At 40.5% G+C, this 57,671-nt stretch carries 53 protein-coding genes, 1 rRNA gene and 3 pseudogenes; 46 read left to right on the forward strand and 11 right to left on the reverse strand.

The genetic code is table 11. From position 1 onward, the window contains the following. Window positions 1-99: 99 nt before the first annotated feature. The 33 genes and pseudogenes from rsmG to N4T56_RS19980 all read left to right on the forward strand — a co-directional run bounded on the left by rsmG (window position 100) and on the right by N4T56_RS19980 (window position 32,803). Window positions 100-721: pseudogene (gene rsmG, locus N4T56_RS19825) on the forward strand (16S rRNA (guanine(527)-N(7))-methyltransferase RsmG). A 62-nt stretch (window positions 722-783) separates the two neighbouring features. Further along, the gene (locus tag N4T56_RS19830; RefSeq protein ID WP_261734385.1) at window positions 784-1,572 is read left to right on the forward strand and encodes a ParA family protein; all 789 of its coding nucleotides are present in this window, start codon (window positions 784-786) and stop codon (window positions 1,570-1,572) included. A gap of 9 nt (window positions 1,573-1,581) precedes the next feature. Next, window positions 1,582-2,466, forward strand: coding sequence for a ParB/RepB/Spo0J family partition protein (locus N4T56_RS19835; RefSeq protein WP_261734386.1), 885 nt, complete (start codon window positions 1,582-1,584; stop codon window positions 2,464-2,466). A 226-nt stretch (window positions 2,467-2,692) separates the two neighbouring features. Next, a complete protein-coding gene (locus N4T56_RS19840; RefSeq protein ID WP_315903094.1) occupies window positions 2,693-3,076 on the forward strand; it encodes an ATP synthase subunit I in 384 nt (127 codons plus the stop codon). 12 nt (window positions 3,077-3,088) lie between these two features. After that, on the forward strand, window positions 3,089-3,883 hold the full coding sequence (gene atpB / locus N4T56_RS19845) for a F0F1 ATP synthase subunit A (RefSeq protein ID WP_188739954.1): 795 nt from the start codon (window positions 3,089-3,091) through the stop codon (window positions 3,881-3,883). Window positions 3,884-3,948: 65 nt separating this feature from the next. Further along, the gene (gene atpE, locus N4T56_RS19850) at window positions 3,949-4,200 is read left to right on the forward strand and encodes a F0F1 ATP synthase subunit C (protein ID WP_011639455.1); all 252 of its coding nucleotides are present in this window, start codon (window positions 3,949-3,951) and stop codon (window positions 4,198-4,200) included. A 37-nt stretch (window positions 4,201-4,237) separates the two neighbouring features. Next, window positions 4,238-4,708, forward strand: coding sequence for a F0F1 ATP synthase subunit B (atpF, locus tag N4T56_RS19855; RefSeq protein WP_188920671.1), 471 nt, complete (start codon window positions 4,238-4,240; stop codon window positions 4,706-4,708). A 14-nt stretch (window positions 4,709-4,722) separates the two neighbouring features. Further along, window positions 4,723-5,256: a F0F1 ATP synthase subunit delta gene (atpH, locus tag N4T56_RS19860; RefSeq protein ID WP_188920669.1), complete on the forward strand. Its 534-nt coding sequence runs from the start codon at window positions 4,723-4,725 to the stop codon at window positions 5,254-5,256. Window positions 5,257-5,270: 14 nt separating this feature from the next. After that, a pseudogene (atpA, locus tag N4T56_RS19865) lies at window positions 5,271-6,813 on the forward strand (F0F1 ATP synthase subunit alpha). 53 nt (window positions 6,814-6,866) lie between these two features. Next, window positions 6,867-7,727 (forward strand): F0F1 ATP synthase subunit gamma, encoded by an 861-nt coding sequence (gene atpG, locus N4T56_RS19870; RefSeq protein WP_188920665.1) that lies wholly within the window; start codon window positions 6,867-6,869, stop codon window positions 7,725-7,727. A gap of 35 nt (window positions 7,728-7,762) precedes the next feature. Continuing rightward, window positions 7,763-9,154 (forward strand): F0F1 ATP synthase subunit beta, encoded by a 1,392-nt coding sequence (gene atpD, locus N4T56_RS19875; protein WP_261734387.1) that lies wholly within the window; start codon window positions 7,763-7,765, stop codon window positions 9,152-9,154. A gap of 36 nt (window positions 9,155-9,190) precedes the next feature. Beyond that, entirely contained in the window at window positions 9,191-9,619 is a 429-nt protein-coding gene (locus N4T56_RS19880) for a F0F1 ATP synthase subunit epsilon (RefSeq protein WP_188920662.1), read from the forward strand. 460 nt (window positions 9,620-10,079) lie between these two features. Further along, window positions 10,080-11,444, forward strand: coding sequence for a bifunctional UDP-N-acetylglucosamine diphosphorylase/glucosamine-1-phosphate N-acetyltransferase GlmU (gene glmU / locus N4T56_RS19885; protein WP_261734388.1), 1,365 nt, complete (start codon window positions 10,080-10,082; stop codon window positions 11,442-11,444). Between the two features lie 160 nt (window positions 11,445-11,604). Continuing rightward, a complete protein-coding gene (locus N4T56_RS19890; RefSeq protein ID WP_261734389.1) occupies window positions 11,605-12,375 on the forward strand; it encodes a DeoR/GlpR family DNA-binding transcription regulator in 771 nt (256 codons plus the stop codon). A 24-nt stretch (window positions 12,376-12,399) separates the two neighbouring features. Beyond that, window positions 12,400-14,229 (forward strand): glutamine--fructose-6-phosphate transaminase (isomerizing), encoded by a 1,830-nt coding sequence (glmS, locus tag N4T56_RS19895; protein WP_261734390.1) that lies wholly within the window; start codon window positions 12,400-12,402, stop codon window positions 14,227-14,229. Window positions 14,230-14,363: 134 nt separating this feature from the next. Further along, window positions 14,364-15,182, forward strand: coding sequence for a TnsA endonuclease N-terminal domain-containing protein (locus tag N4T56_RS19900; RefSeq protein WP_261734391.1), 819 nt, complete (start codon window positions 14,364-14,366; stop codon window positions 15,180-15,182). Further along, a complete protein-coding gene (locus N4T56_RS19905; protein ID WP_261734392.1) occupies window positions 15,172-17,238 on the forward strand; it encodes a hypothetical protein in 2,067 nt (688 codons plus the stop codon). Before N4T56_RS19900 ends, N4T56_RS19905 begins: the two co-directional genes overlap by 11 nt. 14 nt (window positions 17,239-17,252) lie before the next feature. Beyond that, window positions 17,253-18,839: an ATP-binding protein gene (locus N4T56_RS19910; RefSeq protein WP_261734393.1), complete on the forward strand. Its 1,587-nt coding sequence runs from the start codon at window positions 17,253-17,255 to the stop codon at window positions 18,837-18,839. A 12-nt stretch (window positions 18,840-18,851) separates the two neighbouring features. Further along, window positions 18,852-21,980, forward strand: a complete 3,129-nt coding sequence (locus tag N4T56_RS19915; protein WP_261734394.1) for a type I restriction endonuclease subunit R — start codon at window positions 18,852-18,854, stop codon at window positions 21,978-21,980. A 50-nt stretch (window positions 21,981-22,030) separates the two neighbouring features. Then, window positions 22,031-23,602 (forward strand): HsdM family class I SAM-dependent methyltransferase, encoded by a 1,572-nt coding sequence (locus N4T56_RS19920; RefSeq protein ID WP_261734395.1) that lies wholly within the window; start codon window positions 22,031-22,033, stop codon window positions 23,600-23,602. A 66-nt stretch (window positions 23,603-23,668) separates the two neighbouring features. Beyond that, on the forward strand, window positions 23,669-24,874 hold the full coding sequence (locus N4T56_RS19925) for a restriction endonuclease subunit S (protein WP_261734396.1): 1,206 nt from the start codon (window positions 23,669-23,671) through the stop codon (window positions 24,872-24,874). A 12-nt stretch (window positions 24,875-24,886) separates the two neighbouring features. Then, window positions 24,887-25,942 (forward strand): hypothetical protein, encoded by a 1,056-nt coding sequence (locus tag N4T56_RS19930; protein ID WP_261734397.1) that lies wholly within the window; start codon window positions 24,887-24,889, stop codon window positions 25,940-25,942. A 294-nt stretch (window positions 25,943-26,236) separates the two neighbouring features. Continuing rightward, complete coding sequence (locus tag N4T56_RS19935; protein ID WP_261734398.1) at window positions 26,237-26,638, forward strand: hypothetical protein; 402 nt, start codon at window positions 26,237-26,239, stop codon at window positions 26,636-26,638. 34 nt (window positions 26,639-26,672) lie between these two features. Beyond that, window positions 26,673-26,846 carry a hypothetical protein gene (locus N4T56_RS19940; protein ID WP_261734399.1) on the forward strand — a complete coding sequence of 58 codons (174 nt, stop codon included), beginning with the start codon at window positions 26,673-26,675 and terminating at the stop codon, window positions 26,844-26,846. A 39-nt stretch (window positions 26,847-26,885) separates the two neighbouring features. Continuing rightward, window positions 26,886-28,169: a hypothetical protein gene (locus tag N4T56_RS19945; protein WP_261734400.1), complete on the forward strand. Its 1,284-nt coding sequence runs from the start codon at window positions 26,886-26,888 to the stop codon at window positions 28,167-28,169. Window positions 28,170-28,303: 134 nt separating this feature from the next. Beyond that, the gene (locus N4T56_RS19950; RefSeq protein ID WP_261734401.1) at window positions 28,304-29,365 is read left to right on the forward strand and encodes a CHAT domain-containing protein; all 1,062 of its coding nucleotides are present in this window, start codon (window positions 28,304-28,306) and stop codon (window positions 29,363-29,365) included. Between the two features lie 18 nt (window positions 29,366-29,383). Beyond that, window positions 29,384-29,605, forward strand: a complete 222-nt coding sequence (locus N4T56_RS19955; RefSeq protein WP_261734402.1) for a hypothetical protein — start codon at window positions 29,384-29,386, stop codon at window positions 29,603-29,605. Between the two features lie 25 nt (window positions 29,606-29,630). Then, complete coding sequence (locus N4T56_RS19960) at window positions 29,631-30,524, forward strand: hypothetical protein (RefSeq protein ID WP_261734403.1); 894 nt, start codon at window positions 29,631-29,633, stop codon at window positions 30,522-30,524. Continuing rightward, the gene (locus tag N4T56_RS19965; protein WP_261734404.1) at window positions 30,521-30,772 is read left to right on the forward strand and encodes a hypothetical protein; all 252 of its coding nucleotides are present in this window, start codon (window positions 30,521-30,523) and stop codon (window positions 30,770-30,772) included. Before N4T56_RS19960 ends, N4T56_RS19965 begins: the two co-directional genes overlap by 4 nt. Then, window positions 30,741-31,097, forward strand: a complete 357-nt coding sequence (locus N4T56_RS19970; protein ID WP_261734405.1) for a hypothetical protein — start codon at window positions 30,741-30,743, stop codon at window positions 31,095-31,097. Before N4T56_RS19965 ends, N4T56_RS19970 begins: the two co-directional genes overlap by 32 nt. Window positions 31,098-31,286: 189 nt before the next feature. Then, window positions 31,287-31,508 carry a ParE family toxin-like protein gene (locus N4T56_RS22975; RefSeq protein ID WP_449329058.1) on the forward strand — a complete coding sequence of 74 codons (222 nt, stop codon included), beginning with the start codon at window positions 31,287-31,289 and terminating at the stop codon, window positions 31,506-31,508. 11 nt (window positions 31,509-31,519) lie between these two features. Beyond that, window positions 31,520-32,440 carry a viperin family antiviral radical SAM protein gene (locus tag N4T56_RS19975; protein ID WP_261734406.1) on the forward strand — a complete coding sequence of 307 codons (921 nt, stop codon included), beginning with the start codon at window positions 31,520-31,522 and terminating at the stop codon, window positions 32,438-32,440. 9 nt (window positions 32,441-32,449) lie between these two features. Continuing rightward, window positions 32,450-32,803: a hypothetical protein gene (locus N4T56_RS19980; RefSeq protein ID WP_261734407.1), complete on the forward strand. Its 354-nt coding sequence runs from the start codon at window positions 32,450-32,452 to the stop codon at window positions 32,801-32,803. 21 nt (window positions 32,804-32,824) lie between these two features. On the opposite strand, the gene N4T56_RS19985 is transcribed toward N4T56_RS19980, so the two are convergent. Both N4T56_RS19985 and N4T56_RS19990 read right to left on the reverse strand, forming a co-directional pair. Next, on the reverse strand, window positions 32,825-34,198 hold the full coding sequence (locus tag N4T56_RS19985) for a DEAD/DEAH box helicase (RefSeq protein ID WP_261734408.1): 1,374 nt from the start codon (window positions 34,196-34,198) through the stop codon (window positions 32,825-32,827). Beyond that, entirely contained in the window at window positions 34,192-34,719 is a 528-nt protein-coding gene (locus N4T56_RS19990) for a hypothetical protein (RefSeq protein WP_261734409.1), read from the reverse strand. The genes N4T56_RS19985 and N4T56_RS19990 overlap by 7 nt, the downstream gene beginning before the upstream one ends. 74 nt (window positions 34,720-34,793) lie before the next feature. Here N4T56_RS19990 and N4T56_RS19995 point away from each other — a divergent pair, with 74 nt between their 5' ends. Genes N4T56_RS19995 through N4T56_RS20010 form a run of 4 tightly spaced genes read left to right on the forward strand, consistent with a single transcriptional unit; the run spans window position 34,794 to window position 38,163 of the window. After that, complete coding sequence (locus N4T56_RS19995; RefSeq protein ID WP_315903075.1) at window positions 34,794-35,132, forward strand: helix-turn-helix domain-containing protein; 339 nt, start codon at window positions 34,794-34,796, stop codon at window positions 35,130-35,132. 37 nt (window positions 35,133-35,169) lie between these two features. After that, the gene (locus tag N4T56_RS20000; protein ID WP_261734410.1) at window positions 35,170-36,720 is read left to right on the forward strand and encodes a TnsD family Tn7-like transposition protein; all 1,551 of its coding nucleotides are present in this window, start codon (window positions 35,170-35,172) and stop codon (window positions 36,718-36,720) included. Continuing rightward, on the forward strand, window positions 36,617-37,351 hold the full coding sequence (locus N4T56_RS20005; RefSeq protein WP_261734411.1) for a hypothetical protein: 735 nt from the start codon (window positions 36,617-36,619) through the stop codon (window positions 37,349-37,351). Before N4T56_RS20000 ends, N4T56_RS20005 begins: the two co-directional genes overlap by 104 nt. Then, entirely contained in the window at window positions 37,330-38,163 is an 834-nt protein-coding gene (locus N4T56_RS20010) for a Tn7-like element transposition protein TnsE (protein ID WP_261734412.1), read from the forward strand. Before N4T56_RS20005 ends, N4T56_RS20010 begins: the two co-directional genes overlap by 22 nt. A gap of 1,332 nt (window positions 38,164-39,495) precedes the next feature. Here N4T56_RS20010 and N4T56_RS20015 read toward each other — a convergent pair. From N4T56_RS20015 to N4T56_RS20025, 3 genes are all read right to left on the reverse strand, one after another. After that, window positions 39,496-39,852 (reverse strand): hypothetical protein, encoded by a 357-nt coding sequence (locus N4T56_RS20015; RefSeq protein ID WP_261734413.1) that lies wholly within the window; start codon window positions 39,850-39,852, stop codon window positions 39,496-39,498. A 210-nt stretch (window positions 39,853-40,062) separates the two neighbouring features. Continuing rightward, a complete protein-coding gene (locus N4T56_RS20020; protein WP_261734414.1) occupies window positions 40,063-40,482 on the reverse strand; it encodes a hypothetical protein in 420 nt (139 codons plus the stop codon). 11 nt (window positions 40,483-40,493) lie between these two features. Beyond that, a complete protein-coding gene (locus N4T56_RS20025; RefSeq protein WP_261734415.1) occupies window positions 40,494-40,760 on the reverse strand; it encodes a DUF4258 domain-containing protein in 267 nt (88 codons plus the stop codon). A 110-nt stretch (window positions 40,761-40,870) separates the two neighbouring features. Between N4T56_RS20025 and N4T56_RS20030 the strand changes: the two genes are divergently transcribed. The 3 genes from N4T56_RS20030 (at window position 40,871) to N4T56_RS20040 (ending at window position 44,546) form a co-directional block, all read left to right on the forward strand. Continuing rightward, a complete protein-coding gene (locus N4T56_RS20030; protein WP_261734416.1) occupies window positions 40,871-42,307 on the forward strand; it encodes a hypothetical protein in 1,437 nt (478 codons plus the stop codon). 180 nt (window positions 42,308-42,487) lie between these two features. Continuing rightward, a complete protein-coding gene (locus N4T56_RS20035; protein WP_261734417.1) occupies window positions 42,488-43,177 on the forward strand; it encodes a hypothetical protein in 690 nt (229 codons plus the stop codon). Window positions 43,178-44,129: 952 nt separating this feature from the next. Beyond that, entirely contained in the window at window positions 44,130-44,546 is a 417-nt protein-coding gene (locus N4T56_RS20040) for an adenylyltransferase/cytidyltransferase family protein (protein WP_188923269.1), read from the forward strand. 95 nt (window positions 44,547-44,641) lie between these two features. Here the strand turns inward: N4T56_RS20040 and N4T56_RS20045 are convergent, their stop codons facing one another. Together N4T56_RS20045 and N4T56_RS20050 are read right to left on the reverse strand one after the other, a co-directional pair. Next, window positions 44,642-45,706, reverse strand: coding sequence for a CDP-glycerol glycerophosphotransferase family protein (locus N4T56_RS20045; protein ID WP_261734418.1), 1,065 nt, complete (start codon window positions 45,704-45,706; stop codon window positions 44,642-44,644). A gap of 124 nt (window positions 45,707-45,830) precedes the next feature. After that, entirely contained in the window at window positions 45,831-47,024 is a 1,194-nt protein-coding gene (locus N4T56_RS20050) for a class I SAM-dependent rRNA methyltransferase (protein WP_261734419.1), read from the reverse strand. Between the two features lie 417 nt (window positions 47,025-47,441). Between N4T56_RS20050 and N4T56_RS20055 the strand changes: the two genes are divergently transcribed. From N4T56_RS20055 to N4T56_RS20065, 3 genes are all read left to right on the forward strand, one after another. Beyond that, window positions 47,442-48,617 (forward strand): porin, encoded by a 1,176-nt coding sequence (locus tag N4T56_RS20055; RefSeq protein ID WP_261734420.1) that lies wholly within the window; start codon window positions 47,442-47,444, stop codon window positions 48,615-48,617. 118 nt (window positions 48,618-48,735) lie between these two features. After that, window positions 48,736-49,260: an FMN-binding protein gene (locus N4T56_RS20060; protein WP_261734421.1), complete on the forward strand. Its 525-nt coding sequence runs from the start codon at window positions 48,736-48,738 to the stop codon at window positions 49,258-49,260. 68 nt (window positions 49,261-49,328) lie between these two features. After that, the gene (locus N4T56_RS20065) at window positions 49,329-50,042 is read left to right on the forward strand and encodes a PepSY-associated TM helix domain-containing protein (protein ID WP_261734422.1); all 714 of its coding nucleotides are present in this window, start codon (window positions 49,329-49,331) and stop codon (window positions 50,040-50,042) included. A gap of 18 nt (window positions 50,043-50,060) precedes the next feature. On the opposite strand, the gene N4T56_RS20070 is transcribed toward N4T56_RS20065, so the two are convergent. Then, window positions 50,061-51,662: a methyl-accepting chemotaxis protein gene (locus tag N4T56_RS20070; RefSeq protein ID WP_261734423.1), complete on the reverse strand. Its 1,602-nt coding sequence runs from the start codon at window positions 51,660-51,662 to the stop codon at window positions 50,061-50,063. Between the two features lie 356 nt (window positions 51,663-52,018). Between N4T56_RS20070 and N4T56_RS20075 the strand changes: the two genes are divergently transcribed. Next, the gene (locus tag N4T56_RS20075) at window positions 52,019-52,144 is read left to right on the forward strand and encodes a hypothetical protein (protein ID WP_261734424.1); all 126 of its coding nucleotides are present in this window, start codon (window positions 52,019-52,021) and stop codon (window positions 52,142-52,144) included. Window positions 52,145-52,155: 11 nt separating this feature from the next. Here N4T56_RS20075 and N4T56_RS20080 read toward each other — a convergent pair whose 3' ends face one another. The 3 genes from N4T56_RS20080 to N4T56_RS20090 all read right to left on the reverse strand — a co-directional run bounded on the left by N4T56_RS20080 (window position 52,156) and on the right by N4T56_RS20090 (window position 53,931). Then, on the reverse strand, window positions 52,156-52,377 hold the full coding sequence (locus tag N4T56_RS20080; RefSeq protein ID WP_188923274.1) for a DUF2061 domain-containing protein: 222 nt from the start codon (window positions 52,375-52,377) through the stop codon (window positions 52,156-52,158). A 193-nt stretch (window positions 52,378-52,570) separates the two neighbouring features. Continuing rightward, window positions 52,571-53,485, reverse strand: a complete 915-nt coding sequence (locus tag N4T56_RS20085; protein ID WP_261734425.1) for a 1,4-dihydroxy-2-naphthoyl-CoA synthase — start codon at window positions 53,483-53,485, stop codon at window positions 52,571-52,573. A 98-nt stretch (window positions 53,486-53,583) separates the two neighbouring features. Beyond that, window positions 53,584-53,931, reverse strand: a complete 348-nt coding sequence (locus N4T56_RS20090) for a hypothetical protein (RefSeq protein WP_261734426.1) — start codon at window positions 53,929-53,931, stop codon at window positions 53,584-53,586. Window positions 53,932-54,007: 76 nt separating this feature from the next. On the opposite strand from N4T56_RS20090, the pseudogene ccoG reads away from it, so the two are divergent. Next, window positions 54,008-55,436, forward strand: a pseudogene (gene ccoG, locus N4T56_RS20095) (cytochrome c oxidase accessory protein CcoG). A 540-nt stretch (window positions 55,437-55,976) separates the two neighbouring features. Next, window positions 55,977-57,521 (forward strand): 16S ribosomal RNA (locus N4T56_RS20100). Window positions 57,522-57,671: the final 150 nt, after the last annotated feature.

The following is a 57,671-nucleotide window of genomic DNA, read 5'->3' on the forward strand; positions in this document are numbered from 1 at the left end:
TTTCGACTCAATAACACAAGGGAAGCCATAAGGCTTCCCTTAGTGCTTTTACGGCTTCATAATAACTGCCGTCTGTTCATGCAATTTACGAGGCTTTCTGTGTTATCTGTGCAACTCCAAACCTATTTAGCTGAAATGAAAATATCGGCCACTGAATTACAACAAAAACAATTAATCGGTTTTGTTGAAATGCTCGCTAAATGGAATAAAGCCTATAACCTCACCTCGGTTCGCGATCCTGAGCAAATGTTAATCCGTCATATTATGGACAGCTTGGCCGTTTCTCCTTATCTTGAAGGCCAGCGATTTATTGATGTGGGCACAGAGCACTGGTTTACCCGGGATCCCATTAGCCATTATGAACCCAGACAAAGAATTTGTATTATTAGACAGTTTAGGTAAGCGGATCCGCTTTCAAAAACAGGTTCAATTTGAGCTTAAAATTAATAATATTACCTCAGTAGAGAGCCGGGTTGAGGCTTATCAACCTGAAGATAAATTTGATGGCGTATTAAGCCGAGCGTTTGCCTCAATACAAGATATGCTCAGCTGGTGCCATCATTTGCCAAAAGAAAACGGTATTTATTACGCCTTAAAAGGCCAGTTAAGTGAACAAGAATTACAGCAAATGCCAGCAGGATTTTCGCTGGTTGATACCATTGTATTGCATGTACCAAAGCTAGATGAACAGCGACATTTATTAAAAATTGCTAAGCAATAAAGCGCATTTCTTTTGCTAATTAATCTAACCGGACATCAATAATTTAAAGACAGGATGACATAGTGGGTAAAATTATTGCCGTAGCCAATCAAAAAGGTGGCGTAGGAAAAACAACAACTTGCGTAAACTTAGCCGCATCACTTGCCGCCACAAAGCGTAAAGTGTTGTTGATCGACTTAGATCCTCAAGGCAATGCAACCATGGGCAGTGGTGTCGACAAATACGATGTTGACAATACCGCCTACGAATTACTGGTAGAAGAAAAGCCTTTTGCTGATATTGTGATTAAAAATACCGTGGGTAAATTTGATCTGATCGCCAGTAATGGTGATGTCACAGCAGCAGAAATTAAGCTGATGGAGTTTTTTGCCCGTGAGATCCGTTTACGTAATGCACTTGCGCCGATTAGAGACGATTACGATTACATCTTTATTGACTGCCCACCTTCATTAAATATGTTAACCGTTAATGCCATGTCAGCAGCTGATTCTGTTTTGGTTCCAATGCAGTGTGAATACTATGCATTAGAAGGGCTGACAGCGTTGATTGATACCATTACCAAGCTCGGTGCCATGGTCAATCCAACATTAACTATCGAAGGTATATTACGCACCATGTACGACCCGCGAAATAGATTATCAAATGATGTGTCAGATCAGCTAAAACAACATTTTGGTGACAAGGTTTATCGGACTGTCATTCCAAGAAACATTCGTTTAGCTGAAGCACCTAGTTTTGGTGCGCCTGCCATGTATTACGATAAATCAAGTGCTGGCGCTAAAGCTTATTTAGCTCTAGCGGGTGAAATTATTCGTCGTGCAGAGCAGCAGACACAACCCAAACAAGCGTAGGACATAAAAATGACGTTAAAAAAACGCGGTTTAGGTAAAGGCTTGGATGCCTTATTAAGCCATAGTAATGCGGCGACTCGTAAAAACGAGCAACCTGAAGACACTCAGCCATTAGCCACTGCTGGCGATCTTATTCATCTTGCTCTCGACAAACTCCAGCCGGGTAAATACCAACCGCGTAAAGATATGTCGCCTGAAGCACTAGAAGAACTAGCTGAATCAATCCGCTCACAAGGTGTAATTCAACCTATTGTTGTACGTAAGGTTGTTGATGGTAATTATGAAATTATCGCCGGTGAACGCCGTTGGCGTGCTGCACAACTCGCCAAGCTTGATACCGTCCCTTGTATTGTTAAACAGGTTGCTGATGAAGCCGCTGTCGCGATTGCATTAATTGAAAATATTCAGCGCGAAGATCTCAATGCAATGGAAGAAGCAATAGCGTTACAGCGTTTACTCGAAGAGTTTGAACTAACCCATCAACAAGTCGCCGATGCGGTAGGTAAATCTCGTGTTAGCGTGTCAAATCTATTACGTCTAAACAGCCTTAATGAACCTGTTAAACGTTTGTTAGAATATGGTGACATTGACATGGGTCACGCCCGTGCATTATTGGCTATTGAAGGTGATGAACAAACTATTTTGGCTCGATTAGTTGCATCAAAAGAAATGACTGTTCGTGAAACTGAACGATTAGTTAATAAAGCCTTAAATCCGGCTAAAGTTGCCGAAACACAGGCTAAAGATCATGATGTTAGCCGTTTAGAACAAGAGTTAATTGAAAGGCTCGGTGCCAAAGTTGCCATCAACCATGGGACTAAAGGCAAAGGGAAAATTGTAATAAACTACCAAAATCTCGCTGAATTAGACGGTATTTTAAGTAAAATCCGCTAAAAAGCCGACTAAACCATTTCATGTAGTAATTTTGTGACACAGCGCTAATTTTTACTTTTGTATATTTAGCGCTAATTCACTTATTAAATCGTTGTTTTCCTATCATCAAAGTTGCAAACAAAGCGCGAAAAGGTATACTTTGCAGGCTTTTTGTATCTTAAGGCTAGTTTAATCTATTAAATTTAACATTAGGATCAGCGAAAGGCATTAATGCGGAGATATGAAGTTGGGTAATGTTTTAGCGCGTCGTGGTAGGTTAGCAGCCTATAAATTAGTGCTGGTACAAGCGATTGTTGCGAGTATTATTTCAATACTATTTTTCGTAATGTGGGGAGCGCAGTATGGTCAGTCTGCTTTAGCAGGCGCGATTATCGCTGTACTTCCTAATTTTGTATTCGCAACCCTAGCTTTCTCACATAGTGGGGCAAGCTCAGCAGCAAAAGTGATTAAAAGCTTTTACTGGGGGGAAGCGGTAAAGATGCTGTTGACCATTGCATTGTTTACGTTAGTGTTTATCAACATGGAAGTCGGATTTATGCCGCTTTTTACTTGTTATTCGTTAGCGTTAGTTGTGCACTGGATAGCACCTTTATATTTCAAGCAAAGTTAAGTGGGATGAATCATGGCTGCAACTGGTGAAGCGTTAACACCGCAGGGCTATATCCAACATCACCTTACCAACTTAAGTGTTGGTGAAGGGTTTTGGACATGGCACATTGATTCGTTGCTCTTTTCGGTTGGGCTTGGTGTGTTGTTCTTATGGCTGTTTTACAGTGCTGGCAAAAAAGCGACGACAGGCGTTCCTGGCAAATTTCAATGTTTTGTCGAGATGATTGTTGAGTTTGTTGATAGCAGTGTGAAAGAAACCTTTCACGGCCGCAATCCTGTTATTGCACCTTTAGCTCTGACTATTTTTGTATGGATTTTCATGATGAACTTCATGGATATGATCCCTGTAGATTGGTTGCCATGGGCAGCTAGTTTAGCAGGCGTGCCATACCTAAAAGTAGTTCCGACTACTGACGTAAACATCACTTTTAGTTTAGCTATTGGTGTGTTTGTGCTGATTATTTACTACAGCATTAAAGTCAAAGGTGTTTCAGGTTTTGTTAAAGAACTAACATTTCAGCCTTTTAACCATTGGGCAATGATACCCGTCAACTTATTATTAGAAACAGTAACCTTAGTGGCTAAGCCAATCTCATTGGCTCTACGACTATTTGGTAACTTGTATGCTGGTGAGTTGATTTTTATCCTTATTGCATTGATGTATGGTTCTAACGTGGCGTTATCTGCTCTAGGTGTAGGATTACAACTAGGTTGGTTAATTTTCCATATTTTAGTTATTACTTTACAAGCATTTATTTTCATGATGTTGACCATTGTTTATTTAAGCATGGCGCATGAAGATCACTAAGGGTAACCGAAAATTTTTTTGACCTAAATCATTAATAACAACGATTTAGAATATTGGAGATAGATATGGAAACTGTATTAGGAATGACGGCTATTGCTGTTGCTCTACTTATTGGTATGGGTGCATTAGGAACAGCTATCGGTTTCGGCCTTTTAGGTGGAAAGTTTTTGGAAGGTGCAGCTCGTCAGCCAGAAATGGCGCCTATGTTACAAGTTAAAATGTTCATCGTAGCGGGTCTACTTGATGCCGTAACTATGATTGGTGTAGGTATTGCGCTATTTATGCTATTTACTAACCCATTGGGTGCAATGCTTTAATTAACGCTTCTGTCTTTAATCTAACTAGGAGGCTGTTGTGAATTTCAACGCTACCCTATTCGGTCAGACGGTTGCCTTTATTCTCTTCGTGTGGTTTTGCATGAAGTTTGTATGGCCTCCGTTGATGAATGCCATCGAAGAACGCCAGAAGAAAATTGCTGATGGTCTGGCAGATGCCGGCCGTGCAGCAAAAGATCTAGAGTTAGCGCAAATTAAAGCTACTGAGCAGCTAAAAGAAGCAAAAGTAACTGCCAACGAGATCATTGAGCAAGCTAACAAGCGTAAAGCTCAAATCGTTGAAGAAGCTAAAGCTGAAGCACAAGTTGAGCGAGCTAAAATTATCGCTCAAGGTAATGCAGAAATTGAAAACGAACGTAATCGCGTTAAAGATGACTTGCGTAAGCAAGTTGCTACTCTAGCCGTTGTAGGTGCAGAGAAGATTCTTGAACGTTCGATTGACCCAGCCGCCCACAGTGACATTGTTAATAAACTTGTTGCTGAAATTTGATAAGGAGTTGAGTTATGGCTGAATTAACCACCATCGCTCGCCCTTACGCAAAGGCAGCTTTTGATTTTGCTGTTGAACATAAAGCAGTAGATAGCTGGACAGAAATGTTAGCTTTCGCCTCATTGGTAAGTGAAAACGAATCAATGAAACCACTGCTTAACGGTACTCTAGCGAGTACTCAACTTGCCTCACTGTTTATTAACGTATGCGGTGAACAAGTCAACGAGCAAGGTCAAAACCTGATAAAGGTAATGGCTGAAAACGGTCGTTTAGGGATACTGCCAACAGTATCGCTACTTTTTGCTGAATACCGTAATGAGTGGGCAAAAGAAGTTGAAGCCACAGTGGTTTCTGCTACTGAGCTAAGCTCTGAGCAACAGCAGCAAATTAGTGTTTCTCTAGAGAAACGTCTCGCACGCAAAGTTAAGCTGAATTGCAGCATCGACGCATCGCTCATTGGCGGTGTGATTATTAAATCAGGCGACCTAGTCATTGATGGCTCGGTAAGCGGTAAGTTATCGCGCTTGTCTGATAAGCTGCAGTCGTAATTGGGAGTTTGAGCATGCAACTGAATTCCACTGAAATCAGCGATCTGATTAAGCAGCGGATCGAGCAGTTCGACGTCGTTAGTGAAGCTCGCAACGAAGGTACTATCGTTGCAGTAAGTGACGGCATCATTCGCATTAACGGCCTTGCCGATGTAATGCAAGGTGAAATGATCGAACTGCCTGGTGGCCGTTTTGCAATCGCGTTGAACTTAGAACGTGATTCTGTAGGCGCCGTAGTAATGGGCGCTTATGCTAATTTAGCAGAAGGCGCAAAAGTTAGAACCACTGGTCGTATTCTTGAAGTACCAGTTGGTCGTGGACTACTTGGTCGTGTTGTTAACACCCTTGGTGAGCCAATCGACGGTAAAGGACTATATCGATAACGATGGTTTCTCTCCTGTTGAAGTTATTGCCCCTGGTGTTATTGAGCGTAAATCAGTAGATCAACCAATCCAAACTGGTTATAAAGCTGTTGATGCCATGATCCCAATCGGTCGTGGTCAACGTGAATTGATCATTGGTGACCGTCAGACTGGTAAAACAGCGATGGCTATTGATGCAATTATCAACCAGAAAGATTCAGGTATTAAGTGTGTCTACGTTGCTGTTGGTCAGAAAGCTTCTACCATCGCTAACGTAGTACGTAAACTTGAAGAACATGGCGCACTAGCTAACACTATCGTTGTTGTTGCATCAGCTTCTGAAGCTGCAGCACTGCAATTCTTAGCACCATATTCTGGTTGTTCAATGGGTGAATACTTCCGTGACCGCGGTGAAGATTCTTTAATTGTATATGATGATTTGTCTAAGCAAGCAGTTGCTTATCGTCAAATTTCATTGCTATTGAAGCGTCCACCAGGACGTGAAGCATACCCAGGTGATGTATTCTATCTACACTCTCGTTTACTAGAGCGTGCTTCACGCGTAAACGCGAACTACGTAGAAAAGTACACAAACGGTGCAGTAACAGGTCAAACCGGTTCGTTAACCGCGTTACCTATTATTGAAACCCAAGCTGGTGACGTATCAGCGTTCGTACCGACCAACGTAATTTCTATTACAGATGGTCAGATCTTCCTTGAGACTGACTTGTTTAACTCGGGCTTACGTCCAGCAGTTAACCCAGGTATTTCTGTTTCTCGTGTTGGTGGTGCAGCGCAGACTAAGATCATCAAGAAACTGTCTGGCGGTATCCGTACTGCACTTGCACAGTATCGAGAGCTTGCAGCGTTCTCACAGTTTGCATCTGATTTAGATGATGCAACACGTGCTCAACTTGAGCATGGTGAGCGTGTAACCGAATTAATGAAGCAAAAGCAATATGCTCCTATGAGCGTTGCTGCCCAGGCTGTGTCTATTTTCGCAGCTGAAAAAGGCTACCTTAAAGGTGTTGCTTTAAATGAAATCGGTCGCTTCGAAGCCGCTCTGCTTTCATACATGAACAGTCAACATGCTGACCTAATCAAAACCATCAATGCTACTGGCGATTATAACGCTGATATCGAAGGTGAGTTGAAGGCAGGCATGGACAAGTTCATTGAAACCCAAACCTGGTAATAATGAACAAGAGGTGTCATTAGGCACCTCAGATCCCAGATTGGAGAGTAGAGATGGCCGGCGCTAAAGAGATTAAAACCAAGATCGCGAGTGTTAAAAACACTCAGAAGATCACTTCAGCTATGGAAATGGTTGCAGCCAGCAAAATGCGCAAAGCGCAGGAACGCATGGCAGCAAGTCGTCCATATGCAGAAAATATGCGTAAGGTGATCGGTCACGTAGCGCAAGGTACTCTCGAGTATAAACACCCCTATTTAGAGGTGAGAGATGCCAAGCGGGTTGGTTACATTGTTGTAGCAACCGACCGTGGCCTTTGTGGTGGTTTGAACGTCAACCTTTTCAAAAAGGTTGTGTCAGACGTGAAGAAGTGGAAAGAGCAAGGTGCTGAAGTGGACTTTTGTCCAGTAGGTGCTCGTTCAGTTCAATTCTTCAAAAGCTTTGGTGGTAATGTTACTGCCCATGCATCAGGTTTAGGCGATGCGCCAAAACTTGCTGATTTGATTGGCACGGTTCGTGTCATGTTAAAAGCTTACAACGAAGGTAAACTGGATCGTCTGTACATTGTGTTCAACAAATTTGTTAATACAATGGCTCAGACTCCTGTGATCGAACAGCTGCTACCTTTACCTAAGTCAGATGAAGAAGTAGCGAGTTACCCTTGGGATTATATTTACGAGCCAGATCCAAAAGAAATTTTGGATGTATTGTTAACTCGTTATGTAGAGTCACAAGTGTATCAAGGTGTTGTTGAAAACCTTGCCTCTGAACAGGCTGCCCGTATGGTAGCGATGAAAGCGGCAACAGACAACGCTGGCGAAATGATCGATGATCTGCAACTCGTCTACAACAAAGCCCGTCAGGCTGCGATTACGCAAGAACTGTCGGAAATTGTTTCAGGCGCTGCAGCGGTTTAGGTTTAGGTAACGAATTCAAGTTTAGAGGATTAATCATGAGCACAGGTACTGTTGTCCAAGTAATTGGCGCGGTTGTGGACGTCGAGTTTCCACAAGATTCTGTACCTCGGGTATATGACGCTCTGAAGATCACAGGTGAAGGCGCCTGTAATGGTTTGGTGCTGGAAGTTCAGCAGCAGCTAGGTGGTGGTGTAGTTCGTACCATCGCTATGGGTTCTTCTGATGGTCTGCGTCGTGGTCTAGAGGTAGCAAACTCAGGTTCACCAATTTCTGTTCCGGTTGGGGTTAAGACCCTTGGCCGTATCATGAACGTATTAGGTGAGCCGATTGATGAAGCGGATTCAATTGGTGAAGAAGAGCGTTATGAAATTCACCGTGCAGCTCCTTCATATGAAGATCAATCAAATGCGACTGAGCTTTTAGAGACGGGTATCAAGGTTATCGACCTTGTTTGTCCATTCGCTAAAGGTGGTAAAGTAGGTCTGTTTGGTGGTGCTGGTGTTGGTAAAACAGTTAACATGATGGAACTGATTAACAACATCGCTAAAGCTCACTCAGGTCTTTCTGTTTTCGCTGGTGTTGGTGAGCGTACTCGTGAGGGTAACGACTTCTACTACGAGATGGAAGATTCAGGCGTATTAGACAAAGTAGCTATGGTTTATGGTCAGATGAACGAGCCTCCAGGAAACCGTTTACGCGTAGCGTTGACTGGCCTGAGTATCGCTGAAAAGTTCCGTGACGAAGGTCGTGACGTATTGTTGTTCGTGGACAACATTTATCGTTACACCCTTGCCGGTACTGAAGTATCTGCACTATTAGGTCGTATGCCTTCTGCGGTAGGTTATCAGCCAACATTAGCTGAAGAAATGGGTGTTCTTCAAGAACGCATTACTTCAACTAAGTCTGGTTCTATTACCTCTGTACAAGCAGTATATGTACCTGCGGACGATTTAACCGATCCGTCACCAGCTACAACCTTCGCTCACTTAGATGCGACTGTTGTATTGTCTCGTCAAATTGCTTCTTTGGGTATTTACCCAGCCGTTGACCCGTTGGACTCGACTTCACGTCAGTTAGATCCACAGGTTGTTGGTCAAGAGCACTATGATGTTGCAAACGGTGTACAAACGGTATTACAGCGTTATAAAGAGCTGAAAGACATTATTGCTATTTTGGGTATGGATGAATTGTCAGATGATGACAAAACCATGGTATTCAGAGCACGTAAGATTGAGCGTTTCTTATCTCAGCCTTTCTTCGTAGCAGAAGTGTTTACAGGTTCTCCTGGTAAGTACGTTTCTCTAAAAGACACTATCCGTGGCTTTAAGGGTATCTTGGATGGCGAGTTTGACGCTATCCCTGAGCAAGCGTTCTACATGGTTGGTTCAATCGACGAAGCTGTCGAAAAAGCTAACAAAAAGAAATAACTAGGCCGTAAAGCTTAGTTCTTTAAGGAGAACTTGATGGCAGCCAAAACAGTCCAACTTGATATTGTTAGTGCAGAAGATAGCATCTACCACGGCGAAGTGAGCTTTTTTGAAGTGAACGGCGCTGAAGGTGAGTTAGGTATTATGCCTAACCACGTTGCTCTACTAACAAAAATCAAGCCTGGTATGGCGCGCTTTATCAAGCAAGATGGTAGTGAAGAAGTGTTGTATCTTTCAGGTGGTTTACTGGAAGTCCAACCTACTGCAATATCAGTGCTTGCTGATGTAGCATTACGTGCCGATGATATTGATGAAAAAGCCGCTTTAGAAGCGAAGGAACGTGCAGAGCAAGCTATTGCTAATGCTGGTACTGACTTCAATTACGAAGCTGCTGCTATTGAATTGGCCAAGTCTTTGGCTCAATTGAAAGTAGTTGAAACCATCAAGAAAAATATCACCAGATAATCTGATTATTTGACGCAATAAAAGGCGACTCATTATGAGTCGCCTTTTTTATTTATCATTAATACCAATTCCAGCAATTATCTGGTCATTCAGCGGGAGTTCTGTGTCTTCTAGGCAAGTAATAGGATTGTAGGCATAGTTGCTCTCGGCAACTGCTCCTGCGTTGCTCTACCTCCTGCGTCCATGCAGTCGTACGTCAAAATCCTATTAAGCAGTATAGAAGGCACAGAAACCCGCCTTGCAGGAGACGCTCAGACAGTCCATTTCTTTGTTGCATTGCCTTAAAAGGGAATAACCATTCTTTCAACAATGCGCCTCAAACTGAACAGTCTGAGTGACTCTGATTGGTCACATAATTAATGGAAATGGTATAAACTAACAATCGCGATATTTTTCATTTGTAACGCGATTAAGCTAAAATAGCGCCAATTTGAAAAATGTACTTTTGAAGGAATCAACCATGTCGTTAAATGTAGTGATCTTAGCCGCAGGTAAAGGAACTCGCATGCGCTCAGATTTACCTAAAGTGTTACATCCTATTGCTCATAAAAGCATGGTTCAGCATGTTATTGATACCGCTAACTCTTTGGGCTCAGATGCTATTCAGTTGGTCTATGGTTATGGCGCTGAAAAACTACAAGCGACGTTAGGTGAGCAAAAACTAAATTGGGTATTGCAAGCTGAGCAGCTTGGTACCGGGCACGCTGTCGCTCAAGCCAACTCAAACGTCAACGACGACGATACCGTGCTTATTCTTTACGGTGATGTCCCGCTTATTCAACAATCTACATTAGAGACACTGTTAGCTGCGCGTTCAACAAACGGCTTAGCTATTTTAACAGTTAACTTACCTAATCCAACTGGTTATGGCCGTATTGTGAGAGAGTTCGGTAAAGTGGTGGGTATCGTTGAACAAAAAGATGCCAATGCTGACCAATTAAAAATCACAGAAGTTAACACAGGTATTATGGCTGTACCTGGTAAGCAGCTAAAAGCCTGGTTGAGCCGGTTATCAAACAACAACGCGCAAAGCGAATATTACTTAACCGATATTATTGCAATGGCGAATGCAGATGGTGTTGACATTACAACCTCACAACCGCAATCGGCAATTGAAGTAGAAGGTGCCAATAATCGTGTGCAATTAGCACAATTAGAGCGTGCTTACCAAGCTCGCGCCGCTGAAAAACTCATGTTAGAAGGTGCTAATTTACGAGATCCTGCCCGCATTGATATTCGCGGTGAAGTCAACGTGGGTATGGATGTGATGATTGATGTTAATGTCATTTTTCAAGGTAAGGTTACTTTAGGTAATAACGTAACCATTGGCGCAGGCGCTATTTTAATTGATTGCGAGATTGCCGATAACGCAGAAATTAAACCTTATACCATTGTTGAAGGCGCAAAACTTGGCCAAGCAGCAAGTGCAGAGCCGTTTGCACGTTTGCGCCCAGGTGCAGAGCTTAAACAAGATGCACACATTGGTAATTTTGTTGAAATCAAAAAATCCGTATTAGGTATTGGTTCTAAAGCAGGCCATTTAACCTATCTTGGCGATGCTGTTATTGGCGCCGGTGTCAACATAGGTGCTGGTACCATTACTTGTAACTACGACGGTGCTAACAAGTTTATTACCACCATTGAAGACGGTGTTTTTGTTGGCAGTGACACGCAATTAGTTGCGCCAGTCACCATTGGCAAAAATGCAACTTTAGGTGCCGGCTCTACTATCACTAAAGATGTCGCAGCTAATGAACTCGTTATCACTCGAGTCAAACAGCGCCATATTTCAGACTGGCAACGTCCAATTAAAATTAAAAAGTAAGTTTGTCTACTTAGATAAGCATTAACCTTTAAAACCTCTGTTTATCACAGAGGTTTTTTTGTACATATATTTCAACTTTTGCGATTAAAAACTAGATAAAGTTTCATTTGTTGCTAAAATAACTTTCGAAACGAAACATTTCGAAAGGCTTTTTTATAAAATGACCAAGCGTAATACCCAACAACGCCGCCATTCGATCATTAAATTGGTTAATGAACAAGGTGAAGTCAGTGTTGATGAATTGGCTAGTTTGTTCGCGACCTCAGAAGTCACGATCCGCAAAGATTTAGCCATGCTTGAAACCCATGGCTTACTATTACGCCGTTATGGTGGTGCAATCCAACTACCGCAAGAAATGACACAACTAGCCAACGAAACATTGTCACTAAATAAACAGGCTATTGCTGCAAAAGCGGCGGAGCTTATTCGCGATCATAACCGAATCATTATTGACAGTGGCAGCACCACATCAGGCATTGTGCAGCAGCTTAACAATAAGCGTGGTCTGGTGGTGATGACTAATTCGTTGCAATTAGCCAATGCCATACACGAACTTGAAAATGAACCCACATTATTGATGACCGGTGGTACCTGGGATCCACATTCAGAGTCTTTTCAAGGCCAAGTGGCAGAACAAGTATTGCGTTCATATAACTTCGACCAATTATTTATTGGTGCAGACGGCCTAGATTTGGACCGTGGAACCACCACATTTAATGAACTCACCGGCCTGAGTAAAGTGATGGCCGAAATGTCGCGCGAGGTTGTGGTGTTATTAGAGTCGACAAAAATAGGTCGAAGGATCCCCAACCTTGAACTGTCTTGGGATGTCGTAAATGTATTGGTTACCGACGACAAGGTTAACCCGCAAGCAGTAGAAACCATTTCAGCACACGGCGTTAAGGTGATACTTGCGCCGTATGCTAACTAAATTTATATCTCAAAGGAAAATAGTATGTGCGGAATCGTAGGCGCTGTTGCGCAAAGAGATGTTGCAGAAATTTTAGTAGAAGGCCTTCGTCGTCTTGAATATCGTGGCTATGATTCAGCAGGCGTTGCAGTGATTAATCGAGGTGAATTAAGCCGCACTCGCCGTTTAGGCAAAGTACAAGAATTATCATCAGCCCTAGATGCAGCACCACTTGCTGGTGGTACTGGTATTGCTCACACACGCTGGGCGACACACGGAGAACCAAGCGAACGTAATGCTCATCCACATTTATCTGAAGGTGACATCGCGGTTGTACACAACGGTATCATTGAAAACCACAACAAACTCCGAGAAATGCTCAAAGGTTTAGGTTATGTGTTTTCATCAGACACCGACACTGAGGTTATTTGTCACCTTGTGCATCACGAGCTTAAAGCTGCGGGTAATTTATTGGCTGCAGTTCAAGCCACAGTTAAACAGCTTGAAGGTGCTTACGGCACTGTTGTAATCGACCGCCGTGACAGTGAACGTATGGTTGTTGCTCGCAGTGGAAGCCCGTTAGTCATTGGCTTTGGCTTAGGTGAAAACTTTGTTGCTTCTGACCAATTAGCCTTACTACCCGTTACCCGTTCTTTTGCCTTTTTAGAAGAAGGTGATGTTGCAGAAGTGACGCGCCGCGAAGTTAACATTTTTGATGTAAATGGCAACGCAGTTAAGCGCGAAGTTAAAGAGTCTGACGTTACCCATGATACTGGTGATAAAGGTGAATATCGTCATTACATGCTCAAAGAGATTTATGAGCAGCCAACAGCCATCACTCATACTTTAGAGGGACGTATTACGGGTGGTAAAGTGCTCGACAGTGCGTTTGGTGAAAACGCCGCAAAATTGTTAAAAGACATTAAGCATGTACAAATTATTGCCTGTGGTACCAGTTATCATGCGGGAATGGCAGCGCGTTACTGGTTAGAAGACTGGGCAGGCGTATCGTGTAACGTTGAAATTGCATCAGAGTTTCGCTACCGCAAGTCGCACCTATTCCCAAATAGTTTATTAGTGACTATTTCACAGTCAGGTGAAACTGCCGACACATTAGCGGCAATGCGCTTAGCAAAAGAAATGGGCTACAAGGCCACATTAACCATCTGTAACTCGGCAGGTTCGTCATTAGTACGTGAGTCAGACATGGCTTATATGATGAAAGCCGGTGTTGAAATAGGCGTAGCATCAACCAAAGCTTTTACCGTGCAACTTGCTGGTTTATTAATGCTTACAACGGCAATTGGTCGTAACAATGGCATGTCTAGCAAAATGGAAGCGGCTATTACCCAGAGTTTACTGTCAATGCCTGCCAAAGTTGAGCAAGCATTAGGGTTAAATGATGCAATTATTGAACTAGCAGAAGATTTTGCTGATAAACAACATGCGTTATTCTTAGGCCGTGGCGACCAGTACCCTATTGCAATGGAAGGTGCATTAAAGCTTAAAGAAATTTCGTATATTCATGCAGAAGCTTATGCATCAGGCGAGTTAAAACATGGCTCGTTAGCGCTTATTGACGCCGACATGCCAGTGATTGTGGTTGCACCTAATAATGAGTTACTTGAAAAGCTTAAGTCAAACGTTGAAGAAGTGCGTGCTCGTGGCGGTTTAATGTATGTATTTGCTGATGTTGATGCTGAATTTGAATCGGACGACACCATGAAAGTCATCCAGGTACCACATTGTGATGAGTTTATGGCACCACTGATTTACACCATTCCATTGCAGTTATTGTCATACCATGTGGCATTGATTAAAGGTACCGACGTTGACCAACCTCGCAATCTCGCAAAAAGTGTTACGGTTGAGTAAACCTATGATTCTATTAAAAATTGTTGTGCGATTATATAATAGTTTGATAATTTATAAAATAGTTTGATAATTTATAAAATAGTTTGATATTTTTATGCCTCCTGCTAATATCCATTTAGACAGGAGGCTTATTTATGCGTGATTCAGAAAGACCGCTAGATCCAAGTGATGAAGAACGACTTAAAACTAGAGGCTTAGGCTCTGGTCGTTCGTATGAGCCTTTTATCAAAGTTCACGAAATAAGCAGTACAGGTGAGAGTTTTCGTATTTTAGGCAGAAACTCAACTCGCCCCCACCATTTGCTTTCCCGTCTTGAACTCTCTGCTTTTCTTGTTTTTGACCGATACCAATCTACGACAGATATTAAAGAGCAGTATCCTTTACCTATAGTTGATAGCTTAAGTATTTGTGAGCGATTAGGTATAAAGCATCCTCAAATAGCAGGAAAACTTAAGGTTGTAACCACCGACTTAGTTGTGGAGCTTAAAAACAGGTCTGGTATCGCTATAGCGGTTAAGTATTCTGATGACTTAGATGACCTAAGAGTGGTTGAAAAGCTCCAAATAGAAAAGGTTTTTTGGGAGCAACAAGGCTATAAATGGGAAGTATTTACTGAACAAGAGATCACCCCATCAATTAAAGAAAACCTAGAATGGCTCCATGCAGCAAATCAAAATTTAGACGATATTTATTCGGAATTATCCACACTAGATATTCAACTGATATTCAAGCGATTAAAAGGGATTAGCAAACGTTTATCAACAACATGTGCGGCGTTAGATGATGAATACTTGTGTGAACCAGGATTTCATATAGGTCTATTTCGTAAAGCCGTTGCAGCAAACTTAATTGATGCCCCACTAAATACAGTTTTTAGGCAATGGTCGTGCTCAGATCTTTCTTTAACGAAAAACTTTAGCTTGATAATTGGCGGACTTTTAGATGTATCTTAATCGAGTTTACCAAGACCCACATTCTGAAGTGCTAACTCAGCTTCGTGTTGTGTTCGAGCATGTCGATTTCTTGATGCTCATTGATATTAACGATATTAATGCTTGGCCATACAGTATTACCTTATCTGAGTTTGATTTATTAGAATTTAATCAAATAGATGACCCTGTTATTTTGCTAACACCAGAGCCTAATTCAACAGCTCAAAAAACAAGAGATAGAGCATATCGTGCTATCTCTCCATTGCTTGACAATTATTTTGAGTTATTTGATAAAAAATTACGCAATAAACACATCAAATCACTTCTTGGTATTGTAGATGAATCAAGGCTTTATGTTACTCGTCAATTAAGGCGTTATTGGCAACGAGGCATGACACCAGATGCTTTATCACCCGATTATATAAATTGTGGTGCACCTGGCGAAGCAAGAAGAAACCTAAAAAATAAGGTGGGCAAAAAGCGAACCATTGCATCTGGTGATGGGTTGATTATCACTGAAGAAATAGCTGAATTATTTCGATTAGCGATAGAAGGATTTTATCTTCTTAAAGATGACATAGATCTACCAAAAGCTCGAACTAAAGCAATAGGGTACATAAAATCAAAATACCCTAAAATACATAAAAGTGATTTACCTACAGATATGCAATTTAGGTATTTCTTTGAGAAAAATTACAGTAAGAAAGATGTTATCAAGGCAAGAACCCCAAGTATTATACACGATAAAGATATCGCTCCTCTCAAGAGCACTGCTGCAACCAATAACTTTGGCTCTGGCGCCCGTTACGAAATAGATGCCACGATTGCAGATGTATATCTAGTATCAGAGTTAGATCCAGATCGTATCGTTGGCAGGCCAATTATTTATAAAGTTAAAGACGTATTTAGCCGTATGACGGTTGGGTTGTATGTCGGTCTAGAAAATCCATCCTGGGCAACAGCATCAATCGCATTAGCTAATGCATTTTGTGACAAAGTTGAATATTGCCGCCGTTATGGAATTGATATCTCTTATGCTGATTGGCCGAGTATAGGTACACCTGCAACAATAACAGCAGATAGAGGTGAGTTACTTGGTAAGCATGGCGACATCTTGGTCAATCGATTTGGCATTACACTTTCTAATACTCGCGCTTATCGCGGTGATGATAAAGGTATTGTAGAGAAGTCATTTAACACAATGCATACCGATATTTTGCCCTATGTTGATGGGAAGGTTGAACCTGTCAATGGTAAGAAGAAAGCGGGTAAACGCAATGAGCTCTCTGCAAATTTAACATTATTTGATTTTACAAAAATGGTTTTAGTTTCAGAGATAAACCGTAATACAACTATACCTCTCAAAAAATATGATTTTGAATCTGATATGCCAACAAATCTCCCGCCGATCCCCGTTCGATTATGGCAGTGGGGTATTGCTAACCGAACAGGAATTTTACGTACAATCGATGAAAAGTTAACGGCTATTAATCTCTATCCTCATGATAAAGCGACTGTTTCAACTCTGGGTATTAGCTTTAAAGGGCTATATTACACCTGCTCAGAAGCGGTAAGTTTAGGGTGGTTCCATAAAAATAAGGCAAATCCAAGACCCTCCAGTATTGAAGTCGCTTATAACCCATTAAATACCAATAATATTTATCTGAGACCAGACAATCAGTTTGATAGTGTATGGATATGTTCATTGCAGCCTCGCAGTCGTCGTTATCAAGATATGAGCTTCACCGAAGCGGTTAGCATTCAACATGAATCGAAAAAGACAATATCTTCAGCCAAACAAGAAGCTGATTATAAAGCACCAGATGTGCAGGCAGAGCTTGAAGCAATTGTAAAATATGCAGATGAAAGACAAAAAAATACAGATTTATCAAATAATTCTCAACGCCTTAAGGGGATCAGAGATAATCGTGATAAAGAGAAAAACTTAGAACGTCAGAAAAAGCGTGATTTAGAAATAAAACAGCCTGATATTGGCCATAAAGCGACAGTGACGCCAATTCGTTCAGGAGATATACCAGACAAAGGGTATGATTATCCTGATTTGGACGACTTCTAAGGGGCATATGTAATATGAATATGTTTAAAACTGCGACTTATATTGATGCTGAAATCACAGAATATGAAGGTCATCCATTAATTAACGCTTTACCGCGTATTAATTCTCCCCAACAAACAGCAGAGTTGATCCGTCGTACACCAGTGGTTCGTCCTGAAGAGGTTGAATTACCCGCTTATATTCGGCGGCATGCAATGCTTCGTATTATGGATGGTTTTTTGTACCCGACTAAAGCGCACTTACAGCTTGAACAAACCATTTCATCAATGATTAGGCAAGGATATTTAAGTCGAAATATTGCAAATAAAAGCTACCAGGAAACGCTCAATAGTACTGCTGAATTTACACAGCATGTCAGTCGCAATGCTGGCAATGAGGCTCTTGTTAGCTCCGTTATTGGCTGCTCTGGAGCCGGAAAGTCTACAGCGGTAGAGGCTGTTTTAGCGAGTTATGACCAAGTTATTATGCACCCAATCTATCAGCATGTGCAGTTAGTATGGTTAAAGGTTGAATGTCCTCATGATGCTTCTGTAAAAAGTCTTTGTATTAACTTTTTTAGAGCGTTAGATCTCGCATTAGACAACAATAACCAATATGAAAAACAGTATGTAAAACCCAGATCAAACGCCGAAATGTTACTTGGAGACTTTGCCCGAATAGCAGCATTGCATTCTATAGGTTTATTAGTGATTGATGAAATTCAGCATCTTGAACGCTCAAATTCTGGTGTATCAGAAAGAATACTTCGATTTTTTGTACAGCTTACTAATACCATTAAACTGCCTATTTTGTTTGTCGGTACACCAAAAGCTTACGAATTGTTTTCTCCAAGTATGCGCTCAGCCAGACGAGCATCGCAGTTTGGCAGTATTAACTGGAATCGATTTAATACTACCGATAAAACAGGTAAAGGCTCTGATTGGGACAGGTTCTTTGAAAGGCTTTGGTCATTACAATGGTTCAAATCACCGCAGCCACTTACAGATGAAATCAGAAATCTATTTTGGGACTACTCTCAAGGTATTGCTCATGTCGCTGTAACGCTGTTCTATCTGAGTCAGACAAGAGCGGTGACTATTGGTAAGGAGATTATCACCAAAGAATTGGTTGATAGTGTTTTTAATGATGAACTTCATATGATTCGGCCAATGATCCGCGCTTTGCAAAGTGGTCTTGATAAAGAAATAGAAAAGTATAGCGATCTAGAAATTCCAAAGGCGGCCTTAATCCAACATGACCCAGTCTATGAGGTTCATGAGGACGTTACCAATGTTAAAACAACTAAAAGTGAAGACTCAACTAAATTACAACAGCTTACGAGTATGCTAGAACAAATGGGCATAGGTGGTGACATCGCCCCCGCAGTAGCTGAGCAGGCAGTCTCGGAGTTACCTAATGGCAACTTATTTGACCTTGTTGCCCACATTAAAAATTTAGAAGAAAAAGCACTTCCTAAGCCAGAAAAGAAAAAGGCTAAAGTGGTTAAATTAACGCCAGCTTATGTTGAAAATGACTTAAGACTCATGGTTAATCGTAAAGGTGGAACTTACAAGACAATGAAAAATGAAGGGGTTATACTGCGACTCTCAGATTACATATAGACATGGAATGTTATGGCCTTTAATACTAATAAATTTAATGAAGATAGCCGAGTAAAAATCCCTGCAATTCTGCATCTAATGCGTCTAGGTTATAAGTACCTGTCACTTAAAGGGCAAAGCTGGGATCTCGACACTAATATCTTCCCTGACGTATTCAAAACCGCTATCGGCAAAATTAACCCTGATATTGAAGATGCAGAAGCGGGGCGCTTGTTAGAAGATGTAAAACTACTGCTTGATAACGAAGACTTAGGCAAAGCCTTCTTTGAGCGCCTGTCAGAGCGTTCAAATACTAAGCTGATCGATTTTGAAAACTTCAATAACAATACCTTCCATGTTGTTACCGAGCTAACGTGTCAAAACGGCGATGAAGAGTTCCGCCCAGATATCACATTGCTTATCAATGGGATGCCGTTGGTGTTTATCGAGGTGAAAAAGCCCAATAACCGCGAGGGTATTTTGGCTGAGCGTGACCGCATCAATAAACGCTTTCAAAACCCTAAGTTCAAGCGCTTTGCCAATATCACCCAGTTTATGGTCTTCTCCAATAATATGGAGTACGACGACGGCAATCCTGAACCTGTAGAAGGTGCCTTCTACGCCAGTAGTTCTTACCATAAACCGGTATTTAACTATTTCCGCGAAGAAGAAATCTTAAACTTAACCGCCTTGCTGAAGCCGGTATCGGATGATGACGAGCTAAAAGTCTTAAAAGATAATAATCTGGAAGTTATCCGTAGTAACCCAGAATTTCAAACCAATAAGCAACCCGAGCGCCCAACCAACCGCATTTGTACCTCTTTACTCAGCCGTGAGCGCTTAGCCTTTATTTTGCGTTACGCCTTGGCGTATGTGTCCGAGTCAGACGGACTACAAAAACACATCATGCGTTACCCGCAGTTATTTGCTACCAAAGCTATTGAGCAAAAGCTCAGCGAAGGTGTTAAAAAAGGTATTATTTGGCACACCCAAGGCAGTGGAAAAACCGCCCTAACGTTTTACAACGTACGCTTTTTAACCGACTACTTCCAAAAGCAGCAGGTCATCCCTAAGTTTTACTTTATTGTTGACCGCCTAGACCTACTGCAACAAGCGCAACGCGAATTTACCGCCCGTGGTTTAACCGTGCACACCATCAACTCACGGGATGCCTTTACCCGTGACATTAAAGCCACGCAGGTGATCCATAACCATTCTGGCAAGCCAGAAATTACCGTGGTAAACATTCAAAAATTTCAAGACGACCCAGATGTAGTCAGCACCAAAGACTACAACGTCACGATACAACGAGTGTACTTTTTAGACGAAGTACATCGTAGTTACAACCCCAAAGGTAGCTTTTTAGCCAACTTAAGCCAGTCAGACACCAAAGCTATTAAAATTGGCCTAACTGGCACGCCGCTATTGGGGGATGACTACAACTCACGCGCCTTGTTTGGTGATTACATTCACAAGTACTACTACAACGCGTCCATTGCCGACGGCTACACCTTGCGGCTCATTCGTGAGGAGATCAGCACACAATACAAAATTGAACTGCAAAAAGCCCTCGAAGAAGCCGAAGTGAAAATGGGCGATGTGGATCGCAAGCTGATTTACGCCCACCCAAGCTTTGTTGAACCCATGCTGACTTACATCGTAAACGACTTTGAAAAAAGCCGTGGCGCATTAAACGATACAACCATTGGTGGCATGGTCATTTGCGACAGCTCAGATCAAGCCAAGCAGATGTTTGACATTTTTAATGGCGTTTATGCTGAAACGCCTATACTGCCGCAAACACCCAATTCAAATAGCCAGCTACTCGAAGTCGCTGAGCCTGCGCCAACCAGTTATGCCGAGTCGGTTAAACAAGCGCAAAAGGTAAAAAACGCCGCCCTAATCCTGCACGACATCGGCACCAAAGAAGAACGCAAAAACTGGGTAGAAGACTTCAAAGCAGGCAAAATCGACTTTTTGTTTGTGTACAACATGCTACTCACCGGTTTTGACGCCAAGCGCCTGAAAAAGCTTTACCTTGGTCGGGTGATCCGCAAGCACAACCTGCTACAAGCGCTCACCCGGGTAAACCGCACTTACAAAGATTTCCGCTACGGTTATGTGGTCGATTTTGCCGATATACGTAAAGAGTTTGATGCCACCAACAAAGCCTATTTCGACGAATTACAGTCAGAATTGGGCGATGAAATGGAGCACTACTCGCACCTGTTTAAATCGCAGGAAGAGATCAAACAAGAGATCGAGCATATCAAAGACGTACTGTTCCGTTTTGATACCGACAACATGGAAGAGTTCTGCAATCAAATCAGCCAAATACAAGATCGCGACACCGTACTGGCGCTCAAAAAAGCCTTAGCCGATGCTCGCAGCTTGTATAACTTGATCCGTTTGCAAGGCGAGTATGACTTTCTCGATGAACTGGATTTTGCCAAGCTCAATGTGTTGTATCGTGAAACCAGTAATCACTTGGACTTACTCAATCTCAAAAACGACTTAGAAAGCGGCGAAGACACCAGTAACCTGCTCAACCGCGCCTTAGAAGACGTAATTTTCAAGTTTGTAAAAATCGGCGAAGAAGAGCTGGTTCTGGCCGACAAACTGAAAAACACCCTGCGCCAAACCCGCGAAGCTCTGGCCAGCAATTTTGACCAGCAAGACCCGCAGTTTATCAGCTTAAAAGAAGAGTTAGAGCGCCTGTTTAAGAAGAAAAACTTAAGCGAAGTTACTCAAGATGAAATGAATGCTAATATCGACGCTCTGAATAAAATTCATGACCGCGTCAAAGAGCTCAACCGCCAAAACAACCAGCTAAGGCAAAAGTACCTAGGCGATGCCAAATACACCCGTATTCACAAGCGCTTGCAAGAGCGCCAGCAAAGCCAAAGCGACATCAGCGAATCGGAGCGTAAAATCTTTGAAGCCTTAGCAGGCGTAAAACAAGATGCCGACGAGCAAGTGCTCAATAACAGCCAAGTGCTCGATAACGAAAGCTACTTTGAACGCCAAATGATGCCGCTGGTCATTGGTCGCTTTATGAAAGAGCAGCAAATCAAACTCAACGCCGACGCCTCACGTTATATCAATCACCTCGTCGTCGCGGAATACTTAAAAGAATTTAATACCGGCAGCCAAGCGTGGTAATGCGGGTAACACTGATTAGGAAGTAAAAACACAATGGTAAGGCTTTTTATATGGTAGAGCAGGAATTTCAGCAAAAAACCAAAACCTTAATTGATAGCTTAAAAAGCATCTGTGCCAACTATGGTTTAGGTAACGACGGCAACGAATTTAAAATCATTACTCAAACGTTTTTGTACAAGTTTTTAAACGACAAGTTCGCCTTTGAAGCGAAAAAGCTCGACGACAACATCGCCAAAGCCGACAAGTGGGAAGAAGCCCTCGCAGCCATGTCAGAAGACGACCTCGACATGCTGCAATTGCAAATGGGTGGCGATACCGCACGATTAAAACCGCAGCACTTTATTAGCTACCTATTTAGCCAACAAAACGCGCCGGACTTTGCCAAGCTGTTTGACGATACCTTAATCGACATTGCCATTACCAATAATGATGTGTTCGCGGTTAAAACCGATGGTGGTGCAAAAGTGGTGCTGTTCGACCGCATCAGCCAATACATTGCCGACGACTCAAAGCGCGATGCTTTCTGCCGCGCCATTATCAACAAACTGGTGGAATTCAGTTTTGAGCGTATCTTCACGCAAAAATTCGACTTCTACGCCACCATTTTTGAATACCTGATCAAAGACTACAACAGCAACTCGGGCGGTAAATACGCCGAATATTTTACCCCCCATGCGGTAGCACGCATTATGGCGGAAATTTTAGTGCCACAAGATCAGCGCGGCACAGTACGCAATGTGAGTTGTTACGACCCATCGGCAGGTTCGGGCACGCTATTGATGAATGTCGCCCATGCCATTGGTGAAAACCGCTGTAGTATTTATACCCAAGATATTTCGCAGAAATCTTCTAACTTGTTACGTTTAAACCTAATCTTAAATAACTTAGTGCACTCAATCCCGAATGTGATCCAAGGTAACACCGTGCTTCATCCCTATCATGTAGAGAGCACTAAGGATGGCAAAGAGCTAAAACGCTTTGATTACATTGTCTCTAACCCGCCATTTAAGCTCGATTTCAGCGACTTCCGCGATGAGCTCGACAGCAAAGAAAACAAAGAACGCTTCTTTGCGGGTATTCCCAAGATCAAGCCAAAAGACAAAGACAAGATGGAAATTTACCAATTGTTTTTGCAACACATCATTGCCTCACTCAAACCAAGCGGCAAAGCGGCAGTCGTAGTGCCAACGGGCTTTATCACTGCGCAATCCGGTATCGACAAAAAAATCCGTGAGCACTTGGTAAAAAACAAAATGCTCGCGGGTGTCGTTTCTATGCCTTCCAATATTTTTGCCACCACAGGCACTAACGTATCCATTTTGTTTATCGACGCCAGCAACGATGGCGATGTGGTACTGGTGGATGCCTCAAACTTGGGCGAAAAAGTCAAAGACGGTAAAAACCAAAAAACCGTATTAACACCAGCAGAAGAGCAGAAAATTATAGATGTGTTTAACGCTAAAGAAGCAGTAGACGATTTTTCTGTTGCGATCAGTTATGACGATATCGAAGCGAAAAACTACTCATTAAGTGCGGCCAGTACTTTGATGTCAAAATCGAATATGTCGATATCACCCCAGAACAGTTTTCCGGAAAGATGCAGGCCTTTACCAGCAACTTAGATAGTCTATTCAGCCAGTCTCGTGATCTAGAAGCTGAGATTAAAAAGCAGTTGGCGGGGTTGAAGTATGAGTAGCCAGTTTAATACATATCAATTAGGTGAAGTTGCTGAAATTATTGCTGGAGGCGATAAGCCGAAAGTATTTAGCCTAGACAAAAAAGCATCAGTCCGTGTACCTGTACTTGCAAACGCAGAAAAAAATAATGGTTTGATGGGATTTACGGATAACGCAAGAATCTTTGAACCTGCTGTGACTGTCGCAGCAAGGGGATCAAATGTAGGATTTGTTGCAGTTAGAAAAGAACCATTTTTCCCTGTAGTCAGATTGCTGTCTTTAATACCGAAAAAAGATCGTTTAAACGTTGACTATCTTTTTTATAACCTGAAGCAGAATCGAAAAACAGGCACTGGCTCTGGACAGCCTCAAATTACCATTCCAGATATCTCTAGCAAAACGATTTCTTTGCCACCTATTTCCGTTCAGCAAAAAGTAGCTGAAGTTCTTTCGGTATTAGACCAAAAAATCGAACTCAATAACCGCATCAACGCCGAGCTGGAAGCAATGGCCAAAACCCTGTACGACTATTGGTTTGTGCAGTTCGACTTCCCCGACGACTCACCACAAGGCCAACCCTACAAAACCTCCGGCGGCAAAATGGTCTACAACCCAACCCTAAAACGTGAAATACCGGCGGGGTGGGAAGATTCTACGATAGGTGAAATTGAACCCAATATTGTTACAGGGAAAACACCTTCGAAAGATAGTTCTGAGTATTTTGGCGGTAATGTACCATTTATCACAATTGGTGATATTCGAGGGAATACATATATCGTTTCCACCGAAGAAACACTTACAGCTAGTGGCGCGGCAACCCAGAAAAACAAATTTTTGCCAGAGGATAGTATTTGTGTAACCTGTATAGCCAGCCCTGGTTTAGTTGGTTTTGTGACCACACCGGCACAAACAAATCAGCAAATTAATTCTGTAGTTTGTAGTAATGAGATCAATAAATATTATTTGTATTTTGCTATTAAAGGGTACTTTGAGGGGGCAAAAGCTAAGACTGGTAACACTTTCTCAAATATGAATAAAGGTGACTTTAGTGCAATTGTAATTCTGAAACCATCAGATCAAGCATTGCGGGACTATCATCAGAAAGCTTACCCATTATTCGAAAAGATAAAGCTCAAGTCATTGGAAAATAAACAATTGGTTGAGCTTCGAGACTGGCTTCTCCCTATGCTAATGAACGGCCAAGTAACAGTAAAATAAGGAATACTGGCGATGACAATAAGCCAAATTGAGATAAGGAACATCAAAGGCATTTCAAATGAATGCTTTAAGGTGCAATTAAAAGCCTTTAAACCCAACCTTTTAGTTGCGCCAAATGGCTTTGGCAAAAGCTCAATCGCTACCGCCTTTTCATCTATGAATTCCAAGCGAATAGATCTCGCGGAGAACGACCAACATAAAGGGAACGATACGCTTGCACCTGAGCTGAGCATTACTATTGACGGACAGAAGTTTACTGCTGACATAACCCAAAATCAGATTCGACAACAGTTTGATGTGTTAGTGGTAAATAGTGGACTGACTCCTAAAGCGAAGAAAAACTACGGTCGAAATCCATCCGTTAGCCTTGAAATCAAGCCAATAACAATTTGCAAAATTCCCCCGAAAGCAGAATTTTCCTATAAACCAACTGCTGCTAAAGCCAACTTTGGTCAAAACGGAAAGATTCTGACCAACATCTCAGATCTATTAAAAGACTCAAGACTTTTGGATGCGATTCAGGGCGTCGATTTATCAAAATTCCCCCAGGTTCGCATTCAGACAGCAGTTAAAGCCATAGTCGACAAGGTGAACCAACAGAATGGAAGTGCAGCCGTCATATCCCAATGGATATTGGATAACTGTACTCAAGAGCTCAGAGCAGTACCAATTTTAAATAGCATCTCTGAACGATTAGTCCAGTATGGTGCTGCTGATTCTGAGATTGAAGGCTTCTTCGCGGCTTACCAGATTGCCAGCATACATGTAGCCGATCCTAAAACATTTTCAGCTGCAACAGACTGGCTATACTTCGTTACAGTCAAAGCTCATTATCAAGACTTGCTGGCCAACTTTAAAAGCTCTACTTGGCAATGGGCTAAAGTTGAAGAAACCAAAAAAAGAAAGAGCTGGTTATCAACTTCCCCAAAGCCCACCAATTATCGAACGGACAGCGAGACATCATCACGCTTGTGGTTCAGCTCCATAAAACCTTATACGAGGGCAGCAAGAAACCGCTCATATTGGTCATCGATGAGGTATTTGATTACTTGGATGACGCTAATCTAGTAGCCTTCCAATACTACGTCACTTCAATTATTGAAGAATACAAAGCACGTAACCAAGTAATTTATCCATTAATACTGACACACCTTGACCCCGGCGTATTCTTTGATTTCTGCTTTAACAAACATAAAATTCAGATTAATTACCTACTGTCTAAACCCATTGGCAAGTCTAAGGATATTTTGAGGTTAGTAGAGTTCAGAGATTCCGAACAGTATGAAGGTATGATCCGACCGATTAGGGATTTCCTCGATAAGCACTGGTTTCATTTTCATCCTGATGCACATGAGATAACAGATGAATGGCACCAGTTTTCTGCCCTATGAATGGAAAAGTTCTGTTTCATTCAAAGATTATGTCAATGATGAGCTTAACAGGTATCTGACCAGCAAAAACTATGATGCTGTCGCAGTTTGCTTCGCCGTACGGATTGCTATCGAGCACCATGTTTACTTCCTCTTGTCCGATACTGATGGGCAAGAAAAATTTATTGCGGAACATGGAACGTCCAACAAACTTGAAGTTGCTTCTAACGTTGGAATTGATATTCCTGAAAGCTATTTCTTACTTGGCATAATCTACAACACCAATTTACATTGGAATCAGGGGCGTGATTACGTATCTCCGCTAGTGTCCAAACTAATCCACCCAACAATTAGACAGTTAATTGCACATGTCGCATCGGCAGTGAATAGCTAGATTTGTGGTAAATATAGATTAAGGAGTATACAAAATGGCTAAAGACTTAACCGCATCATCACATGACCGTCAAAATATTATTAACAACCGCTTCGCCTTGCAACAAGCTGAGCAGCACTTAGGTTGGGGCGGTGTGACCTTTGAAGGTGAGACAGTATTCACCAAGGCTCAGGTGGTTACCTGTACGTGGTCGCAGACGCAAAGATAGAGCGTTACCTTACATTACCGGGAGAAGGTAAACTTTTAAATGGATGTTAAAGAACAAATGGATTTTGCCTATTATGCTAGGTTACAAGACGATGTTATCAGTCAAAAAGTAAAGCCTATCTATCACCAATATATTCAAGAAGGCATAATGCTAACTGATACTGTTGATGACAAGGATTCATTAAAACAGGCGTTACGGTGTTTTGAAAAGGCCTTAGCCTTGGCGTCTAAAAATGACTATACCAAAGCTTCTGCTTGCCATGAGTTAGGAGTGTTTTATTTTACTCATTTTGCGCACTTACCTGGTGCTCCTAATTCAAATTTAAATAAAGCCGTTTCATTCTTTTCTCGTGCAATTGAAAGCAAGCAACGACAACAATTTCCAGACAAACATGCCTCGAGCTTATCTCAGTTAGCGGCAACATATCGAAGAGCTGCCAATGAGCATCTATGGCACCTTAGTAAGCAAGAAAGTCTAATAAAATCTCAGCAGCTACACGAGGCGGCGTTAAGAGTGTTAGATGGCGATATTCCCATTTTTATTCGTTTAAACAGCCAATCAATCATATATTTTAATTTAGCTGCAACTCTACTCGATGCCGAAAAAGTTGCTGAGGCTTGTGATGCTCAAGCTAAGGCTTTCCATTGCTTCATGGGAGCTATTGAGTGGGCTCAATCAAATGTCCCATATTTAGGTTTAGAGGGCTCAATGTCCTTAAAATTTGATCAAATATTACCTATTACCTTTGCTCGGTTGAGTCACTTTTCCAACAATGATGAGCACAAACAACTTTGTCATTTTATTGGAGAAATAGCACCGTCGTTTGGTCTTGACCCTTTAGATTTTATGAGGGTTAATCCATACGTAGATATATCAAACCCTATTGTTGAAATTCAAAAACTTGTAAATGAGGCAGAGAGAAACAGCACTGTTGCTAATATTGAAAAGTTATCAGTGAAAATACATTCATTAATGACGAGTAGACAGTCTACTGAGACGGATCAAGAGTCTGATAGAGTCGGTGTTCTGATTCAACAGGCAAGTTCAGGTTTGGCTCGAATATTAGCAAAAAATAAAGACTTTTTACGTGCATTTATCACGCTTGAAAATACCAGTGGGATGCGTTTTTGTGAGAATGCGAGCTTGTGCTGGTTTTATGCTAAAAATCCAGTGGTACAAATGTTAGTAGAAACTAAAAGAAAGTTAGGTGGTGCATATTATGGTTTGAATGAACTTGCACTTATGTCTGGTGTAGTGGACAAAGATAAATTACATAAATATCTAACAGAAAGTGCTAATTTACTTAAATCAGCACCCCCTTAAAAATAACCAATTTTGATGAAAATGTATTCGATGATAATCAATATTCCCAAATAGTCGACATAGCGAGTAGAACCAAAGATCCTATCAACTATTTAAAAGAACAAGCCAATTTGTGCTTAGGTGATTTCAAAAAAGTGGGAGATTATATAGATAGGATGGACTCTGATTACTCCACTTCGAGACAACGTACTCAACAAATTATATTTGATAATTTAACCGAGGCCGTTCATGCACATCCCGAGCAAGTAATCGTTAAGATAGATATTGAAGATCAATATGATGATGCTTTGATTATTGTTGTTTATCTGCAAAATAACGAAATAATTGCTAATGGTTATTCTTTCAACTTACCCAAACATCTAATTAATAATGTTGCTGCATTTGTTGCCAATAACAAAGAGGCTAGTACAAATTGGGATTTAGACTTTATTGATTGGAAAAAGATACTTCCGGATCACTTAAGTAAAATTTCGCTGCTACCTTCATTTTTTGCTTCACATATACCTTGGATAGCAACAGGTAAAGCAGGAGAAAAGCTATATCAATTAGTTAGCGAGATAAATTGGCTACCTTCATTGATGTATTTATACGAACAAGTTAAATATTCAGATGAAAAAACTCAGTTTACTAGCTTAAGTGGTGGTGACACGTTATTTGAAAAACTCGCGGTACAAGCCTGTTCAGAAGTTAATGTTACTCAATCTATGGATGACGTTGTTAATCAGTTAACCCACTCTAGTGTTTTTAGTTTCTATGGGCACTGCGAGCATAAACATCCAGAAAGACCTTCATTATTATTTAGAGATTATGTTATTCGAGACGTTGAGATGCGTCTAGGTGTAAGAGGGGCTGAGCGTATAGAATTGTGGGCGTGCCAAAGCGGTTCTAATATCCCACTGCACTTTTTACCTAGCCAGGTTAATGAAGCCTTCGGTATGGACATGAGGATGCTAGAGTATGGCGCTAACACCGCAATAGGTTCTTTATGGGCAGTGCCTGAGTTAGTGACGGCGAACATTAAGGCTAAATACGATAAGCTTATTATAAGCGGTTTAGGGGCATCAGAAGCACTGCTTAGTGCTCAACGTTGGTGGGTTGAAAGTGGTGCCGATGACGAGTTAAATAAAATCACAACTATTGGTGAAAAAGAGTACCTAAAAACGCTTGGTTGCCATTATGAAAAAAACAAGCATTGAAAGCGCTTATGGGATACAGTGCTTGCTAGTAGTGCAAATAAGTCCAACTTTGATATAAGCGTTTTGGAGGGCTCATTTAAGCATCCTTCAGCCTGGTCAGGCATGCGTTTTTGTGGTTTAAGCGAACAGCAAAATGTTTTTATTCCTAGAGTAGAGTTGTCTTCGGATCAAAAGCGGGAAATGAGTGATTTAATTTTTAAAATGAATTTAAAAGCGGGCTTTGTAAAGAATGCGAGATAGCAATTTACCCATTACTGATTGGTCTATGATTGGTCGTCAAAACTATGTTGATGAAAATCGATTAGTTATTGTATTGGTCATTGAGCAAGCGCTTGAGGATTTTGATGAGAAAACAATCTCTATTGCTTTTGGTCATCAAGATACTGCAGCAGACAAAATTATAGACTTATTTTTACGTAGTCACTTTTGTGTCAGTCAGTTGCCGACAGCGATACCCAAAGATATTACATTGTTTAGCCAGTTGGCATTCTGGGTTCGTTATAAAACAGCAGGAAAGGTAAGTGTTGGGAACGGATCTTACAAGCAAGACTTAGATGACAGTATTTATGAACAATCCATATCTAACAACGTTTGTATGGATTCACATGTGCCAAAGTTGGCAAGAAACTTAAAAAAACTCAATCAACAAGTTGCCCCAGATTTGATTGGTTATTGGTTGCAAGCTAATAAAAAACTTTTAAATGAATTAGCTTTATCTGACGATTTATCGCAGGTTGTAGAAATAGAGAACGAGGTATCAGCCCCTCAAACAACTCGCTATAAGGTAGATGCTTCCTTTCGGTATTTGTATCAGTTCCTCAATATCGCTGAACATTTGGATACTGTGGCGCTCTATGAAAATAAATATTTTGTGAAAGGCCTTAATCGCCCCCAATACGTCTCAGGATATTCAGAAACCCATCAAACTAAGCACCAAGTTAGACAGACTATTAAGCATATAATTAATCGATTTCATGAAACATTTTCTGATGTGGACGATAAGGACTTTCTTACTCGTGCATTGTTTAAGACCATTGCCAAAAAAGCGGTGCTTGATGTGTATGAGATAAATAAGAATGAGCCAAATTATTCAGATTATGCTCACAAGCTGCTACAACTAAAAAATAAGCCATCAACAATATTGGAGCAGGTATCATGACATTGGATAAGTTATCGCTTGATGAAATGGTACAAGGCATAGAATCTGTTGATGAAAAGTGGGAAGACCTTTTATGTCACCACAATGCAGAAAAAATTTGGGCTGATGCAGTTAAGAGGCGAGAGAGTTTGAATGCGTTTTGCAGTCTAGCGGCAAGATGGCCTGCGATAGTTCATCAATATAAAAAATTAAAATCCTTTACTAAAAAAAGCACCAATGCACCACAAATTAGTCTTTGTGGCACTTAACTTCCAACCATTTAGCGCTGCCTTGAGTAGTGTATCAGATGAAGAGCAAGCCTTTTCACTTGACGTTAAATGGGGGGAGCACCAAATAGTATCGCTAGAGAAAGATATTCTGATTCAGTTCAATGGGGGCAGAGATATTAAGGTTTATTACTCTTTTTCTGATGGTGATGGAGTTATTGGTATGAATGACTCATGGGCCTTTAAGCTTGACGAGGGGGCTGTATTACTTACTTTTGTTGAAGGTGAGTCTTTAAGCAATGATTTTGAGTCGATGTTAAGCAATGCAGACTCAGTCGGGAGTGTTGTACTGCTACCGTCAAAATAAAAAGCGAAAAAAAATTAATTCACCAGCGTATAGAAGCACCCATAACAAAAAAGGTGCTTCAAAATGTCAACATTACAATATGTTTTCCCCCTCAGTGATGAGTCTACTCAATTGAATACGCTTTCATCGCTAGTGTGTCGTATGAACGCTAGTGTGTGGCAAAGTCTATCTTCCAATCAACAAGTCCAAATGATAAACCTGATAAATGAGATTACATCAGGTAAACCTTATCCGCTTTTAGGGGGGCGAAAGGTCAAATGTAACAACTCTCTTGTTCGTTTTCGTGTAGGCCGAAATCATCGGCTAATCTTAATCCGCACTTCAAAGAGCTTCGTTTTTCAGCTGTTTAGCCGTCAAAACTATGAGCGAAATTTTAATAAAAAATTCAGTTCATTAACCGTTGAATGTTAAGGGGCTGAGTTATGAAATCTATTAATGAAGTAAATAAAGATATTAAAGAATTGGTCATCAACTGGCACATCACTGAAGTGTGCAATTATGACTGCAAATACTGCTTTGCAAAGTGGGGTCGCCCCAAAGAATTACATCGTTCTCTTGAGGAAATTGAAAAGCTGCTTGATAACTTAGCTTCATATTTTATCAAAGGTGATTCTGCGTTAAAAAATGAACTCGGTTATGACACTATACGCCTTAATTTAGCTGGTGGAGAGCCAATGATGCTTGGCAGTACATTTTTTATAGTACTGATGCTAGCGAAACAAAAAGGCTTTAAAACCTCAATCATTACTAATGGGCATTATCTAGTAAATAGCCGCTTAGATTTCCCTAAAAATGTGTTGGATATGGTTGGTATTAGCTTTGATAGCCAAGATTTAAGTACACGAGAAAAAATTGGCAGAGTTGATCGTAAAGGCAATTCGCTCAGCGCTGAGGATTTAAAAATCGCATTAGAGGGTTTAATAGAAACTCAAAAAGGCATCAAAACCAAGATTAACACCGTAGTGAACCGCTTAAATTATGAGGAGGACTTTTCATTACTGATTAGTGAGTTAAAACCTTACAAATGGAAAGTCTTACAAGTTATGCCCTATGGTGCTGATGACTTACTGATTTCGGATGATAAGTTTAACCAGTTTGTTGATCGTCATAGTGGCTTAGGACTCCCAATATTTGCTGAGTCTAATTCAACGATGACCGAGTCATATTTGATGATCGACCCATTAGGCCGCTTTTATCAAAACTCTGTAAGTGCTAGTGGCTACAAGTACAGTGACAGCATTAATCAGTGTGGTGTAGAAAGTGCGCTTGCACAGATAGCCTTTAATCCTAAAACATTTTTATCAAGATATTGTCCAATTGATATCGATGTTATTGAGTCTTAGGAGGCAAACATGAAAAGTGAAACTTGTTTTGGAAAGGCTTCCGGTAAGGCATTAACACAATATTATTCTGAGGAAGAGGCACAAGATGCTGCGGAATACTCAAAAGAATATTATGGTAACGATTTGAGTCCGTATCATTGTGACAAATGTGATTTATGGCATTTGTCGCCTAAAAGTCGACAAACTCCCAGCCAAAAATGCACTCGTTGCACAGGAGGCTATGGTGTTGAAAAAGCATCATATCGCTCCAAACGCGAGGCGCGTTTAAGAGCTGATATCATTTATGATGAACAGGGCATTAGCTTACGAGTCTATAAGTGTAAATATGGTTCTGGGTGGCATTTGACCAAGAGTCACTTCTAATCAATTCGCGATACGTGTCGATTAAGCATAGATCAGATAGCTCGATAGAATTTGTGATTTAAACGACGACAATACCAGCTCATCAACTTGGTTTTTACTCCCAAGTTGATGAGCGTTGGTGTTGAGCGAATCAAAATTAAGCCCTGTACTCGTTTTGCTATTGTCAGACGAAAAAGTTTTGTTGGGTAACTCCTTAGATGTTGAATTATCGATGCTGTCCAGTAAATGAGCTGATTTTTGATAGGTGTAGGTTCCTGGTACGGCTTCGTCTAATCGCTTTGCATACTCAACTAATTTGGGTTCTGCTAGCATGAACATATATGCAAAATTGCTTTGCGCCTCTGTTACACGAAGTACCCGGCCTAGAATTTGCCGAAAGTACAGCTCAGTAGTGACATCAGTAAGATTGCAGCAAACTTGCAATCTGGGGATATCTGTTCCTTCGCTTATCATCGCGATACTAATAATCCATTCTGACTGACTGTTTTTAAAGTATTCAATTAATTCAGGCGAGTCATCTAGCCTGCAAGACACTAGGGTCGATTCTTTACCTAATTGGCCAGATAAAATCGATTGGATTTGCAACGCATGAAGGTATGAAGACGCAACAATCAAGCCGCCGGCATTAGGTGAAATACTCCTAAGACTATCTAGCTGCTCAATACTTTGAGACAACAAATGTTTGATTACCTCAGGGTGTTTAATGATGGACTGATAGCTAACATCGCCTTCTTCTAGAAGGTTTTGTAGATTGTCATATGTTTGAAGTTGATGATTTTTCTTTACCACAACATGTTGAAGATCTATCGCAGTTATTTGTGGCATACGGCATACCTTATCCCTAATGGCTTCGATAATGTCGTAAGAGAAATCACATAAAATATTACCGTCTGGGTCTGTATATTTTGCAAAAGGGATTGGCAGAGTATCGGTACGCCAGGGCGTTCCGGTAAGTGATAATGTGTAAGTGGCTAGATTTTGGATTGTTACCAGTAGCTGCATTCCCCAGACATTTGAAGGAGAATCACCACCGCCGGCACAATGATGTATTTCATCAAAAATCACTAAAACCCTACTGTTACTTAAATTACTAATTAATTCAGTAGTATTGCTTAAGGAATGATAAGTTTTTGACATCCCTAAAGCGCCTAAGTGACCATTAAATTTTCTGCTTAAAACATGCTCAAAAGTTTGTTCAATGCTTTGACAAACTATACGGGATGGTGAAAAGCAAACGACATAATCCACTTTATTATTGTCGATAAGTGATTTAGCAATATGAGCGGCAGCTATCGTTTTTCCTGCACCAGGGCAAGCCAGCATAAGATACCCTGCCTGCTTGCTATAGGTGTCTGTCGCGTGCTTGATACAGCGATTTTGCCAGTCCCTTAACATGTAATGTTGTCCTCTATTTTAGTAGCCTTAATTATTTTGTTAATAGCACTAAGGCGGCCATATAGATCCGATGCATGATCTCTGGTTTTGTTAAGCAGTGACAATATGGTTTTGTTTTGTTGAGGAAATTGTTCTAGGTAATCTTGATAAGCTTGGATTTCACCTAATACCATTTTCAATTCAGTACTTGTCTTGGTTTCTTCTGACATTAACTCATTAGAGGATGTACCTTTTTCATCATTAGCTTTAGTTGTTATTTCGTACTCGTTACTTTGTAAAATTGCCCGAAGTTCGGGGGTAATTTGATAAATCCTTGCATTGCTTTTACCTGTTGCAACGATTAAATCTTTTGTTGTTAGTGCATGAATGTTTCTCGCAACCAAGCGCTCTGCTTGTATCTTAGATAAGCTAAATAGATTTTCTGCTAATTCAATAAGTTGTTTTCTGCCTATTGAGCTTCCATCAACCCGCATCAATAGTTTTCTGAATTTTTGGTTCAAAGAAATAGTTTCGTTAGTCATGTTCCGATCTTAAAAAAATAAAAACTTAGGATTGCTAAGTATACAGAAATAAGTAAAACTTAGACAATCTAAGCATGAGAGATTTTGAAGATGAATATAAATTGCATAACAATCCAATACCTGAGCGACTTAAACAGGCTCGAAAGAAAGTGGGTATTTCACAGAAAGAACTTGGTGTAAGAGTCGGTATGGATGAAAGTTCTGCCAGCGGTCGTATGAACCACTACGAAAAAGGTAGGCATGTTCCTGATATTCAAACGCTTAGGAAAATGGCTGATGAATTGAAAGTGCCATTAAACTACTTTTTTTGTGAAGATGACCAAAGTGCAGAGCTGGCTATTCTTATCGCTTCGTTAAGTGATGAAGATAAGAAATCATTAATAGCATCGCTTACTCATAGTGCAGATGAATAGCTAATATTTCTACCGATCTCATTTAATGGGATCAGTTATGATTATGCAATTTCCTGTGGCGCATGATGATGAATTACTCGTCAGTATTCTTGCTCGTTTTGTATCAAGACAAGGTTTAAGAAATGATAAAGCGGCACTAGAATTACTTTTTGGCTCTCGAAACATTGTCCCTTCACCTCTATTGCAAGGGCATCTTCAAGCTTTACTGTCACAGGTTGGCCATATCTGGTTTATAAGTCAAAATGAGTTGATTCAACGTCATTCTATACTTCCACTTTTTCAGTCTTTTGTTGAGCCATCGCGAGTAAATGATGTTCAGAATAGAATGATAAACAGTGATAAATCGCATGTGATGACAAGTGTTGGGATTAATGCTTCAAGCATTAAGTGGCTCCGCTATTATCGGTATTGCCCTGAATGTTTAGCTGAAGATCAAGTAAATCTAGCTTATTCGTATTGGCGAAGGTTATTTCAACTACCTGGAGTAATTGTATGTCCTAAGCACCTTTGTTACCTGCAAAATAGCTCGTTTAAATTACTCCCCGATAGAAGGCATGCTTTTAAAGATGCTTCATATCTTGCGCCTCAAGCACAATTAACCTTGTTAAATGTTGAGCCCAATAACAAATTGTTGGCGTTGGCTATTTCGATACAGCAGTTATTAATAACTAAAACACCATATGTCACACCATTGCAATGGACCATCTTTTATCAACGCAGCATAGCGGAGTATGGTTTAGTTATTGGGAGTAGACCTGATCATCTTAATATTCGATTTCAAATTGAACATTTTTGGGGAACGGCTTTTTTAGAACAACAAGGCTTAAGCGTCAGCCTAGAAAACAATTGGTTGTTAGCATTTTTTCGCAAACACAGACGACATTATAGTTTTCTTCATCATATAGTGTGTCATATGGCTCTGTTTCCCTCTTATTCTTTTTTAGACTCTATTCAAAATGCAGCATTAATCACTGATAAAATTAGAGAAAAAAGGATTTACACTAATATTAAAGCAGTTGAACGATACGAAGAATATCGTGCTATCTGGTTAGTAATTTGCTCACCAACGTCAATTTTAAAAGATGTTAGAGCGACAACTGAAGGCTCAAGGGTTTACTCATGGCTTTATCGCTATGACAATGCTTGGTTACAAGAACATTTGCCAAATCGTTTCCGTAATGATGTCGGGAGGCAAATAAATTGGTGCAAGCGCGACATTGATATTGTTAAAAAGCTCATTAAAATCCGCAATAAAAGTTATGAGAATTTGAACTTACCACGCATGACTCAAACTTGGTTTATTGCTCAAACTAATGTGCCTTGGGGGATTGCTAGTCACTTAGATAAATTACCTTTATGTCTAAGCTTTTTTGTAAAATACACTGAATCAATAGATGAGTACCAAATTCGTAGAGTTCTGGCTATTATGGTGAATTGCATAAATTCACATGAACCTTTCCCTAAACCCTATGAAATTGAACGTATTGCCGGACTTAGCAAAAAGCGTAGCCGAAAACCTGTCAAACACATTCTCAGAATGGATTTCGAAACGTTTTCCCGCTTTAAATTACCTCCCAAGGAATGTTGAATTAAAAAAGGTCAATGGCGTATTTAAGTCTAAAAATCTTTTTAAAAACAAACAAATTTATGTCGGTGTTGAGTGGATTGACGGTATTTGCTCATCACTACCTATTGAAATGGCAAATATGTTAGCACCTGGGCGAACCTTCTCTGAAAAAGACATTTTAGATGAAGTTGAATATGAAAAAGTAACGGTGCGTGTTACTGAGTTAGTTAAGATTGATGAATCATCAATGCACTATCGATACATCTATCAAACTGATAAGGGATTGATTTCTGTTTCAGGTTTTGAGTTAGCAAGAACAATCTTTTTTCACCATCGACACTTGGTAAATGCTGCATATAATGCAAATGGCTTGTCTGAACTTGCTTTTGTGCACCGTACATGTACGCCATTAAAGATTATTTTTCCAAAATCGACTACATATCCTGTTAGTTATTTAAATACGAAAAACAAAATCAATCATATTATTTGGCTTTTTTTAGACCGTGAGGCGAGGCAGAGCTTTTTTTCTATTTATCAATCTTTTCAGAAAAATACAGATTCGATAGCGTTTGAATTTATCCCCCCAATTTGGTCGGATGGCAGTTTGAGCTGTCAATTATTAGGGATCCATTGTCAAAACGCCTCAAGGTAAAGAGAATTGAAGATGTTGTAGATGCAAAAGTCTCTGAGGAGTTTTTTGGTGTCGAGCTAGAACATCCTAGTATAGACTTTACCGACACATGCGACAAAGAAAATTCAAAACGTGGTAAAACACCAAATGTGGATATAGATCCGGATTTAGATTTAGGTAGTATTCCTGCGTTTGGTAAACGACTTCATACTCAAAAGGTTAAAGGTTTTTCTTTTAATGTATCTGGTATTCAGGGCACGGTTGTTTCTAATGGTAAAGGGGTATCTAAGCCTGTTTTTTTTGAGGGAAATGAAAAAACAGAGCATGATCAATCTGGTGTCGGTTCACCTGAAAGAGATGGAGACGCTCAAGAATATGATCCCGTTATTAATCAAGATGATGATGGATTCGAAGAAGCTGATGAGTTGCCTCAAAAATTCATTATGTTTGAGGAGGTCGTCAAGGAGCTTGGTCAGAGTCAAAGTATTACACTTGAGTCGATTAAGTGCCATGTTTTCCCGAACCCAACAAACAATAGTAAAGTAATATTTAAAACTAAAGATAAACAAACGCTTAGGTTTTTCGTCGCAATCCTTGATATTGCACAAACAAAAATAGTGATGTTAGAGGCTGACACAACTAGTTTGATAAAATCCAAAGGAGCAAGCACATTAATACTTGGACTTATGGATGATGCCGATACTAATTTTAAAGAAATTATTCAGCAATTTTCTGATAATGGTGCTCAATGGCAACATCAGTTCATTCGAGATCGAACTAACTTTTTTGTGCCTTGTAATCACCCCCAAAAAAACAAAAGGGCAGGTTTTTAAGTGAAGATGAATATAGGAGTATGTGGATTATTAATTTGAGGAAAAAGCTGAGTCAAGTACTAGAAAAGGATAAATAGCAAATGTGGCATAGTGAATTTTGCCACCAATTAAGAAAAATGGTATGCTGTTAGCGTGCAAATTGGGAGACAAAAATGACGAATAAAACTGTAACCTTTAGTCTAGTGCTGCCATCATACATAGGTTTTAGAACAGTTAAAAAGATTTAAGATCTCATTTTAAAAGCGACGTGCTATAGAGCAGGTCGCTTTTTTGTATAATCAGATCTGTGGTTGTTAAGTGCTTGAATTTCATTGCAGTGGTTAGATACTTTGCCTTTGAATGGCTTAAAACCATTGGAATCCTATCAGTATCTTCTGGATTGAAGCAAAGGTGAGCCAAATCCGTTTTGTAAACTTATTAACTCGCAAACTAGGCGGTAAGCGGAGCGGGTTATGCCTTCGATCTCTCTACCATAGCCATGGTCGTTCATAGCTCTGATGTTTGGATATTTATCCCAAAGCCTAGACTTGGTGATATATTCATTGCATGTACCCTGATCCCGAATATCTAGTTTTTTCATTAATTCAACGTACCTAATTACTTCACTCCATGCATCATCAGAATACTCTCTGGCGTACCTTGCTCTGATTTGTTCTGGAGTGAGCTTTACTCTTTGATGGGATGAGGGAGATGGCTCATTGCTATTGAAAGTAGATTTAGTGCACGCATTTGGATCATTCTCGTATGGCCTTGCTATATCCCGATAGATATTGATTTTAGTTTTGTAAGATTGGAGAGCACTACGCTGATTGTCTTCCCTCTCAGCGAGCATTTTTTTTCAAATATGAAACGTGGTTCGTTCCAATCTTTTCGTTTAACTTTGTATATACTTTCGTCTTTACAATTAACGAATATTAAAGAGAGATGGGCATAGCCTGGCTGATTATTAATGATCGAGCGATCAAGGTATACCCAAGTGTTCAATTTATTGTCGTACCCCCACCAATCCATTATCATTTAATTTTTCTCCTTAGTCTTTAATATACACTCAAAATGATCCATCATTTACAGATAAAAGTAGTTTTTTCAATTTAGAATTCTCCTGTTATTCGGTTACTGGAAAATTCTACTTTAAGCCTCAGTTATTTGTCGTGGGATTACCGTCTGACTCTTCATTAGGTGAAGTTTTTTTTGTAAATTAACAAGAAGCTTAATAAAGTGTGCCAAGTGTCTGATCTGAGTAGTTAGAGTTTACTCTTCACACTACAGTGTTTACTCTTTAATGTTCGTGATTTTGGAGTACAGACGCTTCGATAGGCCTATCCTTATCTGTTATGTGCTTTCTAGCTCCGATATTAATTTTTTAAAATATTCAGTTTCTTTGGTTTTAAATGGGTTGTCTTGATACTTTCTTAACATGTCTTTTGCATGATCTAATCGATCAGAAATCTCTTTTATCTTCAGATTTCTTTCATTATTTTTTTTATCGACTTTAAATTGTTGCTTGGCTTTTACATTTCGATTTTTAAGACTGAACTTATCTTCTTGTTCTCTCATGTATTCATTAGAGACTGGTCGTCCACCCGCACCTTGTCCTGATCCATGTAATCCAAAGCCTACTCCGCTAGGCTCCCATGAACCACGTTCAACATGGCTTATTTCTAATTGTGCTTGATGTGAGTTTTTCAACTTATTTTCCCTATAATTAAAGTCTTTATGCCAATATAACTTTATCTTCACCATCATGACGTTGCCGGGGGCACGAACTTGATACGACTATGCCTGTGCTCGTTCTTGTACCAATTAGCGAAGCCTTTCACCCAAGTTATTGCATCTTCAAGGCTCTTAAAGTCTTCACTTGGCCAGCTGTGGCTTTATCGGTGATCATGATTAATAACTTCAGAACTGCTTGAGCTTAATCCTAGTTTTTAAGCTACTAAGTGCTTCATTTTTTTCACCGAAAATAACACGAACATTATCTCTTGAAAGCTTCGTATCTTCCAATCTGTTTTGAATATGGAATTCTGGGTTACAATCGTGATCTAAAGTAAATGAGGCAATAATTTTGTCGGTGGTATCAAGGATGATGCACCAATATCTAGAGTGACTAATTAAAGGTGTTGTAGGTAAGACTGATGAAGTATAACAACCTTGATACTCACCATCGCCGTGACAAGAAAAGCATATACCATTAGCAATATGCGAGTATTGAGGAAGATAACCACCGCCTCCACATCTTCGACAAATGTTATATGAATAGCTGAAAGTATGGCGTTGTTTCTGGTGAAATTTATGGTCAATTGCAGTTACTATTGGCATTTGTTTATCTCCTATCTCGCAAAATGTTTATGTTTATGGGCAACTGTTAAAATGTCACCAGTATGACTAACAACCACATATCGACCTTTGCACTTCTCACAGAAATATTTTGAATATCCCATTTTTATCAATTCTTTAATGCAACCTTTGTCTGCTAAATAAACAATAGATCCCTTACGGAAGTACTCCTTTCCGAAGTCTAAGATTGCCTGAATTAGCTCTTCAGTAAAGCCTCTTTGCTGCATTCTTGCGCGTGCATGGTTAGTATAAAGAGTCATATATTCTCCTTGTTTGTTTCAACTAAAGGTTAACAAGTTCATCTTTAATTTACCGTCTCTTTTTGCGACAATGTTTTTTGGAGTCATGCTCAATCACGTTCAGGATACTTATGAATACCAGCGAGTTTAAAATTTTAGATTTCGATACAAGGCAACTAGTTGATGCTAATGTTCTTTTGGAAAGGTTAAAGCGCAAGGTCGGGCTAAATACGACTCAGTGGCACAACAAAGCACAAAAAATTGCAGGTGCTAGAAGTATTGGAAGTAGATCAACTCTTGCTGAAGTTATCACTGGAAATTCTGCTCGGAAACTACCTCTTAATTCTATACCTTACCTGATTGAAGCTTTAGGTTTACCGTCAGACGAAAGTGATTACTATATAAGCTCTTTTATACGTGTGTTTTTGCCGCGAGGCTGCCAAAAATACGTATCTACAACTAAAGAGCAGGAACAAATTCAAATATTAAAAGAAGAAAATATCGGACTTATAAGAAAGCTGTTTGATCAAGAGAGTTTTCGATTATTATCTGATTTTGGAGGTGCTGAAAAAGTTGTTGAACTTGAAATAAAATATGGGATTAAGCGTGAAAGTTTTGAGTTACCAGTAAATAGTAGCTATGAAATGTTTAATGCGGCAGATTTTGGACCTTTTGAAGATATAGCAAAGCATGCGGAGTATGTGCATGAATTTAAGAGAAAAGATTGGATAAATTTTATTATACAAGTACTGAGTAATGATGATCTTGAGTTTCAACAATTTGTTTCTTGTCTTTTACCTAAAGAGTTTGAAAGCATATTTAGGACGTTATTCGTACCTGTTGATGATTATTATGTTGCTTATTCTATTAATCATCCGATTAGAGCCTATTTATTTGCATCTTGGGTATATCAATACTCAATAGAAGAAGAAAAACTAGATGCTCTTTTATCAGTATATGCCACACATAACCGACTATGTTTCGAAGAAGTATTAAGGGTTAATAAAATGTTGTATGTTCCTGGCCAAATCGATGAGTTAAAAGAAGATATATCAGTTAATCGATACGAGTATAATCTGACTAAATACGATAAAACATCTACACCTTTTGAACTTTTCTTGGAGAAAAACTTAAAAAAAATACGTGCAATATCCATTGGTATATATAATCAAATCAATCCTTTTGGTATTGAAACACACATTGATTTTAGATTTGCAGGAGATCAATCTATTGCTAGATTTTTGCAGTTTCAAGCGTCTAAAAGTGAAACGTTCTCATTAAAAGAATTAGCAAAAAATTATCGAGTTAAAAGTACTGAGTTTTTCCCAACACTAATGGATCGAGAGAATGGTTTAATGGAACTTCTCCAGTTTATGATTTTACGAGATGCACGTCATATAAACAGAAATTTTACCTCAATAATAGAATTTGAAGATAGGCATAACGTCAAAAATAAAATGGCACAAAGAAAACATTGTGGTTTCATAATTAATGACAAACAGACGCTCAAGGGATTATTAGCTGGTGCGAAACAGTACATTGAATTTTTAGATGATTATGAACCCTAAATCACAATCTACATATTCGGTTTTATTAGATAGTTATCTGTCTAAAAGTTAGTATAAGCTTAGCGGCTTGCTATCATCAAAAGTTGCCGGCAAAAAAAAGTAAAGTGTTAAGCGAAAATGAATATCAGATAAAGTGGATAAATCGCTTCAGAGAAAAATTGAACAAAGTGAGCCATATCTATGTTGAAAGAAGATTTGCCATTACTAGCCAAACGAGCATTGAAACATATTCTGTGTCGACCAGGGGAAATCATATATAGTTCTCATGAAACATTATCAAAGGGCGATATATATCTTCTGGGGCTAAACCCTGGAGGTAAACCTTTTATCACGATTGAACAACACATAGATGATATGTTGACTCGAACCAAAAACTCTTTCGTGGACGAAAACTGGAAGAGACAACAATGTGAACCGTTGCAATTGCAAGATGTCGATAAAGCTCCTTTACAGAAGCGTGTGGTTCAATTGTTAGTAGACCTTGGTTATGACGTTAGGACGGTATGTGCTTCTAATTTGATATTCCAAACAACTACTTCTTCAGAGACGTTATGCTTTGGATTGGCAGGGTTATGTTGGCCAGTACATGAAGCGGTTTTAGGGCTTGTTCAACCGAAGCTAATTCTCACTTTTGGTAACGGTAAAGACTCTCCATACTCATTTATTAAAGAGTTAGTTGGGGCTCATGACGTTGAAAAAATATGTCCATCAGGACATAAGGGGTTTATATGCAGAGGTTTTCACACAATTATCAATGGCAATAAACTATTTGTAGCCGGTTTACCGCATCTCAGTAGGTATAATCCCGTTGGAAAAGTTACAGTCATTGAATGGATTAAAAATGAGGCAGGAATAAGCATATTTTTATGAAATAAAGAGCATTGACAAGATCAGGTATAGCGCAAAAAACAAGCTGTTTGTATTAGTTGTGGGTTAGAAAAAAAGATCAAACTATTTTATAATTTTTCTAAAACGCAGTTGTAAAAAAAGATCAAACATTAGCATTTAAATGACCCTAGAACCTGTGGTTTTTTTATCAAACTATTTTATAAACGCACAATTGTGGAAGTTAAATAGAGTTCGAAACTAGTCATAAAGATAGCGACTAACTGAAAAGTTAGAAACTAAACAAGTTAGCTACTGTGAAATGTTCGAAACTAATAAAAAGCGACTGGCTCATTGAGTGGTCGCTTTTTTTTAAGATAAAAAGTTATGTTAATGCAATAGTCATGGGTAGTTAAACTCCAGGGCTCTTTTTTTGGTAGCTTAAAACAGGAACGAGTTCACAGGCAAAACTATCGGACGCATAACAGCTCTGCAAGATGTGATGAATTACATTACAATGTGGTACAAAAGCCAACGGATGCATTCATAGCTGGATTATCAAAGTCCCAATAAATTTGAGCTTATGGATAAGCAGATAAAAGAAGCCGCTTAATGAACTTAACCAGGGTGACTTAATTCAGTTGACCAGGTCATACATGACCATCATTATTTTAGGAACCTTTTATCCAACGACCAAGGTGTTGAGCACTCACTTCTAGATTTTTTGAAGCTTCAGCAATGCTATAATTTGTCCTCTAGCATAATGGCATCAAGCTTAAATTACTTTGAATAGGTTTTTCGTTTAGTCATTTCAATCTACAGTTAAATCAATTATGTTTTAACTGGGTTAGTCGTATCAATTAAACTGCGTCATGGTACGACTTAACATTTATTTTATTTGAATAGGGAATGAGTTGATAAGTGATTCCTGTCATAGCAAACATCATGGCATAATGTGGACAACGGGTTTGATATCCATTTGTTAATTGGGTTTTATATGAAAAAAATTGGCTATACCACAGGTGTGTTTGATTTGTTCCATATTGGTCATCTCAATGTGTTAAAGCGCGCCAAGCTTGAATGCGATTACCTCATTGTTGGGGTGACAAGTGACGAATTATCTATGTCGGCAAAAAATAAAAAGCCGGTTATTCCATTCCAAGAGCGCTTGGAAATTGTAGAAGCAATAAAGTTTGTCGATGAAGTTGTGCCACAAATGAGCTATGACAAACTAGAAGCTTGGAATAACCTAAAATTTGACAAAATGTTTGTTGGTGATGATTGGAAAGGTACTGACAAATGGATTGAAATTGAAAAAGATTTTGCAAAGTTAGGTGTAGAGATTATGTATTTTTCTTATACGACTCATACCTCAAGCTCTATACTTCGAGACGTACTAAGTAAAATCAAATAACCGACAGAAAACTTTGTGATATAACGCCCTTGTAGTGTTACCTGTAAGGGCGATTACCTCATTAAATATCATAGAAAATTTCAATATTATGAGTGTTAATTCCAATGATAATACTTTAATTTCTTTCGTATTTTTATCCGACGTATTAAGTTTAAAGGTTTTGCTTTAAGGTGAGATGTTCCTGAAGTAACCAATTTATCAATTGCATCTAATACTCGCTCACTCGAATGACCATCTTTGTAAGGATGAATTGAATCACAATGCGCCTTTATCTTTTGCAACAAACTTTCGTTTGGTTGTAAAGCGGTGTCTAACACTTTTTCGAGTTGTGATGGTTGTTGAAAGTTAACCATCCACTCTTCAGGACGTCGATTATTTAGCGCGACAACAACCTTCTCTTGTAAAGCAAATTCAGTCAGTATTGAAGAAGTGTCTGATAAAATGATATTGGCAGCTTGTAGCAGCGGTATAATATCCCCAGTTTCAACAAAGCGTAAGTTATTGCTTGATAAAGCTTTAAACATTGTCACTTCTTCAGCGGTTGCTTTGGGGTGTAATTTTACAATCCACTGCCAATCTTTAGTTTCAGCGAGTTGCTTAATAAATGGGTATAAGGCGTGCGTACTGGTTAGGCTGGGTGAAAAAGTAGGGGCATACAAGATCACCGGTTTTTCAGACTGATATTTTTCAGTATCTTGGTGTAATGAAAATAATGGATCTAGTTTTGACCAGCCGGTTTCCACAACCTCACAAGTCCCATCATTGATTGAGCTAAAACCTTGAGTAATATTGGGATCTTGGGTGCAATATAAGTCAAAAAAGCCCCGTATATTGAATTTACCTTTTTTGCCAGAATCGAAACCATGAAAAACTTGTACTTTTATTCCTGGGAAAAAATCAGGAATAAAGTTTCCAGGTGCTAACGTAGCATGTGGATCAAATTTTTTGACTTGGTTAACGTCAGCCAAACGATCATCACTAGATAAGAGAAACTTTTCAGCCTCACTTCCTTTAGGTATAAACCAAGCCACTTTGCCACCACGTTTTTTAATCGCAATTTCAAGCGGCCTAAGTACGCTAAAAGAGTATGACAAGGTTACATAAAATAAATAGCGCATTTCATTTACAGCCTTTAAATTATTATTTGATTGTGCAAACACGTTAAAAACACCTATATTTACGCTTTTTAGACATCAACACTAACAACATCATAAGCCTATTAAGCGAGTAGGGCGTAAATATGTTAATTGTTAATGCCATAGATTTTCAGTAACTAGTATTTATTTACCAAACGCGAGCAACCAAACCTTTAAGGTAATACCCCTCAGGGAATGCGCTGCTTATTGGGTGATCGCTTGCTTGATGCATACGTTCAACAAATTGCACTTCTCGTTTGGCATCTAATGCTGCATCAGCAACGACTTTCTGGAATAACTCTGACTGCATTAAGCCTGAACATGAGAAGGTGAGCAGTATGCCGCCTGGATTAAGTAACTGCATGGCAATCATATTGATGTCTTTGTAGCCACGACATGCACCATCTAACTGTGATTTATTATCCGCAAATTTAGGTGGGTCGAGTACGATAACATCAAAGGTTTTACCTTCATCGCGGTAATGGCGCAGTAGCTTAAATACATCAGCTTCGTTGTAATTTACATGGTCATCATTAAGGTTGTTAATGGCCATGTTGTCACGCGCAGTTTGTAGCGCTAAACCTGACACATCAACGTTTTCAATGCTGGCTGCCCCCGCTTTAGCTGCATACAAACCAAAGGTACCCGTGTAGCAAAAACAGTTCAACACCGATTTACCTTTAACGAAACGAGCCGCCATAGCGCGGTTGTCACGTTGGTCTAAATAAAAACCGGTTTTATGGCCTTTTACTACATCGACTGCGATTTTAATGCCGTTTTCTTCAATGATGACTGGCATTGGTGGTAGTTCACCGTGTAGTAGCCCCATTACTGGTGCTAAGCCTTCTTTTTTACGAGAATCGACATCTGAGCGTTCATACACGGCGCAATCTGGATATTGCTGCACAAGTTGCTCAACAATAGTGTCGCGCCACTTTTCTGCGCCGGTACTGAGTAGCTGGCATACAAGCACATTGGCATAGCGGTCAATGGTGATACCGGGTAGCCCATCTGACTCAGCAGCAATTAAGCGGTATCCCGTTAGGCTCTGTTCAATAATCAGATCATCACGTCCAGCTTGAGCGCGTTTAATGCGTCTTGCAAAAAAGTCGCTATCAATTTGTTCTTGTTTATCGAAGGTCCATACCCTGACTTGAATTTGCGACTCGGGCGACCAGGCTCCGCGTCCTAACCATCGTCCATCGTGTGCCACTACATCAACGGTATCTCCTGCTTGAGGTTTACCACCATTAACATTATGTATGCCGTTGGAAAAGACCCAAGGGTGACGACGATCGAGTGAGCGTTCGCGACCGGGTTTAAGTTTAATTCTGATAGCCATGGGTGTTGCCTAATGTCGATAAAAAGTGAATAACGTTTTCGCAATGCCACTCATCTTTGTCTTTGTGACGCATGATGAAATAAGCCTATTGCGACGAGTGCAGATCATAGCGTGTTTTGGGGTTAAAAACCTGACAAATCATCATTAATAAGTGGAGTTTTTTGTTGTGGTTATGGTTTTATTCCCAATCAAAGCGAAATACGTATCTTCAGGTTGATTGGGCATTGTTGCGGTTATTTGAGTTTTAGTTTGGCTAATCCTGACAGATATCAGTTTATTCATTTTATGTGATATAGGCCTTGTAAGCTAAATGGTAATAATTTGCATTAACATAAACGTTATGTATAATCCCCATAAAATTTACACTGCTTTACATAAATTTACGATATTATTCACATTGACTTATCAGGATAAAAAATGAAAAAAACGTTAATTGCGGCCACTTTATTAAGCCTGTTTTCTAGCCAATACGCTACGGCATCTGACGAAACAACCGAATTACGCCAAATCATTGAACAGCAACAAAAAGTGTTGAAAGATCTTGAAAAGCGCCTTGAACAAACTGAAAAACGCGTAGAAACCACAGCTGATGTTGTCGAGTCTACCGCGTCTAGCAAGTCTGCTACCACTATTGGTGGCTATGGTGAATTGCACTATAACAACATTACTGATAACAAAACCGGTACCGATAAAAAAGAATTCGACTTTCACCGCTTTGTATTATTTGTTGGCCATGAGTTTAATAGCACAACCCGTTTTTTCTCTGAGCTAGAAGTTGAACATTCATTAGCGGGTGAAGGTAAAAAAGGTGAAGTTGAGTTAGAGCAAGCTTATATTGAGCATGACTTTAATGAGATGTTCACAGGTAAAGCGGGTCTATTTTTAATGCCAGTGGGTATTATCAACGAAACTCATGAGCCGAATACGTTTTATGGTGTTGAGCGTAACCCAGTTGAAAAAGACATTATCCCTGCAACATGGTGGGAAGCTGGTTTAACGCTTAATGTGAAAGCCGCTCCTGGTTTAGCGTTTGATACAGCCGTAACCTCTGGTTTGTATTTAGACCAAAGCTCGGGTTATAAAATCCGTAATGGTCGTCAAAAAGTGTCTGAAGCCAAAGGTGAAGATTTAGCCTACACCGGCCGTGTTAAGTACACTGCCGTACCTGGTTTAGAGCTAGCGGCTACTGTGCAATACCAATCAGATTTAACTCAAGGTGAAGCGGGTGTTGATACTGCCTCTGCAACCTTATTAACGGCACATGCTATTTACAGCATCGAAAACTTTACCGTTAAAGCATTATTTGCACAGTGGGATATCGATGGTCAAGAAGCTGAAGCATTAGGCCGCGATAAGCAAAATGGTTTCTATATTGAACCTGCTTACCGCATTAACGATCAGTTTGGTGTATTTGCGCGATACAACGAATGGGACAACAATGCAGGTAACAGTGCAGAAACCAAGAAAAAGCAAACTAACCTAGGTGTGAACTACTGGTTACACGAAAACGTAGTCTTTAAAGCTGACTTTGAAAAAATCACTGGTGCAGCAGATTCAGACGGCTTTAACCTAGGTGTTGGTTATCAGTTCTAAATACTGATAAGTGTTAACGCCATTTATCGGTAAAATCGATTATCGATAATAATTTGGGTGCCAGCAGTGTATATTGTCGGCACCCTTATTTTTAATTGTTTATGGATGGTATGCGCTAATGTTTCGTTTCGCTTTAGTCTTTTTAATACTGTTATTTTTAGGGTATCTTCCAACGCACAAAGCACACGCTGCCTCTCAATATCAGTCAAATGATGCATTTATAAGCCAGGCATTTAACGGCAATAGTGGTGAGGCTAAGGTGTTATGGCTCGACGATGATTTAAAGCAAGCGGTAGAGGCTATTTTGGCGCATCGATTTAATAAAATGCGCGTACGCTATTGGTTGCACAATAATGAAACCGTGTGGATTATGGATGAAATTGGTAAAGAATCGCCGATTACAGTTGGTATTCACGTAAAAGATCAGCAAATTGCTCAAACCAAAGTATTGGTGTACCGAGAAAGCCGTGGTGATGAAGTTCGCCATGATTTTTTTACCGATCAATTTAAAGCGGCCAAGTTAACTGAACAACATCAACTCGATAAACACATTGACGGTATCACAGGGGCAACCTTGTCGGTAAGAGCATTAACAAAACTGTCGCGTATTGCGCTGTTGCTTGATGCCCATATTAATCAATAAGCCATGTTAAGCAGGTTAGCGTGACAACTCCCTATCGAAAAAACACACTCCGCATCAGATTTTTACGTATGCTTCGTCCCTGGCATCGCCGCTTAGGCTTGGCGAGTGCATTATTTATTTTATTGTTAACGTTAACGGGTGTGGCGATTAATCACAGTGACGACCTGGGGTTAGATAAAACGGGAGTGACTCAGGCATGGTTACTGGATTATTACGGCATTGCTGCTCCTAATCATGTTGCTCAATTTGGTCACGGCTCTTCCGCTTTATACATTACCGACAACTTATTGTGGCAAAACCAACAAATGATTTTAGAAGCGGCCGACACACTGATCTGCGCCGCTTACGCCAGTAATATGCTGGTAGCAATTGATGCCCAACAGTTATATTTATTTGATAAGCACGGCCAATTACAAGAAACCCAAAATACCAGTACAGGTCTTCCGCCTGGGTTATTCGCGCTGGCCATAATTGATGACCGGGTATGGCTAAATACAGAAAATGGAGTATTTAAAGCCGACGAACAACTCATTGAATGGCAAGAAGTTAGCGCATTGACAACGCCTGTTATCTGGTTGAATAAAAGCGATACTTTGGATACCGATATCATTAATCTGGCTCGTAGTGCTAACTTGAGCTGGCAACGGGTGATGCTTGATTTGCACAGCGGACGCCTGTTTGGTCATTTAACGATATGGCTGTGGGACTTGTTTGCCCTAGCACTATTGATGGTATCGTTGAGCGGTTTTTGGATTTGGTTAAAACAAAAAACGCCAAGATAAGCTAGTTTATTCTACGGTTTAGCGTTCAAACTGATCAACCGTATCACTGAGCTTATCGGCTAAGTTGCTCAACTTGTTGCCTGCCATACTAATTTGCTCATTTCCTTCAGATACTGTTTCACCCAATAGTCTGAAATCCAGGACTTTACGTTTAACGGTATTAGCTTGTTGCTGTGAGGCCTGTGCAAGCATGGCGGCTTCTTGGCTAACCGTTGCCAATGACAAAATGGTTTGTCTGCTTTGCTCTAAAGTAATGACCAACTGTTTAGCAAGCTCTACCGATTCCTGAGCCTTTTGTTGATTTGATGACATATTACCCACGGCGGATTGAATTGAGTCAACAATATTGGCCAGCATGGTGTTAATTTCTACCGTTGATTGGTGCGTGCGTATCGCTAATGTTCTAATTTCATCAGCGACTACCGCAAACCCTCTACCTGATTCACCCGCGCGAGCAGCTTCAATGGCAGCATTTAATGCCAACAGGTTAGTTTGTGATGCAATTTCAGCAATGGTTTTTACTACATTCGACACTTGTTTACCTGAGTTTTGCAAAGTCAGTAACATGCTGGCGGTCGTTTCAATATCATCCGCTAATTCGTCAATACTATTGGCCGTGTGTTGTACTTCTTGTTGCCCTACCGCCATACTTTGTGCACCTTGTTGTGCTGAATTCGATGCGCTTTGAGAATGCTCAACGCTTTGTTCCATGTGTTGTTCTAGCTGCGACATTACTTCAACTAAGCTCACAATAGAGTGTTGTAACTCATCAACTGATGCCGACGATGTGTCAGTTGTGTGGCTTAAGTGCGCCACGGTTTGGCTGATACTGGCAATGGCATCATAAACATCGTTCATGCCAAGGCGAAATACATTAATTAACCGATTTACGCTGGTGGCCACATTCCCTATCTCAACAATGCATTCGTCTGACAATGTAGTTGTTAAGTTGCGGTTTTGGGCTATGCGAGTGAGGTCATTTGACAGTTGCTGTATCGGGTTAGCAATTTGTTTTTGCGCCGCTAAATAAGCACCCATTGCGACTAATACCATAAGGCCAACCAGTACGTAAATCAGCAAGGTGTTATCGCCTAGTTCGGTCTGGATATTGATGGCGTTTTGGCTGGCTTGCGTTGAAATATCCTGTGCTAGATTGTCGAGTCTATTCGTTAATTCATTGGCACTATTATTGAGTAAGTTCAATTGTTCACGAGCTTTATCCCAGTCAACTGAGGATTGACTCATGGTCGCTTCTAATGCTGATAGCGCGGTATAAAGCGCATCAATTTGTGGCATTAGTTGTGTTGAAATCACAGAGTTTAGTTGTTGGTACTGCTGGTTAAGTTTTTCCGAAAGTGCGTTTTTTTGTTGGCTAAACTCACTAACATTAATTGTTGTACCGTAAAGAGAATACCCAATTAGCACTAACTCTTTGGCATGGCTTTGTACGTTGGTAATGCTTTTTAGCGCAGGTAATGTGCCATCCACAAATCCGGCCACTTCGTGTTTAACTGTTTGGTTACTGCTACTGAGTAAGCCTGCGGCAATCAAGGTCATCATTACCGTGGCCGCATAACCTAACAAAATACGAGCTTTTATGGTGTTAAACGCTTCAAGCATTGGGAGATACCTTAGATTTATAGGAAGATAAGGGATAAGACCTGACAAGTGAGATTTTATGTTCAGTTGATGATCAAGTGTAGATTGTTTTATTAAAAAATGTATCGGCAGCTTTAATGGCTTCTTTAAAATATATACATCACTTACTCGATGCTTTCTATTATGCTTGTAAACTGAGGGTATATTTCGGATAGGTGAGGAGTGAATCTATATGGCGAAATGTAATGAGCCTTGGTATGTCAGATAAAGCACTGTTTCGATAACTGCACTCGAGTGTAAGATTTTGGTTTTCAAACATAACTATGGCCATGATGCAATTAAGCCAAGATTGAGTATAGTTTGTTGTATCGAGACCTATGGGTAACACTTTTACAGTGATTAAAGTCGATAAGTTGTCACTGATACCTATGCGAGTAGCAAGCGTATTACAAGCGTTATGCTCATTTAGCCTAGCGGTTAGTGACATCATGGTTATCAGTTAACCATGATGTGACTAGCTAGCAAGCTGAGCCGACTCAGTTGATATTTCTACTGAGTGAGCCTGTTTAGACTCAATGTTCTTCCATACTTTGTCATGGAAATAAAACACCACGGTATTCACAGCTGGTTCTAATAAGGCAATTGCACCACCGATAACAATGCTACCCGTTAATAAATAGGTAATCGTAAATGCGACACTGAAGTGTAAAATAGCAAAGCTAATAGTCTTTTTCATAATTAATTCCCCCTGTTGATTTATTTAAATGATAACAGTTCTCATTATCATGTAAAGAGGGTTAACTCGATTGTTTCAAATGATAATTTCGATTAGGCTTGTTTTTTTAATCGTAAAACAATAAAAACCCTTAAAAAGAGCCTTTATTGTTAATGAGATAGCAGTGTTCTAAGGTCTGTTGATTAGTTAAGTTTTAGTAGTGCCAAGGAAAACGTGAAAAATCCTGGTCGCGCTTTTCTAAAAATGCATCACGTCCTTCCCGCGCTTCCTCGCTTGCATAAGCTAAACGTGTTGCTTCTCCCGCAAATAACTGCTGACCCACTAAACCATCGTCTGTCATATTGAAGCCATACTTAAGCATGCGCATTGCGGTAGGCGATTTTGAGTTAATTTCTTTGGCCCAAGCTAATGCTTCTGCTTCAAGTTCTGCATGTGGAATTGCACGGTTAACCATGCCCATATTAAAGGCTTCTTCGGCGGTGTAATTAAAACCAAGGAAGAAGATTTCACGGGCACGCTTTTGGCCTATCATTTTCGCTAGGTAGGCGCTGCCGTATCCAGAGTCAAAACTGCCAACATCAGGGTCGGTTTGTTTAAATACCGCATGCTCTTTAGACGCTAACGTTAAATCACACACTACATGCAAGCTGTGACCACCACCAACAGCCCAACCAGGCACAACCGCAATCACCACTTTAGGCATAAAGCGAATAAGTCGTTGTACTTCTAAAATATGCAGACGACCCATGCGGGCAACATCGGGTTGGCCTTCTTCTGCGCCTTCGTATTTGTAGCCATCTTTGCCGCGAATACGCTGATCGCCGCCGGCACAAAATGAATGCTGACCTTTTGCGGAAGAGCCGTTTCCGGTTAGTAGCACGCAACCCACATCAGACCATTGTCTGGCATGGTCTAACGCAATAAAAAGTTCGTCTACCGTTTTTGGGCGAAATGAGTTTAAACAGTCAGGCCGATTAATCGCAATACGGACAGTGCCTTGTGATTTGGCTCGATGATAAGTGATATCAGTAAAATTGAACCCATCGACAACATCCCATAAGGCTGGGTCAAAGATGTCAGATACCGATTCTGTGTGTGATTGCGTCATAAAAAAGCCTAACCCCTATTGTAAATTCTACATAAAGGCTAGGCTTATTTGTTACTTAGGTCAATCTGTTAGCATAAAACCGTTAACTCACTCAGGTATCAAATTTTATCGCAAATAAATTGCAAGTTTTCTTTGGAAAATACCGGATGACGTGCACTACTATTGCAATATTGAGTTTTAAACTCAGTAATAGACTCATTACTGGCAAACACGCTATCTAACTCACGGTTCTCTTGGGTTGATAACCGTTCTCGAATTTCTGCTTTAACTTGTGGTATATGCTTGTCTATTTTGATGATTTTAGTACCCGTCATAGAATCAAGCTTATTGTCAGCCTTAGTAAACATACTTTTTATGTCGTTAATTGGCTTATCAAGCTTGTCAGTTTCAGTCGCGAAGTAATATACAACCCCCGCGATTATTGCTAAACCTATCCAGCCTCTCATCTTTTTATCCAATAATGTGTTATTACCTATATAATAAGCTAGTTGTCGTTCAATATTAAAGCAGTAAGGCTGTAAAATGACGAAAGAATCTAACCCCAAGGATTTCGCTAAACACCAACGTATCAAAATCCATCAACCAGATGCCAGTAAAGCAGACCGTTTCAATCCGCGCAACCGTATTTACGTTCGTGCAATTGATGGTTTATGGACTAAGTTACGTCGCCAAATGGGGTGGGTAGCAATGTCTTTCTTCTTATTACTACCATGGTTACCTTGGGGGGATCGTCAAGCTGTATGGTTTGACCTAGCACAACAAAAGTTTCACGTATTCGGCTTAACTATTTGGCCACAAGACCTAACATTACTGGCCGCTTTATTTACCATTGCCGCTTTTGGGCTGTTTTTTGTGACGACATACCTTGGCCGGGTATGGTGTGGATATACTTGTCCGCAAACCGTGTGGACCTTTATCTTTATATGGTTTGAAGAAAAGTTCGAAGGTGCGCGTAATAAACGTATTAAGCTTGACCAAATGCCATGGAGCTTTAACAAGTTATGGCGTAAAACGGCAAAGCATACATCGTGGCTCCTCGTCTCACTCATTACCGCCACTACCTTCGTATCTTATTTTATCCCTAGTCGTGAGCTTTATATCGACTTTATTACCCTCAATGCCAGCGGTGCTATCTATTTCTGGATTATCTTCTTTACGATTGCCACATACGGCAATGCAGGGTGGATGCGAGAAATCATGTGTATTCACATGTGTCCTTATGCACGCTTCCAGGCTGCAATGTTTGACAAGAATACTTACATAGTGGGTTACGACTCGGCGCGAGGTGAAACTCGTGCATTCACGTACCCGAAAGCAAGATCCAAAAGAAATGGGATTAGGTGACTGCATAGATTGTGACTTGTGTGTGCAGGTATGCCCAACAGGGATCGATATCCGTAACGGCTTGCAATATGAATGTATTAACTGTGGAGCCTGTATTGATGCTTGTGATAATACAATGGAGCGTATGGGGTATGACAAAGGATTAATTAGCTACACCACCGAAAACAAACTTGAAGGTGTACAACAAAAAGTATTACGTCCAAAGCTAATTGGTTATGGAGTGGTATTAACAGTAATGGTGATGTTATTCATTTATGCTAGTGCCACTATCGCACCTGTTAGAATGGATGTCATCCGCGATCGTAATTCGTTATTCAGAGAAAACAACCAAGGTAATACCGAAAATACATTCACATTAAAAATCCTCAATAAAACTGAGCAACCGCAGGAATATCAATTAAGTGTTGAAGGCTTGCCTAATGCACAATGGATAGAGCCAAAGAATGTCTCTATTGAGGCGGGTGAAGTTCTAACATTACCGGTGAGTATTGCAGTAGACCCAATTGAACTGAAAAGAACTATTACCAAAATAGATATTAAAATTACCGCAGAAATTGATGGCAATCCAGTAGAGATAAAACAAGAAACTCGATTCTTTGGTGGTTAAAACCGAGTAAAATAGCCAAAAAAGGGACGATTAGTCCCTTTTTTGTTCTTTTCGATTGAAAAAACACCTCTCAGTCATGTTTTTGCAATATTTCTGCTTTTTACGCTTGCACAAAAATTTAAGCTCCCTATAATGCGCAACCACTGACACGGCAGACGTCGCTGGCAGGTTGTAAGGTTCAAATTGAAACTTACAACAGCGAAAAGAAAGTTTGAAAAAACACTTGACGCCAACACGGGAAAGCGTAAAATACGCCTCCCAAGCCAACGACCTAGCGTCTAACGGCGGTGCATGAAATAAGGCATCAACGCTCTTTAACAATCAAAACAAGAAATCTGTGTGGACATTCACAGGTATTGAGTTATTCGAAATTGTCTTCTTGTTCTTCGGAATGTAGGCAATCAAAAAATTTAAACTCAATGTTTTTCTCTTAAGTGAGAATGATGAATGTTCATAGCAATATGTACAAAAGACTTGTTTCACTTCGGTGAGATAAGCAATCAGAATTCATTGAGCCGAGACTTTGTCTCGAAAAAACTTTAATTGAAGAGTTTGATCATGGCTCAGATTGAACGCTGGCGGCAGGCCTAACACATGCAAGTCGAGCGGTAACAGAAAGTAAGCTTGCTTACTTTGCTGACGAGCGGCGGACGGGTGAGTAATGCCTAGGGATCTGCCCAGTCGAGGGGGATAACAGTTGGAAACGACTGCTAATACCGCATACGCCCTACGGGGGAAAGGAGGGACCTTCGAGCCTTTCGCGATTGGATGAACCTAGGTGGGATTAGCTAGTTGGTGAGGTAATGGCTCACCAAGGCGACGATCCCTAGCTGTTCTGAGAGGATGATCAGCCACACTGGGACTGAGACACGGCACCAGACTCCTACGGGAGGCAGCAGTGGGGAATATTGCACAATGGGGGAAACCCTGATGCAGCCATGCCGCGTGTGTGAAGAAGGCCTTCGGGTTGTAAAGCACTTTCAGTAAGGAGGAAAGGTTAACGATTAATACTCGTTAGCTGTGACGTTACTTACAGAAGAAGGACCGGCTAACTCCGTGCCAGCAGCCGCGGTAATACGGAGGATTCGAGCGTTAATCGGAATTACTGGGCGTAAAGCGTGCGCAGGCGGTTTGTTAAGCCAGATGTGAAATCCCCGGGCTCAACCTGGGAATTGCATTTGGAACTGGCGAACTAGAGTCTTGTAGAGGGGGGTAGAATTCCAGGTGTAGCGGTGAAATGCGTAGAGATCTGGAGGAATACCGGTGGCGAAGGCGGTCCCCTGGACAAAGACTGACGCTCATGCACGAAAGCGTGGGGAGCAAACAGGATTAGATACCCTGGTAGTCCACGCCGTAAACGATGTCTACTCGGAGTTTGGTGCCTTGAGCACTGGGCTCTCAAGCTAACGCATTAAGTAGACCGCCTGGGGAGTACGGCCGCAAGGTTAAAACTCAAATGAATTGACGGGGGCCCGCACAAGCGGTGGAGCATGTGGTTTAATTCGATGCAACGCGAAGAACCTTACCTACTCTTGACATCTAGAGAAGCCGGAAGAGATTCTGGTGTGCCTTCGGGAACTCTAAGACAGGTGCTGCATGGCTGTCGTCAGCTCGTGTTGTGAAATGTTGGGTTAAGTCCCGCAACGAGCGCAACCCCTATCCTTATTTGCCAGCACGTAATGGTGGGAACTCTAGGGAGACTGCCGGTGATAAACCGGAGGAAGGTGGGGACGACGTCAAGTCATCATGGCTCTTACGAGTAGGGCTACACACGTGCTACAATGGCGTATACAGAGGGTTGCAAAGCCGCGAGGTGGAGCTAATCTCACAAAGTACGTCGTAGTCCGGATTGGAGTCTGCAACTCGACTCCATGAAGTCGGAATCGCTAGTAATCGTAGATCAGAATGCTACGGTGAATACGTTCCCGAGCCTTGTACACACCGCCCGTCACACCATGGGAGTGGGCTGCAAAAGAAGTGGGTAGTTTAACCTTCGGGAGAACGCTCACCACTTTGTGGTTCATGACTGGGGTGAAGTCGTAACAAGGTAGCCCTAGGGGAACCTGGGGCTGGATCACCTCCTTACCTATACGACTAGCTCGATACTTGGTAGGCAATAAACTGCATCCGTGCGTTTATTGCACACGGCACATCCATGTGCTTGAGTGTTCACACAGATTGCTTGTTAACTTCTTCGGAAGTAGAGCGAAAATGCCCCGCGAGCCGGTAAGCATT

Source organism: Shewanella phaeophyticola, from assembly GCF_025398315.1.
In the GTDB taxonomy this organism is placed as follows: Bacteria; Pseudomonadota; Gammaproteobacteria; order Enterobacterales; family Shewanellaceae; genus Shewanella; species Shewanella phaeophyticola.

Bases quoted from the DNA above. Each gene is read 5' to 3' on its own strand.
- N4T56_RS19835 (WP_261734386.1), top strand. From the start codon at position 1,582: ATGACGTTAAAAAAACGCGGTTTAGGTAAAGGCTTGGATGCCTTATTA.
- atpB (WP_188739954.1), top strand. From the start codon at position 3,089: ATGGCTGCAACTGGTGAAGCGTTAACACCGCAGGGCTATATCCAACAT.
- atpE (WP_011639455.1), top strand. From the start codon at position 3,949: ATGGAAACTGTATTAGGAATGACGGCTATTGCTGTTGCTCTACTTATT.
- atpH (WP_188920669.1), top strand. From the start codon at position 4,723: ATGGCTGAATTAACCACCATCGCTCGCCCTTACGCAAAGGCAGCTTTT.
- atpG (WP_188920665.1), top strand. From the start codon at position 6,867: ATGGCCGGCGCTAAAGAGATTAAAACCAAGATCGCGAGTGTTAAAAAC.
- atpD (WP_261734387.1), top strand. From the start codon at position 7,763: ATGAGCACAGGTACTGTTGTCCAAGTAATTGGCGCGGTTGTGGACGTC.
- N4T56_RS19880 (WP_188920662.1), top strand. From the start codon at position 9,191: ATGGCAGCCAAAACAGTCCAACTTGATATTGTTAGTGCAGAAGATAGC.
- glmU (WP_261734388.1), top strand. From the start codon at position 10,080: ATGTCGTTAAATGTAGTGATCTTAGCCGCAGGTAAAGGAACTCGCATG.
- N4T56_RS19890 (WP_261734389.1), top strand. From the start codon at position 11,605: ATGACCAAGCGTAATACCCAACAACGCCGCCATTCGATCATTAAATTG.
- glmS (WP_261734390.1), top strand. From the start codon at position 12,400: ATGTGCGGAATCGTAGGCGCTGTTGCGCAAAGAGATGTTGCAGAAATT.
- N4T56_RS19900 (WP_261734391.1), top strand. From the start codon at position 14,364: ATGCGTGATTCAGAAAGACCGCTAGATCCAAGTGATGAAGAACGACTT.
- N4T56_RS19905 (WP_261734392.1), top strand. From the start codon at position 15,172: ATGTATCTTAATCGAGTTTACCAAGACCCACATTCTGAAGTGCTAACT.
- N4T56_RS19910 (WP_261734393.1), top strand. From the start codon at position 17,253: ATGAATATGTTTAAAACTGCGACTTATATTGATGCTGAAATCACAGAA.
- N4T56_RS19915 (WP_261734394.1), top strand. From the start codon at position 18,852: ATGGCCTTTAATACTAATAAATTTAATGAAGATAGCCGAGTAAAAATC.
- N4T56_RS19920 (WP_261734395.1), top strand. From the start codon at position 22,031: ATGGTAGAGCAGGAATTTCAGCAAAAAACCAAAACCTTAATTGATAGC.
- N4T56_RS19925 (WP_261734396.1), top strand. From the start codon at position 23,669: ATGAGTAGCCAGTTTAATACATATCAATTAGGTGAAGTTGCTGAAATT.
- N4T56_RS19930 (WP_261734397.1), top strand. From the start codon at position 24,887: ATGACAATAAGCCAAATTGAGATAAGGAACATCAAAGGCATTTCAAAT.
- N4T56_RS19935 (WP_261734398.1), top strand. From the start codon at position 26,237: ATGAATGGCACCAGTTTTCTGCCCTATGAATGGAAAAGTTCTGTTTCA.
- N4T56_RS19940 (WP_261734399.1), top strand. From the start codon at position 26,673: ATGGCTAAAGACTTAACCGCATCATCACATGACCGTCAAAATATTATT.
- N4T56_RS19945 (WP_261734400.1), top strand. From the start codon at position 26,886: ATGGATGTTAAAGAACAAATGGATTTTGCCTATTATGCTAGGTTACAA.
- N4T56_RS19960 (WP_261734403.1), top strand. From the start codon at position 29,631: ATGATTGGTCGTCAAAACTATGTTGATGAAAATCGATTAGTTATTGTA.
- N4T56_RS19965 (WP_261734404.1), top strand. From the start codon at position 30,521: ATGACATTGGATAAGTTATCGCTTGATGAAATGGTACAAGGCATAGAA.
- N4T56_RS19970 (WP_261734405.1), top strand. From the start codon at position 30,741: ATGCACCACAAATTAGTCTTTGTGGCACTTAACTTCCAACCATTTAGC.
- N4T56_RS22975 (WP_449329058.1), top strand. From the start codon at position 31,287: ATGATAAACCTGATAAATGAGATTACATCAGGTAAACCTTATCCGCTT.
- N4T56_RS19975 (WP_261734406.1), top strand. From the start codon at position 31,520: ATGAAATCTATTAATGAAGTAAATAAAGATATTAAAGAATTGGTCATC.
- N4T56_RS19980 (WP_261734407.1), top strand. From the start codon at position 32,450: ATGAAAAGTGAAACTTGTTTTGGAAAGGCTTCCGGTAAGGCATTAACA.
- N4T56_RS19985 (WP_261734408.1), bottom strand. From the start codon at position 34,198: ATGTTAAGGGACTGGCAAAATCGCTGTATCAAGCACGCGACAGACACC.
- N4T56_RS19990 (WP_261734409.1), bottom strand. From the start codon at position 34,719: ATGACTAACGAAACTATTTCTTTGAACCAAAAATTCAGAAAACTATTG.
- N4T56_RS19995 (WP_315903075.1), top strand. From the start codon at position 34,794: ATGAGAGATTTTGAAGATGAATATAAATTGCATAACAATCCAATACCT.
- N4T56_RS20000 (WP_261734410.1), top strand. From the start codon at position 35,170: ATGATTATGCAATTTCCTGTGGCGCATGATGATGAATTACTCGTCAGT.
- N4T56_RS20020 (WP_261734414.1), bottom strand. From the start codon at position 40,482: ATGCCAATAGTAACTGCAATTGACCATAAATTTCACCAGAAACAACGC.
- N4T56_RS20025 (WP_261734415.1), bottom strand. From the start codon at position 40,760: ATGACTCTTTATACTAACCATGCACGCGCAAGAATGCAGCAAAGAGGC.
- N4T56_RS20030 (WP_261734416.1), top strand. From the start codon at position 40,871: ATGAATACCAGCGAGTTTAAAATTTTAGATTTCGATACAAGGCAACTA.
- N4T56_RS20035 (WP_261734417.1), top strand. From the start codon at position 42,488: ATGTTGAAAGAAGATTTGCCATTACTAGCCAAACGAGCATTGAAACAT.
- N4T56_RS20040 (WP_188923269.1), top strand. From the start codon at position 44,130: ATGAAAAAAATTGGCTATACCACAGGTGTGTTTGATTTGTTCCATATT.
- N4T56_RS20050 (WP_261734419.1), bottom strand. From the start codon at position 47,024: ATGGCTATCAGAATTAAACTTAAACCCGGTCGCGAACGCTCACTCGAT.
- N4T56_RS20055 (WP_261734420.1), top strand. From the start codon at position 47,442: ATGAAAAAAACGTTAATTGCGGCCACTTTATTAAGCCTGTTTTCTAGC.
- N4T56_RS20060 (WP_261734421.1), top strand. From the start codon at position 48,736: ATGTTTCGTTTCGCTTTAGTCTTTTTAATACTGTTATTTTTAGGGTAT.
- N4T56_RS20065 (WP_261734422.1), top strand. From the start codon at position 49,329: ATGCTTCGTCCCTGGCATCGCCGCTTAGGCTTGGCGAGTGCATTATTT.
- N4T56_RS20070 (WP_261734423.1), bottom strand. From the start codon at position 51,662: ATGCTTGAAGCGTTTAACACCATAAAAGCTCGTATTTTGTTAGGTTAT.
- N4T56_RS20075 (WP_261734424.1), top strand. From the start codon at position 52,019: ATGGGTAACACTTTTACAGTGATTAAAGTCGATAAGTTGTCACTGATA.
- N4T56_RS20080 (WP_188923274.1), bottom strand. From the start codon at position 52,377: ATGAAAAAGACTATTAGCTTTGCTATTTTACACTTCAGTGTCGCATTT.
- N4T56_RS20085 (WP_261734425.1), bottom strand. From the start codon at position 53,485: ATGACGCAATCACACACAGAATCGGTATCTGACATCTTTGACCCAGCC.
- N4T56_RS20090 (WP_261734426.1), bottom strand. From the start codon at position 53,931: ATGAGAGGCTGGATAGGTTTAGCAATAATCGCGGGGGTTGTATATTAC.